Here is a 57671-nt window from a genome sequence, read left to right as displayed (position 1 = left end):
CCAACGGCGACAGCGAAGTCGGCCGTTTCCTGGCCGAGGCCGTGAAGAAGGTCGGCAACGAGGGCGTCATCACCGTCGAGGAAGCCAAGTCGCTCGAGACCGAGCTTGAGGTCGTCGAGGGCATGCAGTTCGACCGCGGCTACCTCTCGCCCTATTTCGTGACCGACGCCGAGAAGATGCGCGTCGAGCTCGAAGACCCCTACATCCTCATCCACGAGAAGAAGCTCTCCTCGCTCCAGGCGCTGCTGCCGGTGCTCGAGGCCGTCGTTCAGTCGGCCCGCCCGCTGGTGATCATCGCCGAGGACGTCGAGGGTGAGGCTCTCGCCACGCTCGTCGTCAACAAGCTGCGCGGCGGCCTGAAGATCGCGGCCGTGAAGGCTCCGGGCTTCGGCGATCGCCGCAAGGCGATGCTCGAGGACATCGCGATCCTCACCGGCGGCACCGTGATCTCCGAAGATCTCGGCATCAAGCTTGAGAACGTGACGCTCGACCTGCTCGGCCGCGCCAAGAAGGTGTCGATCAGCAAGGAAGACACCACGATCGTCGACGGCGTCGGCGCCCGTTCCGACATCGAGGCCCGCGTGGCACAGATCAAGGCGCAGATCGAGGAGACCACCTCGGACTACGACCGCGAGAAGCTGCAGGAGCGTCTGGCGAAGCTCGCCGGCGGCGTCGCGGTGATCCGCGTCGGCGGCGCGACCGAGGTCGAGGTGAAGGAGAAGAAGGACCGCGTTGACGACGCGCTCCATGCGACCCGCGCCGCGGTCGAGGAAGGCATCCTGCCGGGTGGCGGTCTCGCCCTCCTGCGCGCCCTGAAGGCGCTCGACAGCGTGAAGCCCGCCAACGACGACCAGAAGACCGGCGTCGAGATCGTCCGCCGCGCCGTGCAGGCGCCGGCTCGCCAGATCGCCCAGAACGCGGGCGCCGATGGCTCGATCATCGTCGGCAAGCTGCTGGAGAGCGATGAGCTGGCCTATGGCTGGAACGCCCAGACCGGCGAGTTCGGCGATCTCTTCAAGATCGGCGTCATCGATCCGGCGAAGGTGGTGCGTACCGCGCTGCAGAACGCCGCATCGGTCTCCTCGCTGCTGCTGACCACCGAGGCCCTGATCGCCGAGAAGCCGAAGAAGGACGCTCCGGCGCTTCCGGCTGGCGGTATGGGCGGCATGGGCGGCATGGACTTCTGAGGACGTCCATCCGGCCGGACTTCGAGAGGCCATGGCCGGAACGCACCGGCCATGGCGTTCGGAATGTCGCGGTGCTCAGAGAAAAGAAAAGGCGGTCCCTCGGGGCCGCCTTTTTTCGTTCGGACGTGATTTCGGGCGATGGTGCGACACAGGCCGGACGACACAAGCCGGCCGGATTATTTCCGCGGCAGCACACCCTTCAGCAGCACGTCGAGCAGCGCGTCGCGGGTGCGGTTGAAGAAGGCCTCGTTCGACAGATCGGAGCCGGCGAGGGCGCGTATCTGCACCGAGAAGTCGGCATAGTGCTGCGTCGTCGCCCAGATCGAGAAGATGAAATGCAAGGGGTCGATGGGAGCGAGCCGCCCCGCCTCGATCCAGCGCGTCATCGTCGCCACTTTGGCGTCCACCATGTCCCGCAGCGGACCGGTCAGCAGCGGCATCAGGTTCGGCGCCCCCTGGATGACTTCCATCGCGAACAGCCGCGAGGCCGCTGGCCGCGCCCGCGAGGCTTCGAGCTTGCGCACGATGTAGCCTTTCAAGGCATCCGCCGGTTCCTGGGCGTCGTCGATCTCGCCGAGCGGCACCACCCACATCTCGAGCGTCTGCGACAGGGCGGCGGTGTAGAGCGCTTCCTTGGACGGGAAATAGTAGAGCAGGTTGGGCTTCGACATGCCCGCGGATTCGGCGATGTCGCCGATCCGGGCGCCATGGAAGCCGTAGGCCGAGAACACCTCCGTCGCCGCGTCGAGAATGCGCTCGATATTCGCCTCGCCGATCCGCGTCCGGCCACGGGCTGGTTGCGCGGCCGTCGCCCCGGTGGATGCGGTCGGGGAGGAGAGCGCGGCGGAATCGTGTCGTCCGTCGTTCGTCATGGCGCGCGACTGCCTAATTCTTGTCCAGTTGGTCAAAGGATGGCATCCGCCGGCCTGCGGCGCCGACGCCGAGTTTAGCCCAAGTGCCGTGCGGCGGCGGTTTTTTCTGCCGTGGCAAGCTGGCACGAGGTTTGCGATTGGAGGCGGGCGCCGGCGGAAAGAGGCTTTCGCGGGCGACGGTCCCGGCGGACGGCGCGGCACGCCGCCGGCAAACGACGGAACGATTGAATATCGCTCGCGGAGCGGCAAATCTGACAACCGCAGGACGACTCGTTGCGGTGCGGATTGCAGTCACCCCGCGGAACGGAGCAGGAAGACCATGAGTGCCGCCAACGCGAGCGCAGTTCCACGGACCGAGGTGACGCCGCCGCCGAAGGCGATCTCGGTTCGCGGGCTCGATCTGACCTTCGCGACCGCCGACGGGCCGGTCTATGCCCTGTCCGATATCTCCATCGACATCGCGGCCGGCGAGTTCGTTTCGCTGATCGGCCCGTCCGGTTGCGGCAAGACCACGCTGATGCGGGTGATCGCCGATCTGGAGCAGCCGACCGCGGGCTCCATCGAGGTCGACGGGCGCACGCCCGAAGAGGCCCGTCTCGCGCGGCGCTACGGCTACGTCTTCCAGGCGCCGGCGCTCTATCCGTGGCGCACCATCGAGCGCAACGTGATGCTGCCGCTGGAGATCATGGGCCTGCCGAAGGCCGAGCGGCTGGAGCGGGCGCGCAAGCAGCTCGCGCTCGTCAATCTCGCCGGCTTCGAGCGCAAATTTCCCTGGCAGCTTTCCGGCGGGATGCAGCAGCGCGCCTCGATCGCGCGCGCGCTGTCGTTCGAGCCGGCGCTGCTGCTGATGGACGAGCCGTTCGGCGCCCTCGACGAGATCGTCCGCGACCATCTGAACGAGGAACTCCTGAAGCTGTGGCGCGCGACCGCCAAGACGGTGGTGTTCGTCACCCACTCCATCCAGGAGGCGGTATTCCTCTCCACCAAGATCGTTGTGATGTCGCCCCGGCCGGGCCGGATCATCGACGTGATCGATTGCGACTTCCCGCGCGACCGCGATCTCTCGATCCGCGAGACGCCGGAGTTCATCGCGGTGGCGCACCGGGTGCGCGAGGGCCTGCGCGCGGGGCACGCCTATGGCGACTGAGGCGGGTTCCCTCACCACGGCGCCGACGCGGCCGGGCCTGTGGCACCGGGCGATGGCCGGCACCACGGGACCGGTGATCGTGGTCGTCGCGATCATCGTGGCCATCTGGTATTGCGCGACCGCGGCCATGAACATCACGGCGGTGCGCGATGCCGCCGAACGGGCGGGTACGCCGATGGACTGGCAGCAGGCGGTCACCGCGACGATGTCGCTCGACCGGCCCCTTCTGCCGGCACCGCACCAGATCGTCGCCGAACTGGACAAGACGGTGCTTGGTGTCGCCGTCACGTCCAAGCGAAGCCTCGTCTACCATGCCTGGATCACGCTCTCGGCGGCGCTCGTGGGCTTCTGCATCGGTACCGTGCTCGGCGTCCTTCTCGCGGTGCTGATCGTTCACGTCCGCACGCTCGAAATGAGCCTGATGCCGTGGATCATCTCCTCGCAGACCATTCCGATCCTTGCCATCGCGCCGATCGTGATCGTGGTGTTCGGCTCGCTCGGAATTCGAGGAACGATGCCGAAGGCATTGATATCGGCCTATCTCTGCTTCTTTCCGGTGACCATCGGCCTCGTGAAGGGGCTGACCTCGCCAGACGTGCTGATGCGGGAATTGATGCGCACCTATTCGGCGACCGCGGCGCAGACGTTCTGGAAATTGCGGCTGCCGGCGGCGGTGCCGTTCCTGTTCGCCAGCCTGAAGGTTGCGGTCTCGATCTCGCTCGTCGGGGCCATCGTCGCGGAGCTGCCGACCGGCGCGCAGGCGGGCCTCGGTGCGCGGCTGCTGGCCGGGTCCTATTACGGCCAGACGGTGCAGATCTGGGCCGCGCTGTTCGCTGCCGCGATCCTGGCCGCGGCGCTCGTCTCGCTGATCGGTGCCGTCGAGCGCCTTGTCGGCCGGCTGATGGGCGCGCGGTCATGAGCGCGCACGCTGAACAGGCGACGGCGGCGCGTCGGGGCGCATTGCCTGACCATAAGGCTTCGGCGCGACCGGCGCCCGGGGTGCGGCTCGGGCTGTTCGCGGCCGCGCTCGCGGCCGGCGCGGCGACGCAGCTTCCGCTCGGCGGTGCGCCGCCGGTAGCCCTGGCCTCGATGCCGGTTGCGTTCACCGTCGTGGCGGTCTCTACGGCGCTTCTGTTGTGGACGTCGCTGCGTCCGCGCCGGCCGTCCGGCCTGGCGCTGATCCCCGGGCTCGTGGCGTCGCTGGGCCTGGCGGGGGCGTCGCTTGCCGCGCTCGACCTTCCGGGCGTCGCGGGCGCAGCCGGTTCCGGCTTCTGGTCGCTGGCGTTCGCAGCCTGGGCCGGGGCGAGCCTGATGGTGTCGGCGCTCGCAGCCCAGCGGCCGCGCTCGGTGGCGCAGGCGCGTTTCATCACCATCGCCGTGCCGGTGCTGTTCGGCATGTTCCTGTTCTATCTGTGGGAAATCTGCGTGCGCGCCTTCGCGGTGCCGGCGGTGCTGATGCCGGCACCGAGCGCGATCTCGCAGCGCATCGTCGGCGACCTGCCGATGCTCGGCGCCGACTTCGTGCAGACCTTCCTCAAGGGTGTGCTGTCGGGCTATGTCATCGGCAACATCGCCGGCTTCGTGGTGGCGGTGGCGGCCGACCGGGTTCCTTTCCTGCGGCGGGGCCTGCTGCCGCTCGGCCAGTTCGTCTCTGCGCTGCCGATCATCGGCATCGCCCCGATCATGGTGATGTGGTTCGGCTTCGACTGGCCGTCCAAGGCCGCCGTCGTGGTGGTGATGACGTTCTTCCCGATGCTCGTGAACGCCGTCGCCGGGCTCGCGTCTACCGGGCCGCTGGAGCGCGACCTGATGCGCTCCTACGGCGCGACCTGGGGCCAGATGCTTCTGAAGCTGCGGCTGCCGGCCGCGATGCCGTTCCTGTTCAACGCCCTGAAGATCAATTCCACGCTCGCGCTGATCGGCGCGATCGTGGCGGAGTTCTTCGGCACGCCGATCGTCGGCATCGGCTTTCGCATTTCCATCGAGGCAGGGCGGATGGCGCTCGACATGGTGTGGGCCGAGATCGCGCTCGCCGCCGTGTCCGGCACGCTGTTCTACGGCCTGGTCTCTCTGATCGAGCGGCGCGTGACCTTCTGGCACGCGTCCTATCGGAAGTGACCCATCGCGTGATTCAAGCGACCGGCGCCTCTTTCCGGGCGGCGGCGAAACAACCGGAGGCAGGAACCATGACGTTTAAACGGATGCTCGCCGCGGGACTGATCCTCGGCATGACCAGCCTGGGACTGACCGCGTTCGCACCCGCGGACCGGGCGCTTGCCGCCGATGCGGTGACGCTGCAGCTGAAGTGGGTGACCCAGGCCCAGTTCGCCGGCTACTACGTGGCGAAGGAGAAGGGCTACTACACCGATGAAGGGCTCGACGTGACGATCAATCCCGGCGGGCCGGACGTGGCACCGCCGCAGGTGATCGCCGGCGGTGGGGCCGACGTCGTGATCGACTGGCTTCCCTCCGCGCTCGCCTCGCGCGAGAAGGGCGTGCCGCTCGTCAACATCTCGCAGCCGTTCAAGAAGTCCGGCCTCTGGCTGACCTGCCGCAAGGACACCGGCATCAAGACGCCGGCCGACCTGAAGGGCAAGAAGCTCGGCGTGTGGTTCGGCGGCAACGAGTATCCGTTCCTCGCGTGGATGTCGAAGCTCGGCCTGAAGACCGACGGCTCGCCGGACGGCGTTACCGTGATCAAGCAGGGCTTCAATGTTGATCCGCTGCTGCAGAAGCAGGCCGATTGCATCTCCACCATGAGCTACAACGAATATTGGCAGGTGATCGAGGCCGGCGTGAAGCCCGAGGATCTCGTGGTCTTCAAATACGAGGACGAGGGCGTCGCCACGCTCGAAGACGGCCTCTACGTCATGGAGAAGAACCTCGACGATCCGAAGTTCGTCGACAAGATGGCCCGCTTCGTGAAGGCGACCATGAAGGGCTGGGACTATGCCCGCCAGCATCCCGACGAGGCGGCCGAGATCGTGCTCGACAACGATGCCTCCGGCGCGCAGACGGCCGAGCACCAGAAGCGGATGGCCGAGGAGATCGTCAAGCTGCTCGACACCAAGGACGACGGCAAGCTCGACCCCGCCGATTTCGACCGCACGGTGGAGATCCTGATGGCCGGCGGTTCCGATCCGGTGATCACCAAGAAGCCGGAGGGTGCTTATTCCTTCAAGGTCTATGAGGCCATGAAGTAAGCTGCGGCGACAGCTTTCATCGCGAACGGGCAGGGCGGCCGTGCCGCCCTGCCGGATCCTGTCCTGACGACGAAAAGAGTGCAGCCATGGCGATCCTGATCAGAGGCGGAACCGTCGTGAACCACGACTGGTCGCGACGTGCCGACGTACTTGTCGAGGACGGCGTCATCGTCGCCGTCGGGCCGGATCTGGAGGCGCCGGCGGGTGCGGAGGTAATCGAGGCCGGCGGCGCCTATGTCCTGCCGGGCGGCATCGATCCCCACACCCATCTCGACTTCATGTTCATGGGCACCGTCTCCGCCGACGATTTCGAGTGGGGCACCAAGGCGGCGCTGTCCGGCGGCACCACGATGGTGGTGGATTTCTGCATTCCCGGGCCGGGACAGTCGATGCTGTCCGCCTACCAGGACTATCGCCGCAAGGCCGAGCGCGCGACCTCCGATTACGGCTTCCACATGGGTGTGACCGGCTGGGACCGGGACACGTTCAACGACATGGAAACCGTGGTGAAGACCTACGGCATCAACACCTTCAAGCACTTCCTTGCCTACAAGGGCGCCTTGATGGTGAACGACGACGAACTCTACCACTCGTTCAGCCGATGCGCGTCGCTCGGGGCGCTGCCGCTCGTCCACGCCGAGAATGGCGACGTCGTGTTCCGCCTTCAGGAGCGCTATCTGCGCGAGGGTATCACCGGCCCCGAAGGCCACGCCTATTCCAGGCCGCCGGAGGTGGAGGGCGAGGCCACCAACCGCGCCATCATGATCGCCGACATGGCCGGCTCGCCGCTCTATGTGGTGCACACGTCCTGCCGTCAGTCCCACGAGGCGATCGCGCGGGCACGGGCCGCGGGCAAGCGGGTGTGGGGCGAGCCCCTGATCCAGCATCTCGTGCTCGATGACGGCGAATACCAGAACCGAGACTGGGACTATGCAGCGCGCCGCGTGATGTCGCCGCCCTTCCGGCCGAAAGAGCACCAGGCGAGCCTTTGGGCCGGGCTGCAATCCGGGTCGCTTCATGTGGTGGCGACCGACCACTGCGCCTTCACCACCGAGCAGAAGCGCCTTGGCGCGGCCGATTTCACCCGCATCCCGAACGGCACCGGCGGCCTCGAAGACCGCATGGCGGTGCTGTGGACCGCAGGCGTCGGCACCGGCCGGCTGACGCGCGAGGAGTTCGTCGCGGTCACGTCGGCCAACATCGCGCGCATCCTCAACATCTACCCGCGCAAGGGCGCGGTGGCGGTCGGCTCCGACGCCGATCTGGTGGTGTGGGACCCGGCAGCGACCCGGACGATTTCCGCGGCGAGCCAGATCAGCCGGATCGATTACAACGTGTTCGAGGGTTACGAGGTCACCGGCCTGCCGGCCGTGGTGCTGTCGCGCGGCAAGGTCGCCTGGATCGACAGGGAACTGCGCGCGGAGGCCGGCGACGGGCAGTACGTGCCGCGCCCGGCCTTCCCCGCCGTCGCGGTCGCGGACGCCCAGTGGCGCGAACTCAATGCGCCGAAGCGGGTGGAGCGGATCGACGTAACGCCCTGAGCGCGCTTGAGGGCTTCGCCGGACGAGAAAAGCCGCATGAGCGGTGAAAGCGCGCGGGCGCGAACGGCGCGGCGCGCGACCAGGGATCCACGAGTGATGTTGCAGAACCTCCAAATCGATCCGAAGCGCCTCTGGGACATGCTGATGACCACGGCGCAGCTCGGCGGTACGCCGAAGGGCGGCATCTGCCGGCTGACGCTGACGGACTGGGACCGGCAGGTGCGGGACTGGTTCAAGGCCGAATGCGAGGCGCTCGGCTGCACCGTGACGGTGGATGAGGTGGGCAACATGTTCGCCGTGCGGCCGGGCCGGCGCGACGACATCGCCCCGATCGCCATGGGCAGCCATCTCGACACCCAGCCGACCGGCGGCAAGTTCGACGGCGTGCTCGGCGTGCTGGCGGGCCTCGAAGTGCTGAAGACATTGCACGGCAGCGGATACGAGACCAACGCGCCCGTCATGCTGGTCAACTGGACCAACGAGGAGGGCTCGCGTTTCGCCCCGGCCATGCTCGGTTCGGGCGTCTATGCGGGCGTGTTCGATCGCGCCTACGCGGATAGCCGCGTCGACCGGCAGGGCGTGACCTTCGCGGAGGCGCTCGACGGGATCGGCTATCGCGGCGAGAGTCCCGCCGGCTCGGTCGAGATCGGTGCGATGTTCGAGCTGCACATCGAACAGGGGCCGATCCTGGAGGCGGAAGGCAAGACCATCGGCATCGTCCAGGGCGTGCAGGGCATCCGGTGGTACGAGGCGACCGTGAAGGGGCAGGAGGCCCATACCGGTTCGACGCCGATGACGATGCGCCGCAACGCGCTGCTCGGCGCCACCCGGTTGATCGAGGCGGTCGACGCCATCGCCAAGGCGCGTCCGCCTGCGGTCGGCACCGTTGGGCTTGTGGAGGTGAAGCCGAACTCGCGCAACGTCATCCCTGGCGAGGTGTTCTTCTCGGTCGATTTCCGCCATCCGGAAGACGCGGTGCTCGACGACATGGAAGCCGCGCTTGAGGCGGCGGTGGAAGAGGTGCGCGCCGCCACGGGCCTCGATATCGTGTGTGAGCGCATCTGGTCGTCGCCACCCGTCGTGTTCCACAAGGACCTGATCGCGTGCGTTCGGGAGGGGGCGGCCACGGCCGGCTATCCCGCGCGGGACATTATCTCCGGCCCGGGACACGATGCCTGCTATGTCAACCGCGTCGCCCCGACCACGATGATCTTCGTGCCCTGCAAGGACGGCATCAGCCACAACGAGGCGGAATCGACCGAACCCGGAGAGTGCGCCGCAGGAGCCCAGGTGCTGCTCAACGCGGTTCTCGCGTACGACCGGACGCTTTCCTGAACCCCCTTGCGCGGTCGCTGCCGGGATTTCGCGCCGGCGCTGCGGTTGGCGACGGGGCGAGACAGTCTGCGGACGGGGCATTATTTCCCGTCCCTTCGCGATGATCGGCCGTCCGAGCCCCGTGAAGCGGAAGAAGTCCGGCAGCGCTCAAATGGACTTATAATAATTGCAAATAGGTTTCAAAAGCAGGAAATGCTTGCCCTGTGCGCCGGAGCGCGGCAAAAGATCGGCATCGTCATTCTTCTGAGGACAGAGCCATGTTCATTGCCATGAATCGATTCCAGGTGCGCAAGGGCGAGGAACCGGCCTTCGAGGAGGTCTGGACCAAGCGCGAGATTCATCTCGACCGCGTGCCGGGCTTCCAGTCGTTCCATCTGCTGCGCGGTCCCGAGCGCGAGGACCACACGCTCTACGCCTCCCATACCGTCTGGGAGAGCCGGGCCGCCTTCGAGGACTGGACCCGTTCGGAGGCGTTCCGCGCCGCCCACCGCAGCGCCGGCTCCGGCAAGCCGCTCACGCTCGGCCATCCGGAGTTCGAGGGTTTCGAGACGATGCTCGAGCTGATGCCGGCGGCCCCCGCCGCCGCCTGACGCCCGCGCGCAAGCGCCGGAATGCCACGCTTCGCAAAGGCCGGGGATCAGCCGTTCCCGGCCTTTGCCCTTTGCTCGAAGATGCCCGGTTTCAGCAGATCCACGGCTTCCTCGACGGGCACCGGCATCGAGAACAAATAACCCTGCAGCAGGGTGCAGCCTTCCGCTGCCAGGAACTGCGCCTGGAGCGGCGTCTCCACGCCCTCCGCAACCACCCGCATCGACAGGCTGTGACCGACGCCGATGATGGCGCGGATCAGCGAATCCGGCTCCTGCCCGAGCCCCGTATCGACGACGAAGGACTTGTCGATCTTGATGGTGTCGATCGGAAAGCGCGACAGATAGGACAGCGCCGAAAAGCCGGTTCCGAAGTCGTCGATGGCGAATGTGCAGCCGGCTTCGACGAGATGGCGAATATTGCTGACGACGGCGTTCGACGTGCGCAGCAGCGTGCTTTCGATGATCTCGAACTGAAGCCGCTTCGGCGAGATACTGCGCCCGGCGAGCTGCCACAGCACTTCCGACGAGAAGTCGACGTGTTCTAGGTCGCTCGGGCTGAGATTGATGGCGAGGCTGATCTCGTCGTGGCCGCGGCGGTCGAAATATTCGATCGCCTCGATCGAACGTCGGATGATGGCACGGGTCATGTCGTGCATCAGGCCGAGATGTTCCGCCGCCTCGACGAACTGCACCGGGCTGATCACGGTGCCGTCGGCGCTCCGCCAGCGCGACAGCACCTCGAACCGCGTGGTCCTCCAGGTGACGGGGTTGACCTGCGCCTGGAGCAGGATGCGGATGGCGTCAATCGCGGGTTCGCTGCGCAGCGCGTTTTCGACGGCGAGCCGGCGGCGCGACTCCACCTCCATGCGTTCGTTGTAGATGCTGAAGCGGTTGCGACCGCTCCGCTTCGCCTCGAACAGGGCGAGGTCGGCCTCCCGCAGCAGCAGTTCCGGCGCGCTCTCCGATTCGCTCGCGGTCGCGCCCGCGGTGACGGTGATGCTGTAGCGCTCGGAGCCCTCGTCCACGGGCTTGCGCATGGCCCCGACAATGCGGTCGGCGATCATCGGCATCGAGGCGATGCTGTCGATGTTCGGGAAGATGATGGCGAACTCGTCTCCGCCGAGGCGGGCGACGACGTCGATCTCGCGCACTTCCCGGCGCAGGCGGCTCGCGACGGCGACCAGAACGGCGTCACCCGCCTTGTGGCCGAGGGAATCGTTGACGTCCTTAAAGCGGTCGATGTCGATGATCAGCAGGCCGGTCTGCTTGCCGTGGCGGTTGCTCTCCCGCATCATCAGGCTCAGCATCCGGAACATGGCGCGCCGGTTCGGAAGTCCGGTCAGCGTGTCGTGCATCGCGTCGTGGCGAAGCTGTTCCTCGGCCCGCTTGCGCGAGGTGATGTCGGTGTGCGAGCCTGCCATCCGGTAGGGCATGCCCTCGTCGTCCCGGAGCGCGACGCCGCGCGCCAGAACCCAGATATAGGACCCGTCGGCCTGCCGCAGGCGGTGTTCCACCATCAGCTGCGGCGCCTTGTTTTCCAGGTGCGCGGCAATGCGTGCGAGCACGTTCTCGCGGTCGTCCGGATGAATCGAGTCCGTCCAGGTATCCGGCCTGTCGTTGAGGACGACGTCCTCCTCCAGGCCGAGCAGCGCCTTCCAGCGCGGTGAGTAATAAATGCGGTCCGAACGCAGGTCCCAGTCCCAAAGCGCATCGTTCGCGCCGCGCACCGCCAGCGCGTAGCGCTCCTCGCTCTCCTTCAGGGCCATCGCGGCGTGGCGGCGCTCGGCTTCCGACGCGAGGAAGACGTTGAACCAGTGCGTGAGCTCCGCCGTTTCGCCGGTTCCCACCACGGGCAGCGGCTTCAGATCTGCGGTCGGATGCTCAAGCGTCTTGAAACGGTCAATCAGGGCGCGGATCGGCCGGACGATCCGGTTCGATCCGAGGATGCCGGCGACGATGACGATCACGAGGCTGCCGCCAAGGATCAGGACGGTAAGAATGCCGATCGCGCGGGCCGGCGCCTCGACGGAGGCGAGCGGCGTCACGTTGACCACGAACCAGCCGATGTTCGCCGCCTCGGCATAGGCGACGATGGCACGTTGGCCGTCGATAAAGGCTTCCGTCGCCGGCTCATCTCCGGAAATCGCATCTATGACCGCTTGAGGCGCGGGTTGACCGATCCTCGTGCCGTCCGCTGCAAACAGCACGACGCCGTCGCGCGCCACCACCAGCAGGGTGCCGGGATTGCGACTGTTCGCTGTACGCAGATGCTGAAAAAGTTCGTCGGCGCTGAGATGGACGATGAGCGCGCCGATCATGTCGCCACCGGCGGAAGGAAGGGACTTGTCGGGACTGCCGGACGGTCCGATCGCGTGCACGGCGATGCCGAACGTCACGACCGAGGGATCCCCACCCGGCACCGTGTCCGCCCCCAGCCAACGGATGCTCGGATCTCCGTCCCGGATCGCCAGCAGCATGCGGTCGCGCTCGGCCCGGCCCGGCGCCCCATTCTTAGGCGGGGCACCGACGCGGAAATAGTTGCCCTGCGTATCGATCACGTCGATCGCCACGATGCCGCGCAGCGCGAGATAGCCGGAGAGGGCGTCGCGGATGGTTTCCTGAACGAGGGCGGGTCTGGGAGCGCCTTCCTCCGCCGGAGGCAGCGCCGCCAGCATGGTGCGGACGTCGGCAATGCCGGCGATCGCGGTGACGAGCCGCTCGACCTCGTTGACCTGGAGCGTGAGGAAATCGGCTTCGGAGGCCAGCGTGGCGCGCAAGTTCCGCGCCGTGAGGTCACGGATGGTGCTGCTCGCGACGTGATAGGACATCACGCCCTGAACGCAGAGCGGCGCGACGCTGAGCAGAATCACGAACAGGGCGAAATTGGCGGCAAGCGAACCGGCGAAGCGACGCTCTTGACGCGGACCGTCGCCTCCGCCGGCACGTTGGCGCGCGGCATCGGCCGATCCGAGTTCGGATAACGTCTTCTTCATGCTTCGCGCCCGCCCAAACGCACCTCTGGGAAGCCCAGCGGCGAGGGGCGGGATCGTTCAACGCGATCCGACCGACTCGCGCCGCAAGCCGGCCTTCCACCACGACCGGTTGCCACGCATCCCACTTATCCTCTCCGGCGAACCATATCAGCCTGAGAGAATTAAGGAACACCGATAAAGGCGTTTATTACTGGCAGAAATTGCAGCCGGCTTCGGCCGCGCCAGTCGCCGGGCGCGTGCTGAAAAGGCAAAGGCGGCGAGCGCCGGCTTCGGCCGGCGACAGGCCTTCGGGACCTTCTACGGCACGCGAATGCCCGGGGGCATCAGCCGGTGGCGGACACCACGGCGATCCGGGCGCGGGCATCCAGCACCTCCGGCGTGATGCTCCAGAGCGCATCGTGCAGGTGGACGGCGAAGCTGCCGGGGCCCCGAGGGGGCTCGCCGGGGCCGACGTCAGCGGCGATCTCACCGGCGACCGCGATCAGCGTCATCGCGCCCACGGCCGCCTCCAGAGGGGCGATGCCAGCGCCGAGGAAGGCGCCGATCAGCGCCGTCGCGGTGCAGCCCGTGCCGGTCACGCGCGTCAGCATTTCCACGCCGTTGGAGAGTTCCACCCGCCGGGTGCCGTCGGTGACGATATCGACGGGGCCGGAAATCACCACGACTGCGCCAAGGCGGCGCGCGAGGGCATCCGCATGGCCGGCGGCGTCGGCGACGCCGTGTGCCGCGTCGACACCTCGCCCGGCGACGCCGCCCGCGGCGGCGGCAAGGATCTCGGAGGCGTTGCCGCGCACAACGGCCGGCCGCTCTGCGAGCAGGGCGGAAACGGCCTCACGGCGGAAGGCCGTGGCGCCGCCGGCGACCGGATCGAGCACCCACGGCCGCCCTGCCGCGACGGCGGCACGGACCGAGCTGATCATCGCCGCGAGCCAGGGAGCGGAAAGGGTGCCGATATTGACCACCAGCGCGGAGGCGATCGCCGCAAATTCCGGCGCCTCCTCGGGCGCGTGCAGCATGGCGGGCGCGGCTCCGGCAGCGAGCAGCGCATTGGCCGTCGGGGTCATCACGACATAGTTGGTGATGTTGTGAACGAGCGGTGCCGCCGCCCGCATCCGCGCAAGCGCCTCGCCGGGGCTGAGCGAGAGCGGCGCGACGGTGGGCTCGCCGGATGGCGAAAGGATATCGCCGGACATGGGTCGTCTCCTCGTTGGCCGGCTGAGGAGACGGTGCGGCGCGCCACCCTGAGAGGCCGGTGCCGACGGGCCGCTCCCTTCGCCGGCATGATCCGGATCAGGTTCGATGGGTGTGATCTCAGCCGTCGCGGCGTTCCCGATGGAAGGCGGCGACGGCACCCCAGGCCGATCCTTGAGCATAGACCATCGGCCGGTGAAAGACGACGCGGATGAAAGCCGGCCCGCCCCGGTGCCCGGCACTTATCCCCGGTCCGTCCGCTTTGCCCCCGGCCGAAGCGTCCGGCATCGCAGCGGGTGAGACCCGTCGTGGCGGCGAACTCGTCCGTTCCCGCCTGCCGCGCGGCGGGCTATATAGCGGCGCGCCCCGTCAACGACATCACGGCCGGGCCTGGGACGAGAGCTGAGAGACGATGACACCCACGGTACGCTTTGCGCCTTCCCCGACAGGCTACCTCCATCTCGGCAATGCCCGCACCGCGCTGATCAACTATCTGTTTGCACGGCGCAACGGCGGACGCTTCATCCTGCGTCTCGACGATACCGACCGGGAGCGCTCGACCGCGGCCTTCGCCGACGCCATTCTGGAAGACCTGGCCTGGCTCGGGATCGAGCCCGATGCCGTCGTCCGGCAATCCGACCGCTTCGGGCGCTACGATCAGGTTGCCGAAGACCTGCGGCGCTCCGGTGCGCTCTACGACTGCTACGAGACGGCCGAGGAACTCGACTATCGCCGCAAGCGCCTGCGAGCGCGCGGCCTGCCGCCGGTCTACGACCGCGCCGCGCTGGCGCTGACGAACGACGACCGCGCCCGCCTGAAGGCGGAAGGCCGTTCGCCGCACTGGCGTTTCCTGCTGCCCGACGCCGTGGCCGGATCGGCAAAAGGAACGACCGGCGCAGATGATGCAAGCGTGGTGTCCTGGACCGATCTCGTGCGCGGGCCGACGAGCGTCGACCTGCGTTCGCTATCGGACCCGGTGCTGGTGCGCGCCGACGGTTCCTATCTCTACACGCTGCCGTCCGTCATCGACGACATCGACCTCGGGATCACGCATGTCATCCGCGGCGAGGACCACGTCACCAATACGGCGGTTCAGATCGCGCTGTTCCAGGCGCTCGGCGGGCCGGTGCCGTCGTTCGGGCATCACAATCTTCTCGTGCTCGCCGACGGCAGTGCCATGTCGAAGCGCACCGGAACCCTGTCGCTGCGCAGCCTTCGGGCGGAAGGCTACGAGCCCATGGCCGTCGCCTCGCTCGCAGTGCTGGTCGGGACGTCGGAGGCGGTCGAGGCGGTTGCCTCACTCGACGACCTCGCCGGCCGCGTCGACCTCGCGCATATCTCCCGCGCTCCGGCGCGGTTCGATCCGAGCGATATCGCCGGGACCAACGCTGAACTGGTCCACGCCATGGACTATGAGGCGGCCCGGCCCCGCCTGGACACGCTCGATGCCGATCTCGGGCCGGCATTCTGGGAGGCGATCCGCGCCAACCTCACCGTCGTCGCCGATGCCGAGGCATGGCGGGACGTGGTGCGGGGGCCGCTCGCGAAGCCGGCGGGCGACGCGCAGGATGCGGCGTTTCTGGCCGCGGCGAGGGATCTGCTGCCGCCCGAACCGTGGGACGCGGCGAGTTTCCGCGCCTGGACCCAGGCGGTTTCCGCTGCCACGGGCAAGCGCGGCAAGGCTCTGTTCCATCCGCTTCGCGTGGCGATGACCGGGCGCGAGGACGGCCCCGAGCTCGCCAAGCTGATGCCGCTCATTGGGTTTGAAGAAATGTCGGCCCGACTGTCCTGACGCGGAGCGGCGGCTTGCTGATCGCCGGCTTTGCCGGTGCCGCCGGTTCAGCTGACGACGCTGACGCAGAGGCCGCTGCGGCATCCGCGGGTGCGGCGCCATCGACGACGGCCGGATCCGCAGCGGTGACGGCGGCCGTTCCCGGCTGGGCCACGTCGACGACGCCTGTCGGCCGGCTCATGTTGTCGGGAGCGGCAGCGTCCGCGGAGCAGCTGCAACCCGGGATGCGCCCGTCGCGGAAGCGGAAGGCCGCCGGCAGCTGATTGTAGGGCTGCCCGTCCTGCAGCGAGACGATCTCGGCGGCAGGATCACCGTTGCGCTGAACGTAAAGCGACACCGGGCTCGCCGGGCACGTCTTCTCGCACGCCGCCTGATCGCGGGTGAAATCGGTCTCGGCCGATGCGCGGCCGATCTGGAAATAGTAGCCGTCGCAACCGCGCACGCAATAGGTCCGGTAGGTCTCGACATTGGCCGCCGGCGCGGCCGGGGTCGCCGGAACGGCGGCGACGGCGGGCTGCGCGGGTGTTTTCGGCGTCAGCACGCGGGGACGGTTGCCGCCCTTGTCGGGTTGCTGCGGCTCGGCCTGCTTGGTGCCGCCGAAGATCGGAAAAAGCTGCTTGAGGAAGCTGCCGGGATCAGACCCGGAGCCCCCCTCTGTGAGGGCGACGATGCGACCGTTCTGGTTGACGTAGCGGGTGCGGGTGTTGTCGGAGTTCGCCGTCCCGCCCTTGACCGCGCCGGATTTGGCCGCAGGCGCCGCTGCGGTGCTGCAGTTCTGCGCGGCATACTGGCGGCGCAGCGCCTCCAGCCGCTGCTGGTCCTTGGCGGCGGCGGCCTGGTAGATCTGCCGGCCGATGGACGTGCAGTCCGCCGCCGTCGCCGTCGCCACTGAACCCGGCACGAGGCCGCTGACGGCGAGCGACCCGGCGAGCAGGCCCGTTGCCGCGAGGTGCCTGCCAACGCGCGGCACGGCCATGAGGCGGCGAAGATATCGAACGTATTTTCCGGTCATTGCGGCAGCACCTTGCCGGGACGCGCCTGAAAAGAGCCGTGCGATGCGAGCGCAGCATGGCCCGGATGCCCTGAAAGGGCGACATGAGGCGTCCAATCTCGACGATTATGCCTAGCTTGATCTATCCGCGTTATCAATCCCTTACGAATTCGCACGGCCGCTGTGTCCGATAAAGCCGCTGCGCCGCACCTTGCCTTGTCACTCGGACCGCACGTTCTGCGGGCGGCCGTGCCGCAGCCGTCCGTCCGATGGTAGAGATGGCGTTCGATCGGTGCGGCCTTTGGCGGAAAAACCGCATCGTCATCCCGTCCCCGCCACATTCGTAGGGATAAAAGGCCGCCCGATCTGTTGTCGCCTGGGAGTCGTATCATGGCCGATGTGTCCGTCGCCTCTGTCGAAGCTGCCGATTCCGTCGTCCTGACCGAAGTCGGCCGCGACTGCTATGCCGCGACGCTGACCGGCCATCCGACCGTCGGCGCGATCGTCGGCGTCGACGGGATCGTGCTGATCGATGGCGGAGAGACGCCGGCCGTCGCCGCCCAGGTCGGCGAGGCGCTGCGCCGCATTACCGACAAGCCGGTGCGCAAGGTGGTGTTCACCCACTACCACGCCGACGCCACCCTCGGCGCGGCAGCGTTCGACGGTGTGGAAATCCTGTCGTCCTCGCTGACGCGCGGGCTCATGAGCGACCGCGGCCGGCAAAATCGCGAGCTGATCGCCCACCGCCGCACGGCCGGCGGCGAGACTGTGCCGTTCACCGCCATGCGCCCGGTCTGGCCGACGGTGACGTTCGGTAGCTCGCTTTCGCTGTGGTCGGGAGAGCGCGAAATCCGCGTCATGCATCTCGGCCGCGGACATACGCTCGGCGACGTGGTCGTGTGGGTGCCCGATGCCGGCGTGATGTTCGCGGGTGATCTCGTCGTTTCCGGCGAACTTCCGGACCTCGCCGACGGCTATCTTCGCCAGTGGCCGGTAACGCTCGACCGCATCGCCGCCTTCCGACCGACGGCGCTCGTTCCGGGCCGAGGCATGTCGGCGACGTCCACGCTCGCCGTGGAGGAACTGCTCGGCTCGATGCGGCAGATGCTTGGCGCCTTCGTGCAGGCGACGGACGACTTCTACGACGACCGCACGCTCCCCGCCGTCCACCAGCGTGCTCGCGACGGCCTCGCCAACGTGGCGCCGGACGTGGGAGCGAGCCCGGCATTCGATGCGCTGCTGCTGGTCGGTGCCTCGCGCGCTCTCGCGGAGTCCGACGGACGGGAGCAGCCGGATATATGGTCTGTGGAACGTGAACGCCAGGCGCAGGACAGGCTCGCGAATCTCGGGCCCGCGCTGCCCGACCTGACCATGGCCGACCTGGTGGCCGCCGACCTCGCCGCGGAGATGGGTGATATCGTCGGGGACGACGGCGAGCGTCAGGAAGGCTGAACCTTCCTGCGCCGAACCGGGGCGGGCGCGATGCTCCCCCGCTCCGGGAGCCCGCCGTCCGGTTGTTCTTCGGGCGCGGGCATGCCAAAGGCTTTCGGCACCCAACGCCGGATGTGACAACACCGTCGGCAGGCGACGCGTTCGGGCAGGGGCGGGCGGGCAGGAGCGGACGGGCATGGCTTTCGATATCGGGACAGGCGCGGCGGTCGTCGGGGGCATTCTCTCGTTCGTTTCCCCGTGCGTGCTGCCGCTCGTGCCGCCTTATCTCTGCTTCATGGCGGGCGTCTCGCTGGATGAACTCGCAGGCGAGGCTGAAACCGGCGGCATCCGCCGGCGGGTGGTCGTGGCCTCGATCGCCTTCGTGCTCGGGTTTTCCACCATCTTCGTCGCCCTCGGAGCGACCGCCTCCACGATCGGCCGGCTGCTCGCGCTCTACCTGCCCACGCTCGCCGTGATCTCCGGCATCGTCATCCTGGTGATGGGACTGCATTTTCTGGGCGTGTTCCGCATCCCGCTGCTGATGCGCGAGGCGCGGATGGACGTGCGCCGCGCCCCGGGACCCGTCGGGGCCTATGTGATGGGCCTCGCGTTCGCGTTCGGCTGGTCGCCCTGCATCGGGCCAGTGCTGGGCTCGATCCTGTTCGTCGCCGGCAGCGAGGCGACGGCGTTCGAAGGCGCGCGGCTTCTCGTCGCCTATTCGCTCGGGCTCGGCATCCCGTTCGTGCTCGCGGCGCTGTTCTCCACCTCGTTCCTTGGCCTGATGCGCCGCTTCCGGCGCCACATGCACCGCGTCGAGCAGGCTATGGGCGGGCTACTCGTGGTGACGGGCATCCTGTTCCTCACCGGGCAGATGTCGACGCTGTCGTTCTGGCTTCTGGAGAAATTCCCCGGCCTCGCGTCGGTCGGCTGACACGGTCGACCGGACCTGCGCGGCCAAGCGACGCCGTCGGGCGTGCGCGCAGTTGCGCCGATGACGCTTGCTCACCGTCCTCCCGGTCGTCAGGATTGTCGCAGGGGCAGGATATCGCGTGTGCACGGCGGTCGACGGTGAACGAGAACGGGCGGTCCAGTGATGGGGCAGAGCCGGCGCGAGCGCGACGCCGATCCTCCTGGCGTGGTCGCAGCGCAACGGGCGGCACCGCGACTGATGCCGGCCCGAAAGACGCCTCCAACGGCTCGATGGATGCCACCCTGCGCATCCGCATCCACTTCGGCGACCGCGGCTTCTTCGGCCCCGGCAAGGCTCAGCTTCTGGAACTGATCGCCTCGGAAGGCTCCATCGCGGCGGCGGGCCGGGCGATGGGCATGTCCTACCGCCGCGCGTGGCTGCTGGTCGAAGATATGAACGCCCTGTTCGACGCGCCACTGGTGGCCGCCCAGCACGGTGGTCAGGGCGGCGGCGGCGCCGTGGTCACGCCGGAAGGCATGGCCGTGCTCGCCCGCTACCGGGCGGTGATCGAGAAGGCAGAAGCGGCGGCGGGGCAGGACATCGCGTTTCTGGTCAATCGGCTGTCTCCCTGACAGCCGTCCCCCGCGTCTCAGGCCGGAAACGTCCGCCTGCCGAACGGACCTGACCGCAGCAAGTCAGTCTGACGAAAGATTGCGGCAATAGAGTGCGAGCCGTGAAAGGCCATCCTGTCTTTGCCCGCGAAGGCTGGGGGCCACGCCGAATTATCTGCGAAAGTGGATCAAATGCTGAACTCCGATACCGCAACAAGGCCGGATTCCGTAGCGGAGATCACGACAGAACTCGCAGCTTTGAGGCAAAAGGTCGATTCCCTGGCAGAGCAGATCGAACTGCAAGGTAATATCCAGGTCGAAATCGCCAAATTGCTTCAGACACTGCAATCTCAGCAAAAATATCTTCCGAGGTTAGTGGAGCAGATTATCGAAAAGACGCTTGGTGAAAAAGCCAAGCAAGGCTCCTCGATAAGCAATGAGTTCATCGGAAAATTGGCCGACGATATCGTCGGAATCAATCAGCATTTGCATGCGATTAAGCAGGTCTCGAATTTGACGCTGCGAAAAATTCCTTCGACGGAATCGAAGATACGCTGTGTCTTTATCGTCCAGTCAATTCCAATGTGGGACGCGCTCGCTGACGTTTACATGGAAATGGTGAAAGATGAGCGCTTTCACCCAATGATTGTTTCTATAAATCATAGTCATCTCGGAAGAGCGGAGTTCTCCGGCGAAGATATCGTCCATAATTGGCTGGAAAATCAAGGGATCCCGCATATTCGCCTCGATGTGCAATCTCTTGAAGCCTTGGATATCCTCCGAAATCTGATGCCGGATGTTGTATTCAGGCAGCAGCAGTGGGATATACCTGTGCCGCCGGGGTTGCGGACATCTGAGATTACATTTGCCCGCATTTGTGTCGTTCCCTATGGCATGGGCGTGCTCGCGAATCCGGACGCAAAGGATTCTTCGGACGAAGCCTATGCAAACAACTACGACCAAATCTATCATCGTAGTGCATGGAAAGTTTTTTGCGAGACTAAAATAACACAGTCTTATTATAGATCTTTCCAACATTCCGATCCCGATAAGTTCGTTCTGAGTGGTTACTCAAAATTCGATAAGCTGCGGCAATACAAGGGAAAAGGCGTCTGGCCGCTCGGTGAATCAGGGGCGAGAAGCTTCCGCGTCATCTGGGCACCTCACTTTTCGCTTGCAATCCAGAATCAGGGATTCGGCGTCTTTCACAAAATCTATCGCGAGATGCTCGATTGGGCTCGAAGCGATGAGAGCATTCAGTTCGTCTTCAAGCCGCACCCGGCATTTGAGTACGCCGTTAGAACAACCAGGCCTGCGACCGGCGTCGATTACGACGATTTCATATCGAAATGGACGAGCCTCCCCAACTGCGGGCTGTGCGAGGGCAATTACGGAGAACTGTTCGCGTCCTCGGACCTCATGATCACGGACGGCGTTTCATTTCTGACCGAGTATCACATCTTCGAAAAGCCGCTGATATTTATCGATTCCTGCTGTCACGCTCCGTTCAATGAGCTTGGGCGAATTTCGGAGAAGTGCGCCGATCGCGTGACGACGTTCGATCAATTAAAATCCGCCGCTCTGGAGTACAGATCCGGAAAGCCTTTCATGTTCGAAAACGAGCGAGCATATTTACTCAGTCTTATATTTCCGCGCGACGAGCCGGCCGCTCAGGTGATTCTTAATACTATCGCGTCCGACATTTACCCGTTGAGGTCTTGATATGTACAGGACTGAGAGGCAGCCTTTTATCGTGCGTTCGGAGAGCGCGCGGTCGCTCCCGACGCCGCACGAGCGGGATGCCGGAACCGCGTTTGCCTTCGATCTGGATGGAACAGTCACACGCGCTGAGCTGCTCCCCATGATTGCGTCGGAGCTCAATCTTGAGCCTGAGATGCGCTTGCTCACCGAGTTGACGATGGCCGGATTGATCCCCTTCGAAGACTCCTTCAGGTTGCGGTTCGCCATTCTGCGCAGCGCCGCTGTCGAACGCATCCATTCGATCGTTTCGGAAGTCGAATTCGATCCCTATATCGAGGATTTTATAAATACAAATCGCGACAGATGCTTTGTCGTTACGGGCAATCTCGATATCTGGATTCAGCCTCTCATTTCGCGTCTCGGCTGCAAATTTTATACATCGACAGCGACGGTCGACCAGGAGGGGCGGATAACGGGGCTCGACATGGTGATGCGCAAGAGCGTCGTCGGCCTTGAGCTGAAGGAGCGCTTCGACCGCCTTGTGGCGATTGGGGAAGGGTTCAACGACGTTCCCATATTCGACGTTGCTGACATCGGAATTGCCTTTCAGGGAATTCACCGGGCTCCCGATGCCTTGATCTCTGTCTCCAATTACGTCGCCCTGGATGGAAGGTCGCTATGTCGATTGTTAAACACGCTGTGATCGCCGCGGCCGGCCTGGGTTCCCGGCTCGGTCATGGCAAACCCAAGTGCCTTGTCGAAGTCGGCGGCGTCATGATCTTGAAACATCTGCTGCATCTGGTCAAGGATGTGGAAGATGTTCGCGTTGTCGTGGGCTTCGAAGAAAAGACGGTCATTTCCGAGATCGTGCGCATACGCCCAGATGTGCTTGTCGTCCGCAATCCAGGTTTCCGGAGCACCACGACGCTGCACAGCTACGAACTCGGAGCCCGCCATCTTAGCGGCGATTGTCTCTTCATGGACGGCGACATGCTGATCGAACCGGATGGTTTTGCAGCCTTCCTGGCGACGTGCCGCCCCGGCGTCCCGCGCCTGGGGATCACGAAAGCGAAAACGCTCGATGCCGTCTTTACGACAATCGAAGGCGGTGCAGCCACGGCTTTTTCGCGGAATGAGCCGACGACTTACGAGTGGGCCAATATCTCCTGGCTTCCAATCAAGTTCTTCTCGGACATCGGCAACACGGCGGTCTATGAGCACTTACGGCAGTATCTTCCGATGGATACGATGGAGTTGACGTCGTACGAGATCGATAACGAACACGATTTGAGTCTCGCCAAGCAAAATCTCCATCACTTCGATCTTGCGGCCCTGGCGAGTTAAGATTCTTCTGTTTCCGCGCAAGCCAGTCATGCGATGACCGATGCCTGCATCGGGTTCACGGAAAGTCACTCTCGGGGTTTATGATGAGCCGTATCTATCAGAATAAAGAGGAAATCGATTCTGAGCAGATTCGCGAATTCTTTAATGAACGGGCGAGAAAGGAGGCCAATGCTGTTAATGCAGTGATGCTGCAATCTTCTGGCTCCACAATTGCCTTAGATCGCGATGCACATGAAAGAGAATATCTTCTGCCGCGTCTTTCAAAGCCGTCCAAAATCCTCGATTTTGGCTGTGGCGCTGGGAGACTCTCAAAGGTCTATGCTGGCGAATCGCATTCGTATCTGGGGCTCGATTTTTCGGAAGATCTGATCTCGCTTGCCAGCAAGGAATCTTCAGCCGGAGATGTCTACTTTCAACTGGCGGATATACCGAATATCGACCCTTCGACCTTGAAGTTGAAGCCTCCCTTCGACTACTTTATCGTCACCGGTCTTTTTATATATCTTAATGATCAAGCCGTTTTTGATACGCTTTCCTTAATCGCGCAACTCTCCTCCAAAAACGCTCTCGTTTATATAAGAGAGTCAGTTTCCGAGATGGACGTGCGCTTGACTTTAAAGGAGTATTTTTCGGAAGAGCTGGATCAGGTCTACAATGCGATCTACAGGACACCCGATGAACTGCGCGATGTGATTGGCAGCACGCTTGTTCCGGCGGGATTCCAGTTCCAGGCCGACGGAGACTATGCCTTTCCGCCGCATTTGCGAAACCGCGCGGAGACCGCTCAGCGATATTTCATTCTGTCCAGAGGAACCGTGTTTTACAGATGATGCGTGGTGCGTAACGCCGGCGAGACGAAAGTCGGCTCTCCGCCCACGAACGTCGCCACCACCTTGCCCTGGAAGCGGGCGCCTTCGAACGGCGTGTTCTTGGAGCGGGAGACGATGGACGTCTCTTCCAGGATCCACGGCGCGCCGGGGTCGAACAGGACGATGTCGGCCGGGCTACCCTGCATCAGCGTGCCGGCATCGAGCCCGAGCCGGCGCGCGGGCGCGGTCGACAGCACCTCGATGAGCCGGGGCAGGGGGACGAGCCCATTGTGCACGAGGCGAAGGCCTCCCGCCAGCAGGGTCTCCAGTCCGATGGCGCCGTCGGCCGCTTCGGCGAACGGATGCCGCTTGGTCTCCACGTCCTGAGGGTCGTGGTTGGAAACGACGATGTCGATGGTGCCGTCCGCGACAGCGGCGACCACGGCAAGGCGGTCCTCCTCGCTGCGGAGCGGCGGGGAGAGCTTCACGAAGGTGCGGTAGGCGCCGATGTCGCGCTCGTTGAGCGCGAGATGGGCCGTGGACGTCGCCGCCGTCACGTCGAGCCCGGCGGCCTTGGCGGCGCGGATCGCCTCGACGGAGGCCGCGCAGCTCACCAGAGCGGCGTGGTAGCGCCCGCCGGTGAGGGCGACGAGGCGCAGGTCGCGTTCGAGCGCGATCACCTCAGCTTCCCGGGGAATGCCGGAAAGCCCGAGCCGGCTTGCGGTCTCGCCCTCGTTCATCACGCCGCTACCGACGAGTTCCGGGTCTTCCGGACGATTCACGATGAGCGCGCCAAAATCGCGGCCATATGTCAGCGCTCGTCGCATCACGCGCGAGCTGACGATCGGCCGGCGGCCATTGGTGAAGGCCACCGCGCCGGCTTCGCCAAGGAGCCCGATCTCCGTCGTCTCGCGGCCTTCGAGGCCCTTGGTGAGCGCGGCCATCGGGTGGACGTTGACGATCGCGGTATCCCGCGCGCGGCGCAGCACGAAGTCGACCAGCGCCGGGTCGTCGATCACCGGATCGGTGTCGGGCATGGTGACGATCGTCGTCACGCCGCCGGCGGCGGCCGCCTGGCTGGCAGTCGCCAGCGTCTCGCGGTGCTCGTGGCCGGGCTCGCCGACATAGACCAGCATGTCGACGAGGCCGGGCGCCGCGACGAGCCCGCTGCCGTCGACGATTTCGGCGCCGTCCGGCGCCGGCAGCGACGCAGCCTGCGGGCCGATGGCAGTAATGCGGCCGTCCACCACGTGGATCGCCCCCACGGCGTCGAGCCCGGCGGCCGGATCGACGATCCGCGCGTCCGCGATCACCAGCGGGCGGCGCGCCTCGGCGCGGTTCGATCTCGTCCACCCGTCCCGGGCGGCGGTGGGGGAGTGCCAGGGCGCGGGCAAGGCCGGGTTCCTCAGTGCTGCGGGAGGTGGGCGGAGAGAGCCTCGAGTACCGCCATACGAACGGCGACACCCATTTCGACCTGCTCGCCGATCAGGCTGCGCGGCCCGTCGGCGACCGAAGGCGCGATCTCGACGCCGCGGTTCATCGGGCCGGGGTGCATCACCAGGGCGTCGGGCGCCGCATAAGCGAGCTTTTCCTCGTCGAGGCCCCAGTAATGGAAATATTCGCGCACGGAGGGCACGAACGAACCGTCCATTCGCTCGCGCTGAAGGCGCAGCATCATCACGATGTCGGCGTCCTTCAGGCCGGCCTTCATGCTGGTGTGGACTTCCGCGCCCATGTCGCGGATGCCGGCCGGAAGGAGCGTCGAGGGTGCCACCACCCGCACGCGCGCGCCGAGCGCCGACAGCAGCAGCATATTCGACCGCGCGACGCGGGAATGGAGGATGTCGCCGCAGATCGCGACTGTCAGACCGGAGATGCGGCCCTTGTTCCGGCGGATCGTCAAAGCGTCCAGCAGGGCCTGGGTCGGATGTTCGTGCGCGCCGTCGCCGGCATTGATCACCGAGCAGCCGACCTTGCGCGCGAGCAGTTCCACGGCGCCGGCCGCATGGTGGCGCACCACCAGGATATCCGGCCGCATGGCGTTCAGCGTCTGCGCGGTGTCGATCAGCGTCTCGCCCTTCTTCACCGAGGACGAGGCGACGGACATGTTCATCACGTCGGCGCCGAGCCGCTTTCCGGCCAGTTCGAACGACGACTGGGTGCGCGTCGAGGCTTCGAAGAACAGGTTGATTTGGGTGCGGCCGCGCAGAATGTTGCGCTTCTTCTCGACCTGGCGGCTGAGGGCGACAGCCTGATCCGCCAAATCCAGCAGCGTCTCGATTTCGTAGGGCTGAAGGCCCTCGATGCCGAGCAGGTGTCGATGGGGAAACAGGGGCGGGGCGCGGTCCGACAGATCGTTCATCGAGAACGACGCTCTAGTCCCTTACGCCCCTCGGGGCAAGGCGCCTCGCACACTTGATATTAGGGTCTTTGTCGAATCATGGGGATCGTCGAAGATTCATGCGCCCGAGGGAGACGATTCCGGTTGGCAGAGGGGCATATCCGCGTCTCCATGTCGTCGACTGTGTCTTCCAGCCCGCGCTTCGGCTGAACCGAGCGCTCTACTGCCGCCGAACCAGTTCCTCAGATCGGGACCCTTTGCCTCGATGCCGGCCGGACCTTTCGAACTCGATCCCCCTCTGTCCGATTCGGCGCCCGATGCGATGCGGGCCTTCGAAACCCACGACGTCTTCAATCAGACGCCGCCGGTGGTCGGCCGCAACCTGTTCGACACCGACCCCGTGGTGCTCGGCGCGCTCGAAGCCGCGCTTGATCCCGACATCGAAGAGATGCTGCAGCGGGCCGGCGCCTACTGGGGCTCGGCCGAGGCGCTGGAGATCGCGCGCCTTGCCAATACCGCGCCGCCGGTGCTGCGCACCCACGACCGTTTCGGCTATCGCCTCGACAGCGTCGAGTTCCACCCGGCCTATCACGCTCTGATGCGCCATAGCGTCGATGCGGGGCTCCATGCCGCGCTGTGGGAGAGCGATCCCACGCTCGCCGGGCGCCGCAACGCGGTCCGGGCTGCGGGCTATTATCTCGCCGCACAGGGTGAGGCCGGCCATCTCGGCGCGCTGACGGCCACGAGCGCCGCCGTGGTCGCGCTTGCCGCCGATTCCGGCGTCGTCGATGCCTGGCTGCCCGGCATCCTGTCGCGCCGTTACGATCATCGCAGCCTTCCGGCGGCGCAGAAGCTCGGGCTCACCATCGCCATCGGCCTCACGGAGAAGCAGGGCGGCACCGACGCGCGCACCACCACGACGGTCGCCGAGCCGGCCGGCGAGGGGCTTTGGCGGCTCACCGGCCACAAGTGGTTCTTGTCCGCACCGATGTCCGATGCCTTCGTGGTGCTCGCGCAGGCGGAGGGGCGGCTCGGCTGCTTCCTCGTGCCCCGGGTGCTCGATGACGGCGGCCCCAATGCCGTGCGGTTCCAGCGCCTCAAGGACAAGCTCGGCACGCGCTCCAACGCCACGGCCGAGGCTGAACTCGCCGGTGCCTATGGTTTCGCGCTGGGCGAGCCCGGCCATGGCCTCGGCGCGGTGCTGCAGATGGTGACGCTGACGCGGTTCGACAGCGCTGTCGCCTCCGCGGGCCTGATGCGTGCGGCCCTGACCGAAGCGGTGCACCATGCCCGCCATCGCGTCGCCTTCGGGGCGACGCTGATCGACCAGCCGATCATGACGCGCGTGCTCGCCGATCTCGCGCTCGACTCGGCCGCGGCGTCTGCGCTGGTGATGCGCCTCGCGCTCGCCTTCGATGCGGCGACCACCGATGCGGCCGAGGCGGCCTATGTGCAGCTGATGACGCCGGTCGCGAAATACTGGGTGAGCAAGATCGCGCCTAGTCTGATCGCCGAGGCGATGGAGTGCCTCGGCGGCAACGGCTATGTCGAGGAAAGCGTTCTGCCGCGCCTCTATCGCGACGCTCCGGCGCTGACCATTTCGGATGGTCCCGGGAATGCGATGTGCCTCGATGTCCTGCGGACGCTGCGCCGCGATCCGGCGGCGCTCGATGCCGTGCTGGAGGAGATCGGCCGCGATATGGAAACCGAAGGGCCGAGTTCCGTGGTCGATATCCGCTCGACCGCCGCGATGGCGGTCGGCGATCTCGGCGCGGCGCGGGTGCTGACGGAACAGCTCGCGCTCGCCGCCGCCGCCTCGGCGCTGCGCCGCTGCGCGCCGCGGGTTCTGTCCGATGCGTTCATGGAAACCCGCATCGTCGGACCGTGGCGCGCCACCTACGGCAAGCTCGACGGCCGCTTCGACGCCCGCGGCATCGTCGACTATGTGGTGCCCGCTGCCTGACGGCAGCAACGGCAGGCGAGGCGGCGTCAGGCCGTCTCGCTCGTAACCCCGAGACCCTGCACCGCGTCCCACAGCGCGTCGAAATGGTCGATGATCACGTCGGGGCCGAGTTCGGTCACCGGCCGGTCGGTATAGCCGAACGTGACCGCCACGACCGGAACGCCCGCGGCCTTGGCGGCGTCGATGTCGTTGACGGAATCGCCCACCATCACCGCACGGGCGGGGTCGCCGCCGACCGCCTCGATGGTCTTGAGGATGTGCTGCGGATCCGGCTTGGTGATGCCGAAGGTTTCCTGGCCGACGATGGTGGCGAAGCGATCGGCCATGCCGAGCTTGCCGAGCAGGAGGCGCGCCAGCCGCTCGGTCTTGTTCGTACACACCGCGAGCGCCCAGCCCTCCGCCTCAAAGCGGTCGAGTGCCGCCGTCACACCGTCGAACGGGCGCGTCGCGCCGTCGATATTGGCTTCGTAATGGGCGAGGAAGGCGTCGAACAGCGCCTCCAGCCGCTCGGGCGCGAGTGTGCGACCGTTGGCGGCGAATGCGCGGGTGATCAGCGTGCGCGCGCCGCGGCCGACCATGCGGTGCACTTCGGTCTCGCTCGCCGCCGGCAGGCCTTCGGTGGTGAGGATGTGGTTCAGCGTCGCCGCGAGGTCGGGGGCGGAATCCACGAGCGTGCCGTCGAGGTCGAAGACGATGGTGGGTCGCAAGGCTCCGGTCCTTGTTCTTGAATACGCGCACGGTCGCGCGGTGCGGGCGCGGGCGCCGGGCCGTACTAGACCATTCCGCCGCATTCTGTGAAGCCGCATCCACCGGAGGGACGGCGCGGGGGGCCGCGGCCGTCGCTTCGAAGCGCCCCAGCACGGCGGACACGGCTCGTTGAACCCGGTGGTTGCGGCAGGCCGTGGCCCGAATCCCGGCGCTGGACTATGGTTCGCAGCGAGGCGTTGCCATCGAGGCGTGCGATCGGGAATTTTGCCGTCGTCCGGCGACCCCATGGTTTGCGCTCTCTTGGCCCCGCCGTCGCCGCCGTGGTAAGCACGCCCGGCTGAGGCGGGGGGAACGGCTTCGGCATGGACGCGGTGGGTCCGGCGATCTCCGGGCCGCGAGCGATGGCGACAACTCCCCAGACCACACTGGACCGGATTCCGTGAGCGCGACCGAAACCCCGAGCAACGACACGACTTCCTCCCCTGCGGCCCTGAAGCGCCTTGCGGCGCTGGAGGCGCTCAAGGAGGTGCGATCCGGCATGAAGCTGGGGCTCGGTACCGGCTCGACCGCCATCGAGCTGGTACGTGCGCTCGGGGAGATGGTGGCCGGCGGGCTTGACGTGGTCGGCGTCCCGACCTCGGAGCGTACGGCGGAACTCGCCCGCTCGCTGTCGATCCCGCTGAGCACCCTCGACGAGACGCCGGAACTCGACATCGCCATCGACGGCGCCGACGAGATCGGGCCGGACCTCGCTCTCGTGAAGGGCGGCGGCGGCGCGCTGCTGCGCGAAAAGATCACGGCGAGCGCGGCCAGGCGGTTCGTGGTGATCGCCGATGAGACGAAGATGGTCGACTGCCTCGGGCGTTTCCCGCTTCCGATCGAAGTCGTGCCGTTCGGCCTCACCGTCACACTCCGCCAGATCCGCGAGGTGGCCGGTGCACTGGGCCTGACCGGAAACCTCGAGATGAGGGCGGGAGCGGGCGGTGGACATTATGTCACCGACGGCGGCCATTTCATCGTCGATGCCCATTTCGGCCGGATTCCTCGTCCAGGCGAACTTGGCCCTGCGCTTGCCGCCGTTCCCGGCGTTGTGGAGCACGGGCTGTTCCTGGGCATGGCGGATATCGCGTATGTGGCCGGCAGCACCGGCGTCCAGATTGTCCGAACGTCTCGCGCTCGCGGCTGAAAACCGCCGGGTGTGGCCTGATCTTTCAAGGAGACCGTCAGAATGACTGCCCTTTCCAGCCGGCGCCCGATGTTCGCGGCCGCTTATGTCCTCGCCCTTGCCGCGGGTGCGCTCGCTCCGGCCGGTGCGTTTGCCCAGACCAACCCGCCGGCCGCGGCGCCGGCCGACCAGCAGCCTCAGTTCACGCCCGAGCAGCTCGCCCTGGCGCAGAAGGCCATCGACGCCTCCAAGTCCGTGGCCGGCTTCGACGACATCCTCCCGGGCGTGGCGGAGCAGACCAAGGCGCTGTTCGTGCGGTCCAATCCGCTGCTCGCCAGCGACATCGACGAGGTGACGGACAAGGTCGCGCTGAGCCTGGCGCCCCAGCGTCGCGATCTCGACCGCGTGCTGGAAGAGGTCTGGGCCCGCCGCTTCACCCAGGAAGAGCTGCAGCAGATCATCGACTTCTACCAGTCGCCGGTCGGCAAGAAGCTGGCGAGCCTGTCGCCGGAACTGGTCGCGCTTTCGATCGGCGCCGCCAAGCAGTGGCAGGACAAGATCGCCACCGAGATGGTGACCCAGGTCCGCATCGAGATGGACAAGCGCGGCCACCGGCTCTGATCGCATCCGGCCATCGTCGCACTTGAACGGCCGGTTCGGCCGGCGGGATCGCGCACCCACTTCGCACACGGGCAGTCCCGGCCGGCTCTCACCGGCCGGAACTGCCGGCTTTAGATTGACGAACCGACGGGGCTGAGACGGACATGGCTGGCGGTGAAATGGCTGATGGCGGCGTCGCCGGCGGGTTCGACTACGACCTGTTCGTGATCGGAGCGGGTTCTGGCGGCGTTCGCGCGGCTCGCATCGCGTCCGGCTACGGCGCGAAGGTCGCCATCGCCGAGGAATATCGCATCGGCGGCACCTGTGTGATTCGCGGCTGCGTGCCGAAGAAGCTGCTCGTCTATGCCTCCCGCTTTGCCGAGGCCTTCGAGGATTCCGTCGGCTTCGGCTGGCGATCGGATGCGGTGAGCTTCGACTGGCCGACGCTGATCGCGGCCAAGGACAAGGAGATCGCCCGCCTCTCCGCGATCTACGAACGCAATCTCGACAATGCGAGCGTCGAGGTTCTGCGGACGCGTGCGGTGGTCGAGGGTCCGAACGCGGTGCGCCTCGTCGCGGAGGACCGCGTTGTCACCGCCCGCATCATCCTCGTGGCAACGGGCGGCGCGCCGAGCGTCGATCACACCGTGCCCGGCATAGAACTCGCGGTGACATCCAACGAGGTGTTCGATCTGGAACGCCTGCCGGAGCGGGTCGTGATCGTCGGCGGCGGCTACATCGCGGTCGAGTTCGCCGGTATCTTCAACGGCCTCGGTGTCGAGACCACGGTGCTCTACCGCGGTTCGGAGATCCTTCGCGGGTTCGATGACGAAACGCGTGGCTTCCTCCACGAGGAGATGGTGAAGAAGGGCATCACCATCCTCTGCGGCGACAAGCCGGAACGCATCGAGCGTGTCGGCGAGGGGCTGGTGGTGACCACCGCTCGGGGCGAGACGCTGGAGACAGACCTCGTGATGACGGCGACGGGACGCCATCCCAACACCGCCGGCCTCGGGCTCGAAGCGGCTGGCGTCGCTCTCGACCTGCGCGGCGCGGTACTGGTCGATGCCCGCTCGCAAACCAACGTCCCCTCGATCTACGCTGTCGGCGACGTGACGGACCGCATCAATCTCACGCCGGTCGCGATCCGCGAGGGCCACGCGTTCGCCGACACGGTGTTCGGCGGCCGCGAGGTGGTGGTCGATCACGAACTGGTGCCGACCGCCGTGTTCTCCCAGCCAGAGATCGGCACCGTCGGGCTGACCGAGGCCGAGGCCAAGGCGCGGTTCGAGGCGCTCGACATCTACCGTGCCCGTTTCCGGCCCATGATCCACACGCTCTCCGGTCGGGAGGAGCGGATGTTCATGAAAATCCTCGTCGATGCGGCCTCGGACCGGGTCGTCGGCGTCCACATCCTCGGGCCTGATGCCGGCGAGATGGCGCAGATCCTCGGCATCGCCGTCCGGATGGGCGCGACGAAGGCGGATTTCGACGCGACCATGGCCGTGCATCCGACCGCCGCCGAAGAACTGGTGACCATGCGCACGCCGTCCGAGCGCTGGAAGCGCGACGCCTCCGCCCCGCGCTCCTGAGCCTGTTCCGACCGGCTCGACGCAGAACGCAAGAACGACACCGCGCCATGCCCGATTCCGCCTCCATGAAACGGCCTCACGGCTTTCGCGCCGGTCAGGCCGGGGATGCGTCCAGACGTGCGGCGCATCCCGCGCCCGCGATCGCCTACAGGCCAGATATCGATGGTCTCAGGGCGATATCGATCGTGGGCGTGCTGCTGTTCCATGCCTCGGTGTTCCAGCCGGCGTTCCGCCCGTTCGTCGGCGGGTTCGTCGGCGTCGACGTGTTCTTCGTCATCTCCGGTTACCTGATCACCTCCATCATCCTGCGGGAGATCGCGCAGGGCCGCTTCACGCTCACCTCGTTCTACGAACGGCGGATCCGGCGCATCTTTCCGGCGCTGTTCTCGATGCTGATCGTGACGTCGGCAGCGGCGAGCCTGCTGATGCTGCCGAAGGAAATCCGCGCCTACGGCGGAACCCTGATGGCGGCCGCCGGCTTCGTGACCAACTTCGTGCTGGCGCTCGGTGACGGCTATTTCGTCACGACCTTCACCTCCCGCCCGCTGCTTCATCTTTGGTCGCTCGCCATCGAGGAGCAGTTTTACATCGTCTTCCCGTTCATCATGATCCTGACGGCGCGGTTCCTGCGGGGCCGGTTCGCCGTTGTGATCGGGGTCCTGACGGTGGCGTTCTTCACGCTCGGCTGGTGGCTCGTGTTCCAGGGGCCGGCCTCGTTCTTCTGGACGCAGGCCCGTGCCTGGGAAATCCTGATCGGTGCCGTCCTCGCTTCGGGCGCGGTGCCCCGCCTGCATAGCAGGCACCTGCGCGAGGCCTTGGGCTGGCTTGGCCTGGCGATGATCCTCTACGCGATGGCGACCTTCACCGAAGGCGGCCCCTGGCCGGGTCCGCTCGGTCTGGTCCCGTGTGTCGGCGCCGCCCTCGTGATCTATGCCGGCGAGGACGGACCGACCGGTGTGGGGCGGCTGCTGTCGCTCAAGCCGCTGGTCGTCATCGGGCTCCTGTCCTATTCGCTCTATGTCTGGCACTGGCCGATCCTGGCGATCACCCAAAGCTATTTTCTGAACCGTCCGCTCAGCGTGCTCGACACCTGCCTGCTGCTCGGTGTCGCCGCTGTGGTGTCGGTCATCTCCCGGCGATACATCGAGCGGCCGTTCCTCGGCCGCAGCGGCATTCTCACGCGCCGGCAGGTGTTCGGCTGCGCCGTCGCGGTGGCCGTGGCGACGGCGCTGTTCGGCGCCATGCTGATCCGGACCGATGGCTGGCCCCAGCGTCTGCCGAAGGATGTCGCCGACATGGCGCGCATCTCCAAGGAAGGGCGCGGCTCTCCCTGCGTGCGCAACGTGCCGGACGGCATGGCCGATGCACCGTGCCTCATCGGCGCGGTCGGCAAGGCGGAGCCGAGCTTCGCGCTGTGGGGGGATTCCCACGCCGATGCCATCCTCGCCGCGGTCTCGGACGTCGCCGCCCGCAACGGGCGCGAAGGCGTCGCCATGATCATGCGCGGCTGCGGCCCGCTGGTAGACGGCCCGATCCTGCCGCCGTTCGCCGGCGTGCCGGAAGGGTTCGAGCAGTTCTGCGCCCCGTTCAATACCGAAGCCTATCGCATCATCACCAGCGACCCGCGCATCAAGACCGTCATCGTCGCCGCACGCTGGTCGATGTACGCAACGCTGATGGGCTACGGCGACGCCGACGACCAGAACGTCGCTCCCTTCATCGAACAGCCGTGGTTTGCGAAGGATGTCGCGTGGGCGCGCGAACAGTTCGTGGCCTCGCTGACCGCGACGATGCTCGGCCTCCACCAGGCCGGCAAGACCGTCTACATCGTGATGCCGATCCCGGAGGTGCGGGAGGACGTGCCGCAGTCGATGGCGCGCTCTCTGCTGCTCGGGCGCCCCTTCCACATCCGCTCGCACCGTGAGGACTACGACCGCCGCAATGCCTTCGCGCGCGACGCACTCCAGAAGCTCGCGGCCAACGGCATTGTGAAGCTGCTCGACCCCGCGACCGTCTTCTGCCCGGGCGAACGCTGCATGGTGCAGGAGAACGGACACCCGTTCTATTTCGACGACGATCACCTGTCGCGGCTCGGGGCCGCGCAGCTCGAGCCGATGTTCGACGGGGCGTTCAAGGCGACGGCACCGGCCGCGCCTTGAAATCGGGCGAGACAAGGGCGATTTCTCGGCGATCGGGCGCCGCATCGGGCGGCCGCCCGTCGCCCTCCGCTGCGGGCGTGCGCGGGCGCGCTGTCCCAACCCCTGTGGCCATTCCCGGCAACGGTGTGTATAAGCGCCCAATTCTCCCGGATCGCCGGAGTTCGGCGGCCGGAATGCAAGGTGAACGTCATGAATGAGACGAGGTCGATAAAGCCCTCCGTTCTCGCGCCGAAGAATGCGGCGCGGCTCGCCCGCGATGCGGCCGCCGGACTGCCGGCTTGGTCGCCCACCTCCTGGCGGGCGAAGCCGATCGTCCAGGTGCCGGATTATCCCGATCTCGCGGCGCTCGCCGCGGTCGAGGGTCGCATCGCGAGCTATCCGCCGCTGGTGTTCGCCGGTGAGGCGCGCAAGCTGAAGAAGGCTCTGGCCGGCGTCGCCGCCGGTGAGGGTTTCCTGCTTCAGGGCGGCGACTGCGCGGAATCGTTCGCCGAGCATCATGCCGACAATATCCGCGACTTCTTCCGCGTCTTCCTGCAGATGGCGGTGGTGCTGACCTATGCCGCGGCCCAGCCGGTGGTGAAGGTCGGTCGCATTGCCGGCCAGTTCGCCAAGCCGCGGTCTTCGCCGACCGAAATCCAGAACGGGCTGGAGCTGCCGACCTATCGCGGCGACATCGTCAACGACATCGCGTTCACGCCGGAAGGCCGCACGCCCGATCCGCAGCGCATGGAAGCGGCGTACCGGCAGTCGGCGGCGACGCTCAACCTGCTGCGCGCGTTCGCCCAGGGCGGCTATGCCAATCTGGAGAACGTGCACCAGTGGATGCTGGGGTTCGTCAAGGACAGCCCGCAGAGCGACCGCTACGAGGCGATCGCCGCGCGCATCACCGAGACGCTGGCGTTCATGCGCGCCTGCGGCATCGATTCCGACAGCGTGCCGCAGCTGCGCTCGACCGACCTCTACACCAGCCATGAGGCGCTGCTGCTGGGCTACGAGCAGGCATTGACGCGCGTCGATTCCACCACGGGCGACTGGTATGCGACCTCCGGCCACATGATCTGGATCGGCGATCGCACCCGCCAGCCGGACCATGCGCACGTCGAGTTCTGCCGCGGCGTCGAGAACCCGATCGGCCTCAAGTGCGGCCCGTCGATGGAAGCCGACGGCCTGCTGCGGCTGATCGACCTGCTGAATCCGGACAACGAGCCCGGGCGCCTGACCCTGATCGCCCGCTTCGGCGCCGACAAGGTTGCCGAGCACCTGCCGCGCCTGATCCGCGCGGTGGAGCGGGAAGGGCGTTCGGTGGTGTGGTCGTGCGATCCGATGCACGGCAACACCATCTCGGCCAACGGCTACAAGACCCGGCCGTTCGACCGCATCCTGCGCGAGGTCGAGACCTTCTTCTCGGTTCACCGGGCTGAAGGCACCCACGCCGGTGGCATCCACGTGGAGATGACCGGTCGCGACGTGACCGAGTGCACCGGCGGTGCGCGCGATATCACGGCCGAGGACCTGTCCGCCCGCTACGACAGCCAGTGCGACCCGCGCCTCAACGCGGAACAGGCGATCGAGCTGGCGTTCCTGCTGGCCGAAAACCTGAAGCGCGAGCGGGATCACAAGGCCACCGGCCTGGCGAGCCCGCAGGGCGTCACCACGGGCGTCTGAAGAACGTCCCGACGGGACGAACGAAACTGGAGAAGGCGGTGGCAGGAATAGCGATCTTCGCTCTCGCCGCCTTCTTCGAAATCGCCGGCTGCTTCGCAGTCTGGCAGGTGGTGCGGCTGGGCCGCCCAGCCTTGTGGCTGCTGCCCGGGCTCGCCGCGCTCGCCGTCTTCGCCTGGCTGCTGACGCGCACGGATGCGGAGTTTGCCGGCCGCGCCTATGCGGCCTATGGCGGCGTCTATATCGCCGCTTCGTTGATCTGGCTCTGGCTCGTCGAAGGCCGCGCGCCCGACCGGTGGGATATCGGCGGTGCGGCGCTTGCCGTCGTTGGCGCCGGTGTCGTGCTGCTCGCACCGCGCGGCTCGGCCTGATTTTCTCAACAATTGAGCGATTCTCGTCGCCATTGTTCATTGCGGCATGACAGTATGTCCGCGCGTCGCGTGCTCGTGCGCAGGCGGCGGGATCGCTATGCTGTCCGCAAGATCAACATCCGTTCGCGCCTGACGGTGACGCTCAGGCAGGCGATGGCGAGGAGGCGCGGGCCATGCTGCCGACCCTGTTCATTTCCCACGGCGCGCCCAACGTGGCGCTCTATGACAGCCCGGCGCGGCGCTTCATGGAATCCTACGGCGCGACGCTGCCGAAGCCGAAGGCGATCCTCTCGGTCTCGGCGCATTTCATGACCGAAGCGCCTGTTGTCATTGCCGATGAACACCCTGGAATGATCTATGATTTCGGGGGGTTCGAGCGCGAACTTTATGAGAAAGTTTATCCTGCGCCCGGAGAGCCAGAGCTCGCCCGGCTGGTGGCGGAGAGGCTGATCTCGACCGGCCTCGAAGCCCATCTCGCCGTTGATCGCGGCTACGACCACGGCACGTGGGTACCGCTTTCGCTGATCTATCCGCAGGCGGATATTCCCGTCGTGCAGCTTTCGATCCAGCCGCGGCTGGACCCGGCCCATCACTTCCATGTCGGGCAGGCCTTGCAGGGGCTTGCCGCCGAGGGCGTGCTCGTGATGGCCTCGGGCTCGATCACCCATAATCTGGGCGAGGTGTTCGACCGCAAGCGCGGCGGACTGGTGCCGCGCGATGCGCCGCCGGCACCCTGGGCGGTGGAGTTCACGGAGTGGTTCACCGCGCGTCTGGAGGCGGGCGCCGTCGCCGATCTGCTCGATTATCGCCGGCTCGCGCCCCACGCGGTACGCAGCCATCCGACCGACGATCACCTGCTGCCGATCTTCGTGGCCCTCGGCGCGGCAGGCGAGGGGCTGCGGACGGAGCATGTCCACGCCTCCGGCCAGTACGGCTCGCTGATGATGGACGCCTATGCTTTCCATCCCGCTGCCGAGGACGTCCGCCGCGTCGCTTGAGCGCGGCGGCGACCCCTTGGAGCACAGCGGACGTTGTGGTGCGACCGCTGTGCTCATCAGCCGGGGCGATGGACCCCGCCGGCCTCGCCGGAGCGTGATCGTCCGGCGATCAGGACGGACGTTCGACGCGGCTGCCGATGAAGCGGATGATCTCGTCGGCCGAATAGGTCCCGGGCGGCAGCGCCTCGCCCGGAGGCGGATTGAAGCCCTGCACGATAGTCTGCTGGCCCGGCCGGATGGACGTCGCGTAGGTCGGCGGCTGGAAGGTGACGACCTTGCCCTTCTTGGAGACTTCGAACGTGCCCGGGGAGGTCTGGTAGGTGCTCTGGCTCGTGATGTCCTGGCCGGAGACGATGCCGAAATGCGAGAAGCCCGCGGCTTTCACGGTTTCGGCGGACTTGAGCAGCACGTAGTCGCTGATGGTCGACTGCTCGGTGAACTCGTTGCCGCGCGCCGTGATGCGGAAGGTATCCGACGTGACCTGCTGGGCGCTGACGCCGCCGTCGGTCCAGAAGCCTTCTTCCTGATAAGCCGTCTGGCAGCCGGCCAGCAGGCTCGCTGCGAGCAGCGCGCCGAGGAAACGTGCTTTTCCGATATTCCGGGCCATCTTGGCTCCCCTCCGTCCGGATCGTCAGCTTTCGTCGGGCGGGGCAGACGCAGCCGGACGGGAACCCGAAGCGGCCCGCGCGCGGCATCGTCGATCATGGGTGGCGACGCTTTCCCAAAAAGCGCCCCGCGAAGACCTGACCCGAAGACCTGCCCCGAAAGAAATCCGGATCTGCAATATCATGGTCCGGCGCCGGTTTCGATGCCGGAAGTTCGTCTTCCACACGGCCTTGGCGTGCATCGCGGCAGAAAAACCCTGCCTGTGCTGCGACTGCCGTGGCAGGCTTCGACCCGTGTGACTACATAAGCCCCACGCCGGCCGTAGAAGGGCGGCCGGGTTGACGTCTCCGTTTCAATCGGTTTCGTTCCATTGCGTTTTCTTTCTTCGGCCGAGAATTGCGAGGGTCAGCGTGCGTCAGGCGTTTCTGGACGGCATGAGCCGGGCGGCTTGGATGGTTTCCGTCGTCACCACCGACGGTCCGGCCGGCCGGGCAGGGCTGACGGTCAGCGCGGTCTCGACCCTCTCGGCCGACTCGCCGAAGCCGTCGCTGCTCGTATGCGTGAAGGACAGCAACGCCTCCACCGAGGTGCTGCACCGCAACGGCGTGTTCTGCGTCAACCTGCTCTGCGACGATCAGAAATATATCTCGGACGTCTTTGCCGGGCGGACCGCAGCCGAGGACAAGTTCGCGACCGGAACGTGGACGACCCTCGCCACGGGCTCACCCGTGCTGAAGGATGCGCTCGCCGTGTTCGATTGCAGCCTGGAGAATGCCGTGCGTCATGGCACGCATTGGGTGCTCATCGGCGGCCTCGAAGCGGTCGCGATGCCGCGCGGGGATGCAAGCCCGCTTGTCCATGCCCGGCGCAGCTACGGCCGCTTCGTGCCGTTCGACACCGAGCCCGCGACGGCACAGCCGGCGTCCGCGGCACCGGCCGCGAAGGCGCTCGGCAGTTAGTGCGCTTTCCGATCTGATGGACTCATCAGCTCCGGCGGCCCCCGGGGCGCCGCGACCTGCCCTGTCAGCCGCCGAATTCCGGCAGCGGAATGAAGTCCGTCTCGCCGGGAACGGGTGAGAACCGGCCGGCCTTCCAGTCGGCCTTCGCCTGCTCCAGCCGTTCGGTCGAAGACGAGACGAAGTTCCACCAGATATGCCGCGATCCGTCCATGGTCGCGCCGCCGATCAGGCTGAACCGCGCCGCGGTGACGGCCGCGACGGTGAAGGTATCGGACGGGCGCAGCACCAGGAGGCGGCCCGGTTCGAACCGGTCGCCTGCGATCTCGACGATGCCGTCGACGAGATAGAGCGCGCGTTCCTCCGTGGCGGCATCGATCGGCAGGCGTGCGCCGGCCTCGAGCGCGATGTCCGCGAACACCGTGTCCCAGGCGGTCACCACAGGCGAGCGGACGCCGTAGGCCTCGCCGGCGATCAGGCGCACGCGCACGCCGCCATCGGAGACGATCGGCAGGTCGGTGGTCTCGTGGTGAGCGAAGAACGGCGCGCTGTCCTCGTGCTCCTTGGGAAGCGCCACCCAGAGCTGGAGCCCGGAAAGCCGTGCGCCGCGCAGGCGGTCCTGCGGCCCCGTGCGTTCGGAGTGGGCGATGCCGCGCCCGGCGCTCATCCAGTTCACGTCGCCCGGATAGATGGTCTGCACCGTGCCGAGGCTGTCACGGTGGTCGATGGCGCCGTCGAACAGGTAGGTGACGGTCGCCAGCCCGATATGCGGATGCGGCCGCACGTCCACCCCTTCACCGATCGGAAACTCCGCGGGTCCCATCTGGTCGAGGAAGATGAATGGCCCGACCATGCGCCGTCCCGCGACAGGCAGGGCGCGGCGCACCGCGAAGCCGCCGAGATCGCGCGTGCGAGGCACGATCACCTGTTCGATGCCGCCGCCGGCCGAGGGGGCGAGGTTGGGCTCGGCCACGACGAGACGCGGCTTGTCGGCATCGCTCATGGGGCGTCCTTTTCTTGGTCCCGCGGTCGCCGGCCGGCGAATGCGGTCGTCGTTCAGGCCTGGTCGGGATCGAGCGGGGCCCGGCCCGAAGGCGTGCCGTCAGCGCCGAGCTGGATTTTCTCGACCCGCATTTCCGCCCGTCGCAGCAGCGCCTCGCAGTGCTTCTTCAGGGCTTCGCCCCGCTCGTAGCTCGCGATCGACTGCTCGAGCGCGACCGTGCCGCGCTCCAGGGTATCGACGATCGATTCGAGCTCGCTCAGAGCGGCTTCGAAGCTCAGCGCCGAGATGTCGGAATGGGGCGTGGCTGCGGCCTTGTCGTCCTGCGTCGGCACGATCGGTTCCCTTTTGATGACGGTCCGGCCCGCAGTCCGTGGGCGCGGCGGGTGCGGACCATAGCACGCTTTGGCGGAAGCCGACCGGGAATGCGACGGTGCGGCCGGCTGAAATCAGGGTCGCGGCGCGGCTGCGCGGGCGAGGCGGTCGGCGAGGGCCTCGCCGAGGCCCCCCTGAGGAAGCGGCACGACCGCGATGCCGGCCGCGCCGCTGGCATCGAGTTTGCGCAGCATCGAGAACAGGTTGCGGGCGGCTTCGGACACATCGCCCGAAGGGCTGAGATTGCAGGTGGCGACCGCGTTGTCGGCATCCGCAGGCAGTTGCGAACCGAACGCGAGCAGCGCTTCGCCCGCCCGGACGTTCGTGGCGTCGAGGCGCACCGCTGCGCGGGGGGCATAGTGCGAGGCGAGCTGGCCCGGCGCCTGCGGGCGCGCTGGATCGGCGGACGGCCGCACCAGTGGCTCGCCGATCACCGCCTCGATCGCGTCGGCGGCAAGCCCGCCGGGCCGCAGCAGCACCGCGTGGGAGCCGGAAAGCCCGACGATGGTCGATTCCACCCCGACCACGCACGGCCCGCCATCGATGACCACCGCCACGGCCTCGCCGAGTTCCGTCACCACGTCCTCGGCAGAAGTCGGGCTCACCCGGCCGGAGCGGTTGGCGCTCGGCGCCGCCACCGGTCGGCCGAGGCGGGCGGTGATGAGCCGGACCGCATCCGAGCGGGGAACGCGGATGGCGACGGTGTCGAGCCCAGCCGTCACCGCCGGCGCGAGAGCCGCATCGGGGCGCTTCGCCACCACCAGTGTCAGGGGGCCGGGCCAGAACGCCTCTGCCAGCAACCTGGCACGGGCATCGAACACGCCGTGGCGCATCGCGGCTTCGACGGTCCCTTCGTGCACGATCAGCGGATTGAAGGCCGGCCGCCCCTTGGCCTTGTAGATGCCGGCGACGGCCGCGGGGTTGGTGGCGTCGGCCGCCAATCCGTAGACCGTCTCGGTCGGTACGGCGACGAGATCGCCGGCGTCCAGCACGCGGCACACCGCGTCGAGCGTCGCCGCGTCGTCAGCGAGTGCCGCGGCGGGCACGATGGCGGGGCGGCGGGAGAACGGGGCGGTCGCCATGGCCGCGATCAGGCCGCCAGCGCCGCGCGGCTGTCGGCCGCGAGGCGCACCTCGCCGACGGTGATATCGCGGCGGTTCGTCAGCGTCCTGCGGCTCCAGCGCGACAGGAACGCCCGCTCCTCGTCGTCCCGCGCGACGAACCGCTCCATGACCGCCGCCATCAACGCTTCCGATGCGCGAGTGCCGCCATCATCGACCTTGAGCGCGACGCCGAGGCCCGCGTCCGGGAAGATGGCGCAGAACACGCCTTCAGCGCCGGTCTTTACGTAGGCGCGTTCGCCGAACCGCGTCATGACCTCGGTGCAGAACCGGCCGGTGCCCGCCACCATGAACGGCGCCGCTGCGGCGGCCTTGCGCAGCCGGACGGCCGCGTCGGAACGGGCAGCCCCGAGCCCGATGCCGGTGCCGAGCCTCGCGAACGCCCGCGCCAGCCGGTCGAGCGGAACGGCGTAGGTCGGGATGGAGCAGCCGTCGATCCCCATCACGGTCTCGTCGAGCGGGGTGTCCGTCAGCGCCGACAGTGCGGCCGTGACCTCGCGCTGGACCGGATGATCGGGTTCGACATAACCCGCCGTCACCGCGCCGAGGCGGCAGGCGACGCACAGGAACCCGGCGTGCTTTCCGGAGCAGTTGTTGTGGAGCGCGGTCGGGACCTCGCCGGCGCGGTTGAGGCGCGCGACATCGGCACCGCGCTCCGGCCACTGGCAACCGCATTCGAGCGCCGAGCCGTCGAGCCCGGCCTTGCGCAGCATCGACAGGGCGGTCGCGACATGGGCTTCCTCGCCATTGTGCGACGCGCCGGCGATGGCAAGCTCTTCCACGGTGAGGCCGAGCGCATCGGCCGCGCCGGTTTCCACCAGCGGCAGCGCCTGGATCAGTTTCGCCGACGAGCGCGGAAACACCGCCCGCCCGACGTCGCCCGCCGAAACCTCCAGCCGTCCGGCCGAATCCGACACCGCGAGAATGCCAGCATGGCGGCTTTCCACCAGCGGGCCGCGGGTGACTTCAACGACGAGGGGCGACGAGGCGGTCGGCATGGCTCTTTCCATGAAGATGCTGCGCTGGATTAGACCCCGGTCCTCGCCGCCGCAAGGGCCGCGCCTCAACGCCCGCCGAGAGGCACCGTGCGCAGCAGCCCGCCGGCCGCAAAACCGCCGTCGACCGCGAGCACCTCGCCGGTGATGAAGCTCGCTTCCTCCGACAGCAGGAAGGCGATCGGCCCCGCGATCTCGTCCGGCAGGCCATAGCGGCGCTGGGGCAGGTGGGCGAGCCATGCGGAGCGCATCGACGCGCCGTGAGTGCGGGCGACGAGCGGGCTTTCGACGGGGCCCGGTGCGACCGCGTTGACGCGGATGCCGACCGGGGCGAGCGCGACCGCCATCGAGCGGGTGAGGGCCGTGATCGCTCCGTGCGCGGCGGCGGCGGCGACCTGGCCGATGGAGCCGCGAAATGCCGCCGCCGAGGCGACGTTCACGATGGATGACCCTTCCACCATATGCGCCGAGGCCGCCTGCGAGACGGCGAAGGCCCCGACCACGTCCACCTCCAGCACCTGGCGGAACGTGGCGACCTCCAGATCCTCGAAATTCTCGTCGAGCGACAGGCTCGTCGCGTTGACGAGGCCATAGATGTCGCCCCACTCGTCGGCGATGCGCTCGATCGCCTGCGACACCGCGAAGTCGTCGGAGATGTCGATCGGCTCGCCGATCAGGCGTTCACCGGCGTCGGCCATGGCGTCGAGCGAGTCGTCGATCAGGTCCTCGTCCCCGTCGAAAACGGCGACGCGCCAGCCATCGTCGATCAGCCGCCGCACGGTGGCAAGGCCTATACCGCTCGCCCCGCCGGTCACGATCGCAACCGGGCCTTCACCGCGTCGGCCTGCCATGAAGCAGTCTCCCGAATCCTGCCGAACGCTCCAAGCGGAGCGCAACCATTATCGTTGACGCCTGCCGGCGCGGCGTCCATCCGGGATGCCGGGCGCGATTGTGCCGATCGCACCGCGATTTTCAACCGATTGTGAAACTTGCGCGACAGCCGTTCATTCGACGAACACGGTGACGCTGTCTGCTGCGCCACCGGCATCGACCGCCGTCAGGCGCACGAAGCCGCGCGCCGGCACGTCGATGCTTCCCGTGCGGCTGTGCGTGGGCACGGATATGGGGCGACCGTCGAGGAAAAGGGTGAGCGGCGACGAGGTCCCCTCGACCGACCACGCGAGCTGCTGGCGCCGTCCGCCGAGATCGTCGAGCACCACCCGCGCGCCGTCCGGCGGATAGGCGATGCGCAGCGTCCTGCGGGCGGACGCGAGCACCGCAGGGGTTTCCGCAGCCGCGCCGAAGCCGCGCAGCGGCGGCGGCAGCGTGGCGGTGGTCGCGAGAAGCGCGTCCGCCGGTGCGCCGGGCAAGGGCGCGCGGCGCTCCGACAGCCGCGCAAAGGCCTCGAACAGAATGGGGGCCGCGGAACTGCGCGCGACAAGGCCCGGCACCGCCGCACCGTCCGGCCGGCCAACCCAGACCGCCACCGTGTGACGTCCGTCGAAGCCGATCGCCCAGGCGTCGCGATAGCCGTAGGAGGTGCCGGTCTTGAAGGCGATGCGGCCGGCGCGGCCATTGTCGGGCGGCGGCGTGCCGGAGAGCACGTCGGCCACGTACCACGCCGCGACGGGGCTGAGCAGACGGCGCGGCAGGCCGGCTTCCGGCGGCGGGGGCGCATCGGCGTCGATCACCAGTTCGGGCACGACGCCGCGGTCGGCAAGCCCGGCATAAAGCGCGGCAAGGTCGATCAGCCGGATGCCGACGCCACCGAGCCCCACCGCCAGGTTCGGGGCCTCTCCGCGCGGGAGCTTCAGGTCGACGCCGACATCGGCGAGGCGCGCGGCGAGCCGCGCCGGCCCGACCGCTTCCAGGAGCGCCACAGCCGGCACATTCAGCGACATCTGCAGCGCCTGGCGCGCGGTCACCGTGCCCTGGAAGCCGTCGTCGAAGTTCTTCGGATTGTAGTTTCCGAATGCTGTCGGTCGATCTTCGACCAATGTCTCAGGATGAGCGATACCGGCCTCGAAGGCGAGGCCGTAAATGAACGGCTTCAGCGCCGACCCCGGCGAGCGCAACGCCGACGTCATGTCGACGTGACCGGCGCGACCGTCGTCGAGATAGCCGGCCGAGCCGACCTCGGCGAGGATGCGGCCCGTCGCGTTCTCTACCACCACCGCCGCACCGGAGACGCGCGGGCCGAACAGCGGGACGCGCGCGGCGACGAGGCTTTCCAGGCTCGCCTGGAGGTCGCGGTCGAGCGTCAGGCGATGCACCGCGCGCTCGGGGTGAGCGGCCAGTGCGGCTTCCGCCGCATGGGGGGCGAGCCTCGGGAAGGCGATGCGGGCCTCGGGCACGGCTTCCGTCTTGGCCTCCGCGGCGATCTCCGGCGGGATGACGGAGAGCGAGACCATGCGGTCGAGCACACGGTCGCGCGCGGCGCGGGCAACCTTCGGGAAGCGGTCCGGTCGGCGCGTTTCGGGCGATTGCGGCAGGGCAACGAGAAGGGCGGCCTGCGCCGGCGTCAGCCGGTTCGGCTCGCGGCCGAAATAGGCGAGCGAGGCGGCGCGAACGCCCTCGATATTGCCGCCGAACGGCGCAAGCGACAGGTAGAGCGCCAGGATCTCGTCCTTGGAGAGGCGGCGTTCGAGTTGCACCGCGCGCGCCATCTCGTCGAGCTTGCGGGCAAGCGTCCGCTCCGGCCGGCCTTCGACAAGGCGGGCGGTCTGCATCGTCAGCGTCGACGCCCCGGAAACGACATGGCCGGCCGCCGCCATCTGTCCGCTTGCCCGCAGCACGGCGAGTAGATCAATGCCGGCGTGCTCGCGGAAGCGCCGGTCCTCGTAGGCGACCAGCATCTTCAGATAGAGCGGATCGATATCGACGAGCGCAACCGGCAGCCGCCAGCGGCCTTCCCGGGTGGTGAAGGCCCGCAGCAGCTGCCCGTCGTTCGCGACCACGATGGTGGAGGGCGGATCGGCCGGCGACAGCCGCGGCGGATAGGCCCGATCGAGCCATAACAGGCTTGCCGCACCCGCGACCGCGACGACGGACAAGCCGACGAGCACCGCGCCGACGAGACGCAGCCGCCGGATGCCGCCGCGAAGCGGGCGCCAGAACGGGCCCTTCCGGCTCGGCTCGGGACCGGAAGAGGCTTCACGCGTCTCTGGCGCGTCGCCGCTCATTGAGCGGCCTTCACCACGACCTGCCCGGGGGCCGTGCGGGCGAACAGCTCCGGACGGTACATGTCCTCGGCGAGCGCCGCCGGGTGAGCGAACCGGCCGGGCGTGACGGCACGCACCATGTAGGCCACGGTGACGCCGCGCGCGAGATCCGTTCCGGGCTCGAACGCCGCGACGAAGCGGTCGTCGCGGAACTCCGTGTGGGCGGGCGAGTCCTGCGGTAGCCACGGGAACGCCGCCAGATCCGCGCTGGAGACGAGTTCCGGATTCTCCACCTCGAAGCCGCCGGGCAACAGGTCGGCGATCATCAGGTTCGTCTGCTCCTGCGGCTCGTCCGAGCGGACCGTCAGGACAACGACGAACCGCTCGTTCTGGCGGACGGAGGCAGGGTCCGCCGGGGTTCCATCGAGACGATAGTAGTCGCGCTCGATGGAGAGGCCGGACGCTGCCGCCGGCTCCGGTTCCAGCGGAACGCCGGAGACGGTGAGGGCGACCGCCGCGGCGTCGGTGCCGGCATTGCGCAGCACGAGAGGCGCGCCGGTGAGCTGGTAGCCTTCCAGCCGGCGGAATACCGCGCCGGTCTCGCGCGCGCCGTCGACGTCGATCTTCAGCGCCTTGTTGCCGGCGCCGAGAGCGTTCGCCGCCAGCAGCATCCACGCCGCCTCCTGGGTGGAGGGCGTCTCGCCGCCGGAGCGGGAGGCCATCAGGGTGTCGTCGAGCCCGGGAATGGCGGACGAATCGATCCCCGCCTCCGCCACCAGCGTCAGCGCTGCCGCGGCGTTGCGCACCGGCGTGCCGTAGTCGCTCCAGGACGCCTGTTCCCCGCCCATGCTGTCGGAGGCGAGGGTCGCGGCCGCCGTCTTGAACGTCGCCTTGGCGCGGCTGTCGTCGCCATAGAGGGCGAGACCGGCGGCGATCTGCGCCTGGGACAGGCCCGAGCCGAAATCGCCGATCCGGTCGTCGGCGAAATAACGCAGGTCGCCGATCGAGGCCCGGCCGTTGCGGGCGAGCACGTAAAGCGCGTAGGCGAGGCCGCCGCCGCCGCCATTGCTGAAGTTGGCGTTGTAGGACACGTCGTTCTGCAGCCGGTCGAGCGCCAGCGTGAACGCGCCTTCCGGCACGGTGTAACCGGCGGCCCGCGCGCGGGTCAGGAAGTCGGAGACATAGGCGTTCAGCCAGAGATCGCCGCTTCCCGGGCCCCACAGGCCGAACGAGCCGGAGGAGCTCTGGAACTGCATCAGCCGCGCGATGGCCGCCTCGACGCGCTTGTGGATGTCGTCCTTGCCGCCCATGCCGATGCCGGCCGCGACCTGATCGAAATAAAGCAGCGGCAGCGCGGTGCTGGTGGTCTGCTCGGCGCAGCCATAGGGGTAGCGGTCGAGCATCCCGAGAAGGCCGGCGACGTCGAGCCCGACGCCCGCCGACACGCTGACGGAAAGCGAGGCCGTCTCCGGCACCAGGCCGGCGAGATAGTCTTCACCGAACGACAGTTCGCCGCCGTTCTTCGCAAGCACCTCGAAGGACCGGCGCATCACCGGCGGAGCAGCGGGACGGACGTTGAGACGGAACGCCTGGGCGAAGGCCTCGCCGTCGGGAGCGGCGAGTTCCACCGCGACGGTGGCGATGCCGACGCCGTTGGTCGTCAGCGGCACGTCGAGAGAGGCCTTGCCGCCGGCGTCGAGACGAACGGTCTGCGGAACCTTGCCGAGACCGGCGGGACCGGTTGCCGTCACGGTCAGGCGGTAGTCGCCGGCAGGCCCGGAGACATTGTCGAAATCGAGCCGCATCCGGCTCTCGTCGCTGGGCGCCATCACCCTCGGCAGCGATCCGGTGACGACCACGGGGTCGCGGACCACGACATCGGCGCTGGCGTTGCCGACCTTCGATGCCGACCAGGCCACCGCCATCACGCGCACGGTGCCGTTGAAGGCGGGAATGGCGAAGCTCGCCTCGGCGTGGCCGCTGGCATCGACCTTGATCGGGCCGGCGAAGTTCGCGACGAGTTCCTGGGTGGGCACGTCGGTCGGCGCGAACGCCCCGCTCTCGTCGCCGCCCGTGCGGATGGTGCCGCGGGTCGCGCCGAGGCTGTCGATCAGTGCGCCATAGAGGTCGCGGATCTCCGCGCCGAGACGGCGCTGGCCAAGGAAGAAGCCGGCGGCATCCGGCGCCTGGTAGCGGGTGAGGTTGAGGATGCCGACATCGACGGCGGCCAGGGTGACATAGGCCTCCTCGCCGGGCTTGAGGCCCGCGACGGTGACCGGCACCTTGAGCGGCCCGCGCGGGCGCATCTCGGCCGGCGTTCCGAGGGTGACAGTGAGCGAGCCGATGGACCGGTCGATGGACAGCCAGTTGAGGCCGATGGCCCGCGACGGCATCCGCTTCGCCGCGACATCCATCGGGCGGTAGAGCATCGCCGTCACGTAGGTCCCCGGCGTCCAGTCGTTGCCGACCTTGAGGGGGATCGTCGTGCCGCCCGCGGGAACGTCCACCGCGCGCAGCTCGCGCACGCCGTCACCGATGACGGCGATGAGCGCGGTGCCCGCGAACCGGGGCGCGATGTTGAGGCGGGCGGTATCGCCCGGCTTGTAGCCGGGCTTGTCGAGGCCGATTTCGAGGACGTCCGGCGTCTCGGCGGTCGCACCAACCGTCACCCAGCCGGCGGCGAACTCATAGGACGTCGCCGCCGTCGGCACGTTCGGCACCGAAATCTCCAGCCGGAACGTTCCCCAGTCGACCGGGGCCGAGATGCGGCCGACATCGCTCGCCGTCAGGTCGAGCTTGCCCTCCGCCACGCGCTCGGTGGAGGTCGTGGTGAAATAGTCCCAGTTGCCGTCGCGGTTGAACCACTGGAATTCGCGACGGACCTTGAGAAGCTGCCAGCTTGCGCCCTGAAGGGCCGTGCGGGCGCCGTCTGGCCCGACCGCCGCCACCTCGAAGCCCGCGGTCGCGCCTTCGCCGACCTGGTCGCCGGAGAACAGCGGCTTGACGCCGATCCGCGGCCCGGGAGGGGCGACCGGCAACGTCACGGTCCGCTCCACCGCGCGCCCACCCGGCTCGCGCACCCGGACCGCGATCTCGGCCATGAGCGGCTTCGTGGTCGGATCGAGCGTGGGAAGGCTCGCGGTCACCGTCGCCTTGCCGGCCGCGTCGGTGCGGCCGAGGTCGAACAGCGGGCGGCGGACCGGGGTGAAGTCGTCGTCGGCGAGGCCGAAACGGTAGCCCGGGAAGCCGGCCACGCCATCCTCGGACGGCTTGACCGCGATCTCGCCCTCCACCGCGAGGTTCGACGCCGGCGCGCCGTAGAGGAAGTCCGCGGCGACGGCGATCGTCGCCGGCTTGCCGGCCGCGATCGCGGTCGCATCCGTCTTCAGGTCGACCTTCATCCGCTCGGGGACGAAGTCCTCGACGAGGAAGGTGACGGCACCGATGGCCGCCGCCTTCGGATCGGAGAACGCCTCCGCCCGCCACGTGCCGCGCATCGCCGAGGGGATGAGGTCGATATCGAGGCTTCGCCCGCCGAGGCCTTCGTCGTCGGCCTGCACCTTGCGATAGATCACGCCGTCGGGCCGGGTGACGGAGATGGTGAGCGGCACGCCGGACGCCGCCTTCGACGCGCCGTCGCGCAGCAGCGCCGTCAGGTGCACCGTCTCGCCGGCGCGGTAGACGCCGCGCTCGGTATAGAGGAACGCATCGAGCGGCCCGGGCGCCGGGCGTCCGGCCACGCCGCGGTCGGTCAGATCGAACCCGGGCGCGGAGAGATCGAGGAAGCCGTAATCGCCGTCGGCCGCGGTCGCCACCAGCACGGCCGGCGCCATGCCGCCGGTTCCGCGGCCGAGCCCCGGCGCGAACACCGCGTGCCCCGCGGCATCGGTCTTCGCGGTGCCCAGCACCTCGTCGTTGCGGGCGACCAGACGCACGTCGACGCCGGCGATCGGCTTCGCCGTGCCGAGCGAGCGCACGAACGCATGAACCCCGTCGGCCGCGCTGATCGAGGCGATGCCGAGATCGGAGACGATGAACCACTGGGTCGCGCGCTGATCCCAGTTCTCGCTCGGGATCTCGCGCGGGCGGGCGACCAGCACATAGACGCCCGGATCGAGCTTCTTCACGGCCTCGTCGACGGGGAACGCGGTCGTGACTTCCTTGTTGAGCTGCCGCTCCACCTTCATCTCGCCGGACCAGACCTTGGCGCCGGTGGTGTCGGCCAGCGTCTCGATGTCGTACGGCGAGAGCTGGCGGCGGAAGTCGCCGCCGGCGATGGAGCGCGCAAGGCCGCGGTCGCCGACGCGCAGCAGATCCAGCATCACCATATCGGTGTTGACGCTGATCAGGGGCACGCCGACCGCGCCGGTGCGCGGCAGCACATAGGCCGAAGTCGGGAACCGGGCGGTGGGCTTCCGGTCCCGCACATAGATCGTGTAGCTCGCCGGACTCGTCAGCGTCTCGCCGACGGTGGACGGCAGGCCCGCGCGGATCGTCACCTCATAGCGCTCGCCGTGCTCCAGCCCGTCGATGCACAGCTCCTGAGCGGTGGTCGTCACCGCCGGATTGGTCATGCCGGCGACCGCGACATATTTCGAGAAGTCGACCCGGCCCTTGGGCAGCGCCTCGGAAAACTGCACGCACATCCGCGGGCTCGCGGTGTCCGTGTTGACCGAATAGTCGAGAATGCGGAAGCCATAGTCGGCGCGCAGTTCCTCGTAGTGGGCCTTGATCGCGGCATCCTTCGGCGCGAGTGCGAGCGCGGCCTTCAGGCTGTCGATGGCGGGACGCCAGCGCGAATCCGCCTCGAACGCCCGCGACATCAGCGCCAGCGCACGGGCCTGCTGGCCCTTGTCGGTCGCGAGCTTCAGGCCGAGGAAGGCGGCCGACAGCCCGTCTGCTCGCAGTGCCTGCTTGCGGCCGTAATCGTCGGTCTGTTCCGAGAGCAACTGATCGGACAGCGACAGCCAGCCATTCGCGCCACCGTTGAGGATCGCGGCGGCGAGGCCGGCGCCGACCGTCTCGGTATCGCGCTGCAGACGGGCAGCCGCGTTGATCTCCGCCCGGAACGAATCCGCGTCGGCCGGCACGTCGTCGGGAACAAAATCGAGATTCGGCAGAGGAAGCGGCGCGGAGGCCGGCGTCGCGGCGACGCTGCCGATCACGCGTCCGGACGCGGCATCGCGATAGGGGCGGGGCGTGCCGGAATCGGTCTTCAGGAAGCACCAGTTCGAGCGGGTGTTGAAGGTGAAGGCCTTGCAGGCGGCATCGCCGAGGCAGGCCTCCTCGCACGCCGCCTGCGGCACGTTGCGCAGCACCTGATAATCGAAGCCTGGCAGGTCCATTCCCGGCGGGAGCGACTGGATGCGCCGTGGGCCGTCGGCCGTGGCTTTCGCGGATTGCGCCGTGGCGGGCGAGGCCCCGGCGAGAGCGGCGACAAGACCGACGGCAATCGTGATTGCCGCCATTGCGCGACGCGACCAGCTCATATCCATCCCCGCATACGCTTCAGCCGGAGCTGCGGATCTCCATCCGCCGGCCCGCCCCGGGCACGACGGCGGCGATTCCGTCCGCAGCCTCATGATGCGACTTTTGCCGAAATCGACGTCATTAACCATAGCCAAAAAAGCCACGGTTCCGCCACACTCCCGGACCGTCTAGAATTTCGCAGATCCGTCTCGAAGAACGGCCTTTCGCCGCCGCGGCCCGCGGCGGACGTTCAGGCGAACAGGCCACGAACGGCGATGTCCAGTGTCATGTCGATCTTGTGGACGACCGCCTCGTAGGACACGTCGCAGGGCTCGCCGAACAGCAGGGAGATGTGGAGGTCGGAGAGCGCCGCACCGATCAGGAACCGGGCGACCTTCATCTCGTCGTGGGCGATCGGCTGGCCGCGTTCGTCGGCGAGGCGCACGACACTCTCGGCGATGTAGGCCGAGCCCCTCCTGATGACCCGATTGTGGAATTCGTCCGCGAGTTCCGGAGACTTGGGGGCCTCGGAGATAACAAGCCGCTTCATCTTGATCAGGCGCGGCGACAGCGAAAATTCCGCCAGCGTCAGCAAGCGCGTCCGCAATTCCTCGATCGCCGACGGCGCAGGCGGCAACGATCTGGCCGCCCGTTCCGAAAAGCAGCCGATATCGTTCACGAGGCAGGCGAACAGGGTCCGCTTGTCCGGATAGAGCGCATAGATGCTCTTCTTCGACATGCAGGCGACGCGCGCGATTTCTTCCATCGTCGCCTCGCCGTAGCCCGCCCGGAAGAACACCGTCTCCGCCGCTTCGAGGATGAGCTGCCGCCGTTCCTGCTCCGCCAGAACGGGCGGACGACCGACCCGCGCCTTCGCGCAGGCGCCTTCGACCGTCTCTGAAACGTCGCTTGACATTCGGGAACGATTCCGTTTCCTTCTGGTTCTGAGGAAACGATATTGCGTCGACCTTCTTCCCGCAATCTTTTCGAGATGCACGCGTCTTTCTCAGCCTGGAGTCAGCGGTTCTGAAGACTTCGCATGGCGAGCGCCGGGAACGGCGTCGGTCATGTCGAACTTGTCCCGCATTCGTCCAGTATCATGAACGGTTGCCGTCCGAGATCGATCCGCCTCCCGGACGTAAGTCGACCGGCGATACCCGTAATGCCGGGGATCGATCGGCCGGTCGGTTTGGTTCAATTGTCCGACGACAGCAAGAACGGTGCGCTCCCTTGAGCCGTGCCGCGTGTCGCTGTGCGTCGTCGACATGCCCGGTATTCTTGATGAAAGAGCCGTTGAACGTTCTTATCGTCTGCCCCGCGCACGATCACCGCGTATTCGCCCCGACATCCCTCGCCATTACACGTCTTGTCGTCACTCTGATGGAGCATCGCATCCGCTCCCGGATTCTTTATCTGGCGGGAGACGCAATCGTCAGCCGGGTTCGCAACGGCGCCATTGCCGAGTTTGCTTCCGACAGATCCGCAACTCATCTGCTGTTCCTCGATTCCGATATCGAGTTCGATCCGCGGACAGTTCTCAGGATGCTGCGGTCGGATTATCCCTTCACGTGCGCAGCCTATCCGAAGAAGACCTACCCCGATCTCGACACGCGGGCGTTCGCGCCGAAGGATCTCGGCGACCTCCTCGAACTCGTGCTCGAATGGAACGTGGTGTTTTCCGATCCCGCGGTGATGAGGGGCGCGGCGGCTCCGACGCTGACGCCGAACGGCTTCGCGAAGGTCATCAAGGCTGGCGCCGGCATCATCCTGCTCAAGCGCAGCGTCATCGAGACGATGGTCAGCCAGTTTCCCGACCTGCGCTATCATGACGACATCGGCAATGCCGGGGGCGGGGGATACCGCTACAACACGTCCGGCTTCGGCGGCTATCTCTACGGGCTGTTCGACCCGTTCATCGATCCGGCGACCAACACCTTCCTCGGCGAGGATTACGCCTTCTGCCAGCGCTGGGTCGATGGCTGCGGCGGCGAGATCTGGTGCGACATGCGGGCGAAGCTCGCCCACTGGGGCACCCACGCCTATACGGGCGTGCTGTCGGAAGCGCTCACGGTGCGCCGGAAGCATCGGCGCACCCCGCGTCAGAAGCCCAACGCGGCGTGAGCGCGGCCGCTCAGGCCCGCTCGGCGCCGTCGAGGAATGCCGCGATCCGCTCCTGCGTCGCGGCGTCCCAAAGCAGCGGCGCATGGCCCTCGTCCGCGACGGTGCAGGTGACGAGGGCCGGATGGCGCGCCTGCATCTCGGCAACGGTCGTGGCCGCGAGGATGTCCGAAAGCGCCCCATGGACGACCATCATCGGAACCGGAACCGGCTCACGCTTCGCCATGGCATCGAACGCCGGCCACAGATCGGGCAGCGGCGCGTTCGGATCGAACGCCTTGAAAGCCTCTTCCAGCGCCGGATCGTAGTCGATCACCGGAACGCCGCCTTCGTCGCGGTAGATCTGGCGGGCGTAACGCTCCCATCCGGCATCGTCGAGCGCCGGAAACAGCGCGCCCTGTCCCGCCTTCAGGTCCGCGATGGCCGCCGGCCATGAGCGCGGCAGCGGCTTGCCGATATAGCCGGCGATACGGGCGAGCCCGGCCTTGTCGATCACCGGCCCGATATCGTTGAGCACGACCGCGCCGAGCAGCGCCGGCCGCGTCATCGCCAGCGTCATGATGACGAGGCCGCCGCGGGACGTGCCGATCAGAGCCGCCTCTGGGATGCCGAGATGGTCGAGCCCGAGTCCGACATCGTCCGCCTCCGCCAGCGGCGTGTAGGTCTCGACCGCCGCGTGTGCCGAACGACCCCGTCCGCGGAAGTCGAACGCGACAACGCGCCGCCCGCGGCCGGCGAGAAAGCCGGCGAGGTCCGCGAAGTCCCGGCTGTTGCGCGTCACGCCCGGCAGGCAGGCGACCGGCCGGCCCGAGACCGGCCCGGACGGCAGCCACTCCTGGCCGTAGAGTTCCAGCCCATCGCGACTCCGGTAGGTGAAGGGGCGGGGGGTGATGGCGTCCATCGGTGTGGCTCCGTTGTCTCGGTCCGGGTGGCGGGAGATATGCGCGTCTGATGCATTCCGCGGGCGGAAACCTGTGATCGGAAAGGCGGGGTCAGGTCCGGGGCTTGCCGAGGCCGAGCGTTTCGGCCATCCGCACGAGATCGGCGAGGGACTTCGCGCCCATCTTCCGCATGACGTTGCCGCGATGAATCTTCACGGTGATTTCGCTCAGGCCGATCTCGGCCGCGACCTGTTTGTTCATCAGCCCGGTGGTGACGAGCCCCATGACTTCCTTCTCGCGGGCGGTGAGCGACTCATAAAGAGACTGCACCCCGCTCACGGCGCTGTCCGTTTCCCGCTGTCGGCGGTCGAGGTCGATCGCGGCGGTGACGGCATCGAGCATATCCTGATCGCGGAACGGCTTGGTGAGGAAGTCGATCGCTCCCGCCTTCATGGCCCTGACGGACATCGGGATGTCGCCATGCCCGGTCATGAACACGATCGGCATGCTGGTTCCGGACCGGGCGAGCTGCTGCTGGAAATCAAGCCCGCTGACGCCCGGAAGCCGGATATCGAGCACGAGACAGCGCGGCGCCTCGGGAAGGCGCGCGGCCGTCATTTCCGCGGTGGAAGAAAACAGCTCGACCTTCAGTCCCACCGAGCGGAACAGGCTCCCCAGCGCATCACGAAGGGCGGCATCGTCATCGACGACGATGACGACCGGCTCGGAAGAGGAACGGACCGGCTGCGGGGCGATCATAGAGAGGGCTCCTTCGTCGCGGGAAGACAGATGCGGAAGCACGCGCCGCCCTCGTCGTTCGCCGAGGCCGATATGTTTCCGCCATGGGCCTCGACGATCGAGCGGCAGATCGAAAGACCCATGCCCATGCCGTCGTGCTTGGTGGTGTAGAACGTCTTGAACAGCTGGCTCGCGTCGACACCGTCGAATCCGGTTCCGCTGTCGTGGATTTCGATCTGGACAGGGCGTTCGCAGGCATCGTCGTCTTTCCGCCGCGAGAGGATACGCAGCTTCCGGCCGTCCTCCGGCATCGGATCCATCGCCTGGATCGCGTTCACCACGAGGTTGATGACGACCTGCTGCAATTGCACCCGATCGCCGAACACCTCCGGAAGCGATGGATCAAGATCCAGCGCCAGTGTGATGTGTCGATTGGAAAGTTCGCGTTCGACGAGGAGGAGGGCTTCCTCGACCGTGTCGTTGATCTGAAGCGGAAGGTGGACCGGATCGTCCCGGCGCGACAGCGCCCGCAGCCGCGCGATCACGTCGCTGGCGCGGCGGGCATTGGCGATCATCCGCTCGACCGACGCCCTCGCTTCCCCGAGATCGGGCACCGGGCGGGCAAGCCAGCGCAGGCAGGCCTCACCGTTGGTGACGGTCGCGGCGAGCGGCTGGTTGACCTCGTGGGCGATGGAGGCCGTCAGTTCGCCGAGGGTGGTCAGGCGGGTGACATGGGCGAGTTCGGACTGCGCCTTGTGCAGGTCGTCCTCGGCGCGGCGATATTCGGTGATGTCGTTGTTGGTTTCCATCGTCGCGGCCGGGCGGCCGCGGTCGTCGAGTTTCAGCGACCAGCGGCTGATGACCACGAGGCGGGTTCCGTCGCGCCGGGTGTGGATCAGTTCGCCTTCCCAGCGATGCTCGTCGATCAGCGCCGCGCGGATGTCCTCCACCGGGCGCGGGAACACCGTCTTCAGCAGGTCGGCGGCCTTTTGCCCGACGGCATCCCGGCGCGGCCAGCCGTAGAGTTCCTCCGCGCCGCTGTTCCAGTAGGTGATCACGTCGTCCGCATCCCGAACGAAGATGGCGTCGTGGGTGAGATCGAGCAGTTCCGCCTGCGCCTCGAGCGCGGCGTTGGATTCCTGGTTCTTCAGCGAGAGGAACGTCGTGATGACGATGGCGGAGATCGCGACGCCGCAGCGGATGATCGCCGGCAGATTGTATTCGCTGCTGTGGGTGATCACGAAGCTGACGAGCGAGAGAACGACGCACAGCATTCCGACGCCGAGCAGCCGCCGCCTGTCCAGGAAGGTCGCGGACAGCATCACCACCGCGACGTAGAGCACCGCGATCGCCACGTCGAAGGGCGTGAGTGTGTCGATGAGGAAGATCGCCGCGGCGAGGCACACGGCCGCACAAGGCGCCAGGGACGACCGCAAGGCCGCCGACGTCTGAGAATCCGTGAACATCGTACCCCGCTCCAGCCCTTCGCCCCCGTCCGCCGCGACCGGCGGGCCGGATGTCCATGCGCCGGTTAAGGTCTTCACATACCAGCGCTCTCCGACATTTGCATCCGTTTCGCACCGGCGCGGCCGGCTGCGGCCCCGCCCTCCGCCCCGGCCAGCCGTCATCGTGCGGACACGCCCGGCCGGCCGGTGAGCGCGACGGCCGCCGCGGCGACGACCAGGATGGCGCCGAGCACGAAGAACGTGTCCGAGAACGCCATGATCAGGGCCTGCCGCTCGACGAGGGAGCCGAGCAGGATCTCGGCCTGATGATGGGCCTTCGCCGGATCGGTCATGCCGTGGGCGAGATAATAATCCTGCAGGCTCGACAGGAAGCCGCGCGCAGTCTCTCCGAACGGCGTGACCGACTGGCCGACGATGTTGGAGTGGAACTGCTCGCGCTTGGTGATGACGGTTGCGAGTGCGGCGGTTCCGACAGCGCCGCCGAGGCTGCGCATCATGTTGAAGAGCCCGGAGGCCTGGCCGGCCTCGGCGGGCGGCATGCCCGCCATGGTGATGCTCGCGAGCGGCGACAGCACCATGGCCTGGCCCAGCGCACGCACGACGTTCGTCATCGTCAGCTGCTGTCCGCCGACGTCGAAGCTCAGATGCGTGTTCATGAAGCAGCTCGCCGCGAAGATCGCGAGGCCTGCGATCACGAGCAGGCGCGCGTCGAACCGCTTCATAAGCACCGGCATGAACGGGATGATGAAGAGCTGCGGCAGCCCGACCCACGCGAGCACCACGCCGATCTGTTCGGCATTGTAGCCCTGCACCTCGTCGAGATAGGCCGGCAGCACGTAGACGGAGCCGAACAGCGCAAACCCGACCAGCACGTTGGCGACGGTGCCAAGGCCGAAATTCCGGCGCAGCAGCAGCCGCAGCTGCACCAGCGGGCGCTCGATATTGAGCTCGATGACGACGAACACGGTGAGGCACACCGCCGCCACGATGGAGAGGTGAACGATGAACGGCGAGCCGAACCAGTCGTCCTTGTTGCCCTCGTCGAGCACAGTCTGGAGGCAGGCGAGCCCCACCGTCATGAAGGCGATGCCGTACCAGTCGCCTTGCTTCAGCAGATGAAGCTGCATCTTCGTCCGCTCAAGCGTCGGCACCAGCACCGCGAGCATCGCCGCCCCCGGGATGAGATTGATGAAGAAGATGTACTGCCAGCCGTAGTGCTCGGTGAGATAACCGCCGATGGTCGGGCCGATGGAGGGGCCGAATGTCGCCGTCGTGGCGAAGATCGCGAGGCCCACGGGCTGCTGGTGGCGCGGCAGCTTGGTCAGCACGATGGTGAAGGCGAGCGGGATGAGGCAGCCGCCGAAGAAGCCCTGCAGGCCACGTGTCACGATCATCTGACCAAGATTGGTGGCGAAGGCGCAGGCGACCGAGCAGACGAGAAACAGGACCAGCGATCCGAGCAGGAAGCGGCGGAAACTGAACGTGCGGCTGAAGAAGTCGGTCAGCGGGATCATGATGATCTCGCCGATCAGGTACGAAGTCGAGATCCAGGTGCCGTTGTCGACGCCCGTTCCGATT

46 protein-coding genes and 1 riboswitch (2 of these 47 running past the window's edge) are annotated in these 57671 nt (G+C 67.3%); of the genes, 26 read left to right on the top strand and 20 right to left on the bottom strand.

The window, feature by feature from the left end:
• Positions 1–1187, top strand: the 3' portion of a protein-coding gene (gene groL, locus BUF17_RS02420; protein WP_073625583.1) for a chaperonin GroEL. Its footprint begins 454 nt before the window's first position; only the last 1187 of its 1641 coding nucleotides appear in the window; the start codon falls outside the window, past its left edge; the stop codon is at positions 1185–1187.
• 176 nt (positions 1188–1363) lie between these two features.
• On the opposite strand, the gene rutR is transcribed toward groL, so the two are convergent.
• Positions 1364–2059, bottom strand: a complete 696-nt coding sequence (gene rutR, locus BUF17_RS02415; RefSeq protein ID WP_073625582.1) for an HTH-type transcriptional regulator RutR — start codon at positions 2057–2059, stop codon at positions 1364–1366.
• A 319-nt stretch (positions 2060–2378) separates the two neighbouring features.
• On the opposite strand from rutR, the gene BUF17_RS02410 reads away from it, so the two are divergent.
• The 7 genes from BUF17_RS02410 to hmuQ all read left to right on the top strand — a co-directional run bounded on the left by BUF17_RS02410 (position 2379) and on the right by hmuQ (position 9875).
• Positions 2379–3206: an ABC transporter ATP-binding protein gene (locus BUF17_RS02410; RefSeq protein WP_073625581.1), complete on the top strand. Its 828-nt coding sequence runs from the start codon at positions 2379–2381 to the stop codon at positions 3204–3206.
• Between the two features lie 52 nt (positions 3207–3258).
• Complete coding sequence (locus BUF17_RS02405; protein WP_073626001.1) at positions 3259–4125, top strand: ABC transporter permease; 867 nt, start codon at positions 3259–3261, stop codon at positions 4123–4125.
• Entirely contained in the window at positions 4122–5324 is a 1203-nt protein-coding gene (locus tag BUF17_RS02400; protein WP_244530734.1) for an ABC transporter permease, read from the top strand. The genes BUF17_RS02405 and BUF17_RS02400 overlap by 4 nt, the downstream gene beginning before the upstream one ends.
• Positions 5325–5392: 68 nt before the next feature.
• Positions 5393–6409 (top strand): ABC transporter substrate-binding protein, encoded by a 1017-nt coding sequence (locus BUF17_RS02395; protein ID WP_084563812.1) that lies wholly within the window; start codon positions 5393–5395, stop codon positions 6407–6409.
• 86 nt (positions 6410–6495) lie between these two features.
• Positions 6496–7950 carry a dihydropyrimidinase gene (gene hydA / locus BUF17_RS02390; protein ID WP_073625579.1) on the top strand — a complete coding sequence of 485 codons (1455 nt, stop codon included), beginning with the start codon at positions 6496–6498 and terminating at the stop codon, positions 7948–7950.
• 96 nt (positions 7951–8046) lie between these two features.
• Positions 8047–9285: a M20 family metallo-hydrolase gene (locus BUF17_RS02385; RefSeq protein WP_073625578.1), complete on the top strand. Its 1239-nt coding sequence runs from the start codon at positions 8047–8049 to the stop codon at positions 9283–9285.
• Between the two features lie 257 nt (positions 9286–9542).
• Positions 9543–9875 (top strand): heme-degrading protein HmuQ, encoded by a 333-nt coding sequence (gene hmuQ, locus BUF17_RS02380; RefSeq protein ID WP_073625577.1) that lies wholly within the window; start codon positions 9543–9545, stop codon positions 9873–9875.
• 47 nt (positions 9876–9922) lie between these two features.
• Here hmuQ and BUF17_RS02375 read toward each other — a convergent pair whose 3' ends face one another.
• Positions 9923–12868: a bifunctional diguanylate cyclase/phosphodiesterase gene (locus tag BUF17_RS02375; RefSeq protein WP_073625576.1), complete on the bottom strand. Its 2946-nt coding sequence runs from the start codon at positions 12866–12868 to the stop codon at positions 9923–9925.
• A 323-nt stretch (positions 12869–13191) separates the two neighbouring features.
• Positions 13192–14061, bottom strand: a complete 870-nt coding sequence (gene thiM / locus BUF17_RS02370; RefSeq protein WP_084563810.1) for a hydroxyethylthiazole kinase — start codon at positions 14059–14061, stop codon at positions 13192–13194.
• Between the two features lie 55 nt (positions 14062–14116).
• Positions 14117–14234, bottom strand: a riboswitch (TPP riboswitch).
• Between the two features lie 237 nt (positions 14235–14471).
• Here thiM and gltX point away from each other — a divergent pair.
• Positions 14472–15851 carry a glutamate--tRNA ligase gene (gene gltX / locus BUF17_RS02365; RefSeq protein ID WP_073625575.1) on the top strand — a complete coding sequence of 460 codons (1380 nt, stop codon included), beginning with the start codon at positions 14472–14474 and terminating at the stop codon, positions 15849–15851.
• Here gltX and BUF17_RS02360 read toward each other — a convergent pair.
• Positions 15814–16863: a DUF2865 domain-containing protein gene (locus BUF17_RS02360; RefSeq protein ID WP_084563808.1), complete on the bottom strand. Its 1050-nt coding sequence runs from the start codon at positions 16861–16863 to the stop codon at positions 15814–15816. The two genes, gltX and BUF17_RS02360, sit on opposite strands and share 38 nt — an antisense overlap.
• Before the next feature lie 369 nt (positions 16864–17232).
• Between BUF17_RS02360 and BUF17_RS02355 the strand changes: the two genes are divergently transcribed.
• The 7 genes from BUF17_RS02355 (at position 17233) to BUF17_RS02325 (ending at position 23669) form a co-directional block, all read left to right on the top strand.
• Positions 17233–18294, top strand: coding sequence for an MBL fold metallo-hydrolase (locus BUF17_RS02355; RefSeq protein ID WP_073625573.1), 1062 nt, complete (start codon positions 17233–17235; stop codon positions 18292–18294).
• A gap of 175 nt (positions 18295–18469) precedes the next feature.
• A complete protein-coding gene (locus tag BUF17_RS02350; RefSeq protein ID WP_073625572.1) occupies positions 18470–19204 on the top strand; it encodes a cytochrome c biogenesis CcdA family protein in 735 nt (244 codons plus the stop codon).
• 137 nt (positions 19205–19341) lie between these two features.
• Positions 19342–19815, top strand: coding sequence for a winged helix-turn-helix domain-containing protein (locus BUF17_RS02345; RefSeq protein WP_428977611.1), 474 nt, complete (start codon positions 19342–19344; stop codon positions 19813–19815).
• A gap of 171 nt (positions 19816–19986) precedes the next feature.
• Complete coding sequence (locus tag BUF17_RS02340) at positions 19987–21516, top strand: CDP-glycerol glycerophosphotransferase family protein (RefSeq protein WP_073625570.1); 1530 nt, start codon at positions 19987–19989, stop codon at positions 21514–21516.
• 1 nt (position 21517) lies between these two features.
• A complete protein-coding gene (locus tag BUF17_RS02335) occupies positions 21518–22198 on the top strand; it encodes an HAD-IB family phosphatase (RefSeq protein ID WP_084563806.1) in 681 nt (226 codons plus the stop codon).
• Positions 22174–22839 carry an NTP transferase domain-containing protein gene (locus BUF17_RS02330; protein ID WP_073625569.1) on the top strand — a complete coding sequence of 222 codons (666 nt, stop codon included), beginning with the start codon at positions 22174–22176 and terminating at the stop codon, positions 22837–22839. Before BUF17_RS02335 ends, BUF17_RS02330 begins: the two co-directional genes overlap by 25 nt.
• 83 nt (positions 22840–22922) lie before the next feature.
• A complete protein-coding gene (locus BUF17_RS02325; RefSeq protein ID WP_175563589.1) occupies positions 22923–23669 on the top strand; it encodes a class I SAM-dependent methyltransferase in 747 nt (248 codons plus the stop codon).
• On the opposite strand, the gene BUF17_RS02320 is transcribed toward BUF17_RS02325, so the two are convergent.
• Positions 23660–24964, bottom strand: coding sequence for a dihydroorotase (locus tag BUF17_RS02320; RefSeq protein WP_073625997.1), 1305 nt, complete (start codon positions 24962–24964; stop codon positions 23660–23662). The two genes, BUF17_RS02325 and BUF17_RS02320, sit on opposite strands and share 10 nt — an antisense overlap.
• Positions 24965–25053: 89 nt before the next feature.
• Positions 25054–26010 carry an aspartate carbamoyltransferase catalytic subunit gene (locus BUF17_RS02315; RefSeq protein ID WP_073625567.1) on the bottom strand — a complete coding sequence of 319 codons (957 nt, stop codon included), beginning with the start codon at positions 26008–26010 and terminating at the stop codon, positions 25054–25056.
• Between the two features lie 301 nt (positions 26011–26311).
• Here BUF17_RS02315 and BUF17_RS02310 point away from each other — a divergent pair, with 301 nt between their 5' ends.
• Positions 26312–27952 (top strand): acyl-CoA dehydrogenase family protein, encoded by a 1641-nt coding sequence (locus BUF17_RS02310; RefSeq protein ID WP_073625996.1) that lies wholly within the window; start codon positions 26312–26314, stop codon positions 27950–27952.
• A 26-nt stretch (positions 27953–27978) separates the two neighbouring features.
• Here the strand turns inward: BUF17_RS02310 and gph are convergent, their stop codons facing one another.
• Positions 27979–28659, bottom strand: a complete 681-nt coding sequence (gene gph / locus BUF17_RS02305; RefSeq protein ID WP_073625566.1) for a phosphoglycolate phosphatase — start codon at positions 28657–28659, stop codon at positions 27979–27981.
• Positions 28660–29099: 440 nt separating this feature from the next.
• Here gph and rpiA point away from each other — a divergent pair, with 440 nt between their 5' ends.
• The 7 genes from rpiA (at position 29100) to BUF17_RS02270 (ending at position 37207) form a co-directional block, all read left to right on the top strand.
• Positions 29100–29846, top strand: a complete 747-nt coding sequence (gene rpiA, locus BUF17_RS02300; protein WP_084563803.1) for a ribose-5-phosphate isomerase RpiA — start codon at positions 29100–29102, stop codon at positions 29844–29846.
• 42 nt (positions 29847–29888) lie between these two features.
• Positions 29889–30446: a DUF2059 domain-containing protein gene (locus BUF17_RS02295; RefSeq protein ID WP_139282372.1), complete on the top strand. Its 558-nt coding sequence runs from the start codon at positions 29889–29891 to the stop codon at positions 30444–30446.
• A 143-nt stretch (positions 30447–30589) separates the two neighbouring features.
• Positions 30590–32017 (top strand): glutathione-disulfide reductase, encoded by a 1428-nt coding sequence (gor, locus tag BUF17_RS02290; RefSeq protein ID WP_244530733.1) that lies wholly within the window; start codon positions 30590–30592, stop codon positions 32015–32017.
• 65 nt (positions 32018–32082) lie between these two features.
• Entirely contained in the window at positions 32083–34176 is a 2094-nt protein-coding gene (locus BUF17_RS02285) for an acyltransferase family protein (protein ID WP_175563587.1), read from the top strand.
• Positions 34177–34446: 270 nt separating this feature from the next.
• Positions 34447–35841, top strand: coding sequence for a class II 3-deoxy-7-phosphoheptulonate synthase (locus BUF17_RS02280; protein ID WP_073625993.1), 1395 nt, complete (start codon positions 34447–34449; stop codon positions 35839–35841).
• A gap of 38 nt (positions 35842–35879) precedes the next feature.
• Positions 35880–36209 carry a YnfA family protein gene (locus BUF17_RS02275; RefSeq protein ID WP_139282371.1) on the top strand — a complete coding sequence of 110 codons (330 nt, stop codon included), beginning with the start codon at positions 35880–35882 and terminating at the stop codon, positions 36207–36209.
• Positions 36210–36382: 173 nt separating this feature from the next.
• Entirely contained in the window at positions 36383–37207 is an 825-nt protein-coding gene (locus tag BUF17_RS02270; protein WP_073625563.1) for a DODA-type extradiol aromatic ring-opening family dioxygenase, read from the top strand.
• A gap of 109 nt (positions 37208–37316) precedes the next feature.
• On the opposite strand, the gene BUF17_RS02265 is transcribed toward BUF17_RS02270, so the two are convergent.
• A complete protein-coding gene (locus BUF17_RS02265; protein ID WP_073625562.1) occupies positions 37317–37814 on the bottom strand; it encodes a CC0125/CC1285 family lipoprotein in 498 nt (165 codons plus the stop codon).
• Between the two features lie 409 nt (positions 37815–38223).
• On the opposite strand from BUF17_RS02265, the gene BUF17_RS02260 reads away from it, so the two are divergent.
• Entirely contained in the window at positions 38224–38772 is a 549-nt protein-coding gene (locus tag BUF17_RS02260; protein ID WP_210215379.1) for a flavin reductase family protein, read from the top strand.
• A 64-nt stretch (positions 38773–38836) separates the two neighbouring features.
• Here BUF17_RS02260 and BUF17_RS02255 read toward each other — a convergent pair whose 3' ends face one another.
• The 8 genes from BUF17_RS02255 to BUF17_RS02220 form a co-directional block, all read right to left on the bottom strand.
• Positions 38837–39772: a pirin family protein gene (locus BUF17_RS02255; protein WP_073625561.1), complete on the bottom strand. Its 936-nt coding sequence runs from the start codon at positions 39770–39772 to the stop codon at positions 38837–38839.
• 53 nt (positions 39773–39825) lie between these two features.
• Complete coding sequence (locus BUF17_RS02250; RefSeq protein ID WP_073625560.1) at positions 39826–40104, bottom strand: exodeoxyribonuclease VII small subunit; 279 nt, start codon at positions 40102–40104, stop codon at positions 39826–39828.
• Positions 40105–40218: 114 nt separating this feature from the next.
• Positions 40219–41226: an L-threonylcarbamoyladenylate synthase gene (locus BUF17_RS02245; protein ID WP_073625559.1), complete on the bottom strand. Its 1008-nt coding sequence runs from the start codon at positions 41224–41226 to the stop codon at positions 40219–40221.
• An 8-nt stretch (positions 41227–41234) separates the two neighbouring features.
• A complete protein-coding gene (locus BUF17_RS02240; protein WP_073625558.1) occupies positions 41235–42263 on the bottom strand; it encodes an asparaginase in 1029 nt (342 codons plus the stop codon).
• 65 nt (positions 42264–42328) lie between these two features.
• The gene (locus BUF17_RS02235) at positions 42329–43111 is read right to left on the bottom strand and encodes an SDR family NAD(P)-dependent oxidoreductase (protein ID WP_073625557.1); all 783 of its coding nucleotides are present in this window, start codon (positions 43109–43111) and stop codon (positions 42329–42331) included.
• A gap of 153 nt (positions 43112–43264) precedes the next feature.
• Positions 43265–45442: a penicillin-binding protein 1C gene (pbpC, locus tag BUF17_RS02230; protein WP_073625556.1), complete on the bottom strand. Its 2178-nt coding sequence runs from the start codon at positions 45440–45442 to the stop codon at positions 43265–43267.
• Positions 45439–50910, bottom strand: a complete 5472-nt coding sequence (locus BUF17_RS02225) for an alpha-2-macroglobulin family protein (RefSeq protein ID WP_175563586.1) — start codon at positions 50908–50910, stop codon at positions 45439–45441. The genes pbpC and BUF17_RS02225 overlap by 4 nt, the downstream gene beginning before the upstream one ends.
• 230 nt (positions 50911–51140) lie before the next feature.
• Positions 51141–51806 (bottom strand): TetR/AcrR family transcriptional regulator, encoded by a 666-nt coding sequence (locus BUF17_RS02220; RefSeq protein ID WP_073625554.1) that lies wholly within the window; start codon positions 51804–51806, stop codon positions 51141–51143.
• Between the two features lie 377 nt (positions 51807–52183).
• Here BUF17_RS02220 and BUF17_RS02215 point away from each other — a divergent pair, with 377 nt between their 5' ends.
• Complete coding sequence (locus BUF17_RS02215; protein ID WP_139282369.1) at positions 52184–53011, top strand: hypothetical protein; 828 nt, start codon at positions 52184–52186, stop codon at positions 53009–53011.
• 10 nt (positions 53012–53021) lie between these two features.
• Here the strand turns inward: BUF17_RS02215 and BUF17_RS02210 are convergent, their stop codons facing one another.
• The 4 genes from BUF17_RS02210 to BUF17_RS02195 form a co-directional block, all read right to left on the bottom strand.
• Positions 53022–53909, bottom strand: coding sequence for an alpha/beta fold hydrolase (locus tag BUF17_RS02210; RefSeq protein WP_073625552.1), 888 nt, complete (start codon positions 53907–53909; stop codon positions 53022–53024).
• Positions 53910–54000: 91 nt separating this feature from the next.
• Positions 54001–54648, bottom strand: a complete 648-nt coding sequence (locus BUF17_RS02205; protein WP_073625551.1) for a response regulator transcription factor — start codon at positions 54646–54648, stop codon at positions 54001–54003.
• Positions 54645–56093 (bottom strand): sensor histidine kinase, encoded by a 1449-nt coding sequence (locus tag BUF17_RS02200; RefSeq protein ID WP_073625550.1) that lies wholly within the window; start codon positions 56091–56093, stop codon positions 54645–54647. Before BUF17_RS02200 ends, BUF17_RS02205 begins: the two co-directional genes overlap by 4 nt.
• A gap of 158 nt (positions 56094–56251) precedes the next feature.
• On the bottom strand, positions 56252–57671 hold the 3' portion of the coding sequence (locus tag BUF17_RS02195) for a DHA2 family efflux MFS transporter permease subunit (protein ID WP_073625549.1). The gene runs 149 nt beyond the window's last position; the window shows 1420 of its 1569 coding nt (coding positions 150–1569); its start codon lies off the right edge, out of view; the stop codon is at positions 56252–56254.

The organism is Pseudoxanthobacter soli DSM 19599, from assembly GCF_900148505.1.
GTDB classification, from domain to species: domain Bacteria; phylum Pseudomonadota; class Alphaproteobacteria; order Rhizobiales; family Segnochrobactraceae; genus Pseudoxanthobacter; species Pseudoxanthobacter soli.
This window is presented reverse-complemented; position numbering and strand designations above follow the sequence as displayed.

What these genes read in the sequence shown, in the direction of transcription:
- BUF17_RS02210 (WP_073625552.1), bottom strand. Translation starts at nt 53,909, where the DNA reads ATGGACGCCATCACCCCCCGCCCCTTCACCTACCGGAGTCGCGATGGG.
- BUF17_RS02295 (WP_139282372.1), top strand. Translation starts at nt 29,889, where the DNA reads ATGACTGCCCTTTCCAGCCGGCGCCCGATGTTCGCGGCCGCTTATGTC.
- BUF17_RS02245 (WP_073625559.1), bottom strand. Translation starts at nt 41,226, where the DNA reads ATGGCGACCGCCCCGTTCTCCCGCCGCCCCGCCATCGTGCCCGCCGCG.
- BUF17_RS02385 (WP_073625578.1), top strand. Translation starts at nt 8,047, where the DNA reads ATGTTGCAGAACCTCCAAATCGATCCGAAGCGCCTCTGGGACATGCTG.
- BUF17_RS02375 (WP_073625576.1), bottom strand. Translation starts at nt 12,868, where the DNA reads ATGAAGAAGACGTTATCCGAACTCGGATCGGCCGATGCCGCGCGCCAA.
- BUF17_RS02340 (WP_073625570.1), top strand. Translation starts at nt 19,987, where the DNA reads ATGCTGAACTCCGATACCGCAACAAGGCCGGATTCCGTAGCGGAGATC.
- BUF17_RS02265 (WP_073625562.1), bottom strand. Translation starts at nt 37,814, where the DNA reads ATGGCCCGGAATATCGGAAAAGCACGTTTCCTCGGCGCGCTGCTCGCA.
- BUF17_RS02205 (WP_073625551.1), bottom strand. Translation starts at nt 54,648, where the DNA reads ATGATCGCCCCGCAGCCGGTCCGTTCCTCTTCCGAGCCGGTCGTCATC.
- BUF17_RS02335 (WP_084563806.1), top strand. Translation starts at nt 21,518, where the DNA reads ATGTACAGGACTGAGAGGCAGCCTTTTATCGTGCGTTCGGAGAGCGCG.
- BUF17_RS02235 (WP_073625557.1), bottom strand. Translation starts at nt 43,111, where the DNA reads ATGGCAGGCCGACGCGGTGAAGGCCCGGTTGCGATCGTGACCGGCGGG.
- gltX (WP_073625575.1), top strand. Translation starts at nt 14,472, where the DNA reads ATGACACCCACGGTACGCTTTGCGCCTTCCCCGACAGGCTACCTCCAT.
- BUF17_RS02255 (WP_073625561.1), bottom strand. Translation starts at nt 39,772, where the DNA reads ATGAGCGATGCCGACAAGCCGCGTCTCGTCGTGGCCGAGCCCAACCTC.
- BUF17_RS02270 (WP_073625563.1), top strand. Translation starts at nt 36,383, where the DNA reads ATGCTGCCGACCCTGTTCATTTCCCACGGCGCGCCCAACGTGGCGCTC.
- BUF17_RS02405 (WP_073626001.1), top strand. Translation starts at nt 3,259, where the DNA reads ATGGCCGGCACCACGGGACCGGTGATCGTGGTCGTCGCGATCATCGTG.
- pbpC (WP_073625556.1), bottom strand. Translation starts at nt 45,442, where the DNA reads ATGAGCGGCGACGCGCCAGAGACGCGTGAAGCCTCTTCCGGTCCCGAG.
- BUF17_RS02410 (WP_073625581.1), top strand. Translation starts at nt 2,379, where the DNA reads ATGAGTGCCGCCAACGCGAGCGCAGTTCCACGGACCGAGGTGACGCCG.
- BUF17_RS02355 (WP_073625573.1), top strand. Translation starts at nt 17,233, where the DNA reads ATGGCCGATGTGTCCGTCGCCTCTGTCGAAGCTGCCGATTCCGTCGTC.
- BUF17_RS02240 (WP_073625558.1), bottom strand. Translation starts at nt 42,263, where the DNA reads ATGCCGACCGCCTCGTCGCCCCTCGTCGTTGAAGTCACCCGCGGCCCG.
- BUF17_RS02395 (WP_084563812.1), top strand. Translation starts at nt 5,393, where the DNA reads ATGACGTTTAAACGGATGCTCGCCGCGGGACTGATCCTCGGCATGACC.
- BUF17_RS02330 (WP_073625569.1), top strand. Translation starts at nt 22,174, where the DNA reads ATGTCGATTGTTAAACACGCTGTGATCGCCGCGGCCGGCCTGGGTTCC.
- gor (WP_244530733.1), top strand. Translation starts at nt 30,590, where the DNA reads ATGGCTGGCGGTGAAATGGCTGATGGCGGCGTCGCCGGCGGGTTCGAC.
- rutR (WP_073625582.1), bottom strand. Translation starts at nt 2,059, where the DNA reads ATGACGAACGACGGACGACACGATTCCGCCGCGCTCTCCTCCCCGACC.
- BUF17_RS02220 (WP_073625554.1), bottom strand. Translation starts at nt 51,806, where the DNA reads ATGTCAAGCGACGTTTCAGAGACGGTCGAAGGCGCCTGCGCGAAGGCG.
- thiM (WP_084563810.1), bottom strand. Translation starts at nt 14,061, where the DNA reads ATGTCCGGCGATATCCTTTCGCCATCCGGCGAGCCCACCGTCGCGCCG.
- BUF17_RS02285 (WP_175563587.1), top strand. Translation starts at nt 32,083, where the DNA reads ATGAAACGGCCTCACGGCTTTCGCGCCGGTCAGGCCGGGGATGCGTCC.
- BUF17_RS02310 (WP_073625996.1), top strand. Translation starts at nt 26,312, where the DNA reads ATGCGGGCCTTCGAAACCCACGACGTCTTCAATCAGACGCCGCCGGTG.
- hmuQ (WP_073625577.1), top strand. Translation starts at nt 9,543, where the DNA reads ATGTTCATTGCCATGAATCGATTCCAGGTGCGCAAGGGCGAGGAACCG.
- BUF17_RS02200 (WP_073625550.1), bottom strand. Translation starts at nt 56,093, where the DNA reads ATGTTCACGGATTCTCAGACGTCGGCGGCCTTGCGGTCGTCCCTGGCG.
- hydA (WP_073625579.1), top strand. Translation starts at nt 6,496, where the DNA reads ATGGCGATCCTGATCAGAGGCGGAACCGTCGTGAACCACGACTGGTCG.
- BUF17_RS02325 (WP_175563589.1), top strand. Translation starts at nt 22,923, where the DNA reads ATGAGCCGTATCTATCAGAATAAAGAGGAAATCGATTCTGAGCAGATT.
- BUF17_RS02225 (WP_175563586.1), bottom strand. Translation starts at nt 50,910, where the DNA reads ATGAGCTGGTCGCGTCGCGCAATGGCGGCAATCACGATTGCCGTCGGT.
- BUF17_RS02315 (WP_073625567.1), bottom strand. Translation starts at nt 26,010, where the DNA reads ATGAACGATCTGTCGGACCGCGCCCCGCCCCTGTTTCCCCATCGACAC.
- BUF17_RS02400 (WP_244530734.1), top strand. Translation starts at nt 4,122, where the DNA reads ATGAGCGCGCACGCTGAACAGGCGACGGCGGCGCGTCGGGGCGCATTG.
- BUF17_RS02350 (WP_073625572.1), top strand. Translation starts at nt 18,470, where the DNA reads ATGGCTTTCGATATCGGGACAGGCGCGGCGGTCGTCGGGGGCATTCTC.
- BUF17_RS02360 (WP_084563808.1), bottom strand. Translation starts at nt 16,863, where the DNA reads ATGACCGGAAAATACGTTCGATATCTTCGCCGCCTCATGGCCGTGCCG.